The sequence below is a fragment of the Fulvivirga sediminis genome, from assembly GCF_016757215.1.
GTDB classification, from domain to species: Bacteria; Bacteroidota; Bacteroidia; order Cytophagales; family Cyclobacteriaceae; genus Fulvivirga; species Fulvivirga sediminis.
On sequence record NZ_JAESIY010000017.1, the window covers coordinates 1 to 57671 of the forward strand.

A 57671-nucleotide genomic window follows, 5' to 3' on the forward strand; every position below is an offset into this window, starting at 1 on the left:
CTTTTGCTGATGGCTTCGGTTTTGAGAAAACGGTATATGCCAGTAGTTTTTATACCACTTTGTATTTTATAACTAAACCAGAAATAAAGCCAGGACGGGTAATTGAATTAACTACTCTTGAAACTGAAGACTATTGGAATTTTATAGTATGGTATATGGATAAGAACAGGCCTTTACCTCCCGGGAAGGCCTTTGATCCTTACCGGGAGCAAGACTTCGAGCGGCGAAAAGCGGCAGGTTTTCCTAAACCCTTATACCCAAGTAGTATTCCTACCCCTGAATTTACAGAAGCACAACAGAAAGAACGCAAAAGAATAGGGGGTGGTAGAGGATTTGTGAGGAGAACGGTTTTAAAAGTCTCAGGTGAGTAAAATTAGATTTAATCTTAAAGATTAAATAAATGTATATTTCAAGATTTATTTCTTAATTATTATAATAAATATATTTTAAATTTTTACTTTTTACTTTTACAAGTTTGTTGCTTAGACGTTTTAGTAGCAAAACACTATTTATATCTGATGAAGCTAATTATAACACTGTGCTTTTGCTGCATATTTTCTAGTAACTAGTTTTTGGTAAGCATTTTCAAACTCCTTTTGAAACTGCAAATAATAAAAAACTTGTGATTGTTACTGTTTCATGATTGCGTTCTGATGGGCTCTATCTTGTAACATAGTTTGTATTTTTTAATTCTTGTAATATAGTTTGTATTTTTTAATAATGAAGTATTCTAATATGAAGAAACTGATAACGTTCAGAAGAAGTTTAACGATAGTATCCTTTGCGACTTTGATTATCCTTTCCTCCTGTGATAAAATAATTGTTGCTGACAAAGAAACAGTAGAAAAAGAAAAAACAGAATATATAAATCAATTAAACGAAAAAGATTCTACCATCACGGAATTGACTGCAAAATTAAAGCGTCATAGTGAATTATTAGAACTGTTGCACAATGAGCTCTATGAGGAAACCGTCAATAAAAATTCTGTGATTGAACTTTTCAGGGGATTTGACTTCTTCGCTGATAAAGGAAAGTTATGTAAAACAATTGTAGACTTAATGAAGTTGCGTGAAAAAAATGCAATAACCATTTTCATGGGAGATCGTTGGTATTTTTACAAAGGTCCTGATTATGAACGTTTCAGCGCCAACAACGAATTAGGAGTGATGCGTATATTATGGAATAACATTGACCGTAATACAGCATACATCAATGCGTTTTTAACAGAAGATGTCAAACAGAGTATTTATGCCGTATTTGAGGACAATACGATTTATGAAGATTCGGGAATGTCGTTAATGGTAAGCGCTTTACTGACGGCTTATAATGAAATAGAAATGGGTGAAGAAAGTAACTCTCATTTCTTTCATTTGAAACAGATGTTATATGATAATTCGGAAGAATCCGAAAGTTATGAGCACTGGAAGGAATGCAGACGCATAGCCAATGAGTTATTGGTTAGTGAAGAAGTAATGAGTATTTTATCGGATGAAAGCTACGCAACTTCTTCTAGTAATTATATAGATGTTGATCATATGATTTTTTATACTTATTCTTTTTGGTGTAGAAGAGATAGGGAGGGTAATAGTGAAGCTGTTTATCAATTATTAAGTGAGTTCCATCAAAATGTAGCTAAATATTAGAAAAATCCTCTGCGCCTGTCAGACTTCTTATATCCGGGTGACTATCGTAAAATAGAAAGGTATTCCCTTTAAATAAAGGGACAAATGTCTGAGTCTGTACTTATGTTGTCGCGCTGTTTTCAAAGCATGCCTATACGATATGCTTACGGTCTTCTTCCATGAATTTTAAGATTTTCAGGATTTGTCTTGGCTTTTTTGCCTTTCAGTTATCCGGTTATTTTTAAGTTTGGGTATTAACCTAGCATTGCAAATGCCTCGGAAGATGTGACCCAGCCTAAGTGTCAAGTAGGTGGCTCAATTCTAATTGAAGTAAAACAAATTTAAAGCGGAAACAGTGCAATCTCTCAGCTTCAAATTACTTTTCTTTTACTGAAATTGTAATTCAAGATAAAGAAAAACCACCTTCTATATTGACATAGAAGGTGGTTTTGGTTCAGCCAAATTAATATTATCTATGAGCTGACTAGGTGCTATTTAACAAGCAGCTTGAGTGATCTGGTAGCTGTATTAGGGCTCATAATTTTTATGAAGTAAATACCTTTTTTCATATCAGAAACGTCCATTACCTCATTCAGTGTATTTTCCTGAATGGTAAGAGATTTGACGCAGTTACCCGAAATATCAGTGATATTAATAACACTGCCTATAAGGTTCTTATTCGCTCTGATCGCTACCGAAGTAGAAGCGGGGTTCGGGTACATTTCATACTTTAATACGCCTGAGGTCTCCACATCAAAAGCCGATTGATTTCCACAAGTAGTAATGTTTTTAGTCAGGTCATTGAAACTGTTAGTGCTTCTGGCACTAGAAGAACCATCATCACAACTTGGCGTATCTGATGAGTTGCTGAAGTAAATTGTATGTGCCTGATCAGTCGAAACGAGTACAAAGTTAGCCCCATCCATTATGGCGTAATAGGAGCCATCTAGGCCTTCAATCCCAGAATCAGTGATGGTTACTTGAGGTTCTTCTGTATTAAAGCTTTGATTAGTTACAGGGAGTAAGTCTACGTACCAGCTCGGCGATCCGTTATTAGTGTTGAATGAGAACTGATATAATCCATTATTAAGCATTGACCAGTTGATCATGAAAACGGATATATTATCAAGATTGGGTCCTCCTTCTCCCAGCACATATACGTGTTCATAAGACCTGTTTACAGCAGGTAAAGGACTATCTAAAGGTGCTCCAAAAGTACAATTGTTTGCATTACAATCAGGATCTTCCTCAAGATTGATGGTTGCTGAGACTTCGCTGCTTAATTCGCCATCGCTTACTGTTAGGGTAACGTTAGCAAGATCCAGATCACTATAAATATGTGAAACTCTCACACCACTGCCCGTGCTGCCATCACCAAAGTCCCAAGTGTAAGTCAATGCATCACCATTAGGATCATATGTTTCCGAAGCATCAAAGTCTACTTCAGACCCACCGCAGCGGCCGTTGTCACTGTCAAATGAAGGAACTGGAGGCAGGTTAGTACCGGTATCCGTGCCAAAATCTACGTCACTGGTAGAATAAAAAGCTTCTGCGCTTAACGATCGTTGCCAAATGGAATAGATGACATGTTTACCCGTTCTCACTGGTAGCATTACATCTATATTATCTATAGGAGAAGCACTTCTGGGGCCAGTACGTACCAGAAGCTCCAGACTATTCCATGTCAGTGGCTGATCCGGAGTCCAGTCTGCCTTGGTGATATAAACCTCGTAATAGAGCGTTTCATGTGGTGCAGAGTTGGTCCAAGTGACAGTAAATGGTCCTGGAGAAACAGGTGTCGCAATCCAGTCATCCCGAACTTGATCGAGCCCTCCATATTTATCGGGTCTACCAGCACTGGCTAGCTGACCATCAGGGATGATTTGTCGGTGCATGCCATTGGCATCCATTCTGGCTACTTCATTCCAATCGTAAAAGGCCTGAGTGCCATATTCTTCAATAGAAGCAATACAAGCGGGTGAATCTGGACTTTGCGGATCTTCTTGATAGCAAATCCACACCCGACTAGGAGGAGAGGTGACCGTACCATGTGCTAATACATATTGCAATGGTAAGGATAAGAGAATCAATAGAATAACAGTAAATAAACGAGAAGTAAATACGCCTGTAGAGATTTTCATGCTTTCAGGGGTTAGGTTGTGTATAATTTTATTAATATAAGATAGAAATATATAACGCCTTTAAAAAGTAAAAAAGCTAATTTCTCTTGAACTTATCTTACCCTGATTCGATTTGCTGCTGGAGAATGATGACTACTAATGAGGGCTCTGGTAGCTAAAAAAGGTTGATAATGAATATTTTACATCCAGAATTTGATTCAGCTAACCCTATGGCTACAGCTTACATATTTCTGTTTTAATCATTAGTTCTATCTCGGCCAGAAGATATGAATATCAATATGAGTCCTAACTTGGTGTATTAACCAGGGACTATATTCGCTAGTGTTTAACTTTTAATAGTGGAGTGATTCTCAATTGCGCTATTTTCCGAAATTTATCAATTGACGCCATTCTATGAAATGAAACAAAAATCCTTTAGATTCATCCCCATATTACATATTATAAATGAGAATCTGTTTGCCTGCCTTAAACAGTTGTCACTTTTTACAGTATAGCTAACACCGTTTTGGAAAGAAACATGAAGTTTAAAATTTATACCCTTTTATTTTTACTATTCACTTTAATATCGTGTTCACAAAAGGATACTTTCCAGCTTTTATCTCCTGATAAAGACCTTGGTATTTACGTTTCAAACTTAAATAATAGATGTAGCTTTAGCTTAATCTATAAAGGTGACACGCTTGTTAACCCGTCTGCGCTGGGTTTGCAGGTTATGGATACAAAATTCACAGAAAACGTTTCTCTTTCAGACTTTTCTGAAAAGCAATTTGACGAAACCTGGACCACTATAAATGGGAAGCAGCCAACTGTTCGCAACCATTATAATGAATATAGCATTAAGGTGGAAACAGTGAATAATCCGCAAAAATTCTATACTATTATCTTTAGACTTTATGATGATGGCTTTGCTTACAGGTACAGTTTAACTACAAAAGCCGCTAGTGATAGCTTGCTGATTAACAAAGAATTAACTAATATAAATTTCAACCAAGATTTCACTTATTGGGCCACCAATGGTGAGCATCATAACCTTGGCCCAATAACAAGATCGGAAAAGGAATTCGAAAACGTAATCCCTCCAGTGGTATTACAGTTTAGTAAGAAAAATTTTATAGCTATTCATGAGGCTGAAATCTTAGAATTCGCGCCTTTTACCGTAAATGCCACTACAATCGATCATTCATTCTCATTTAACATCGATTATTCCAAACGAAACACGTCCTTCAAAACCTCCTGGAGGGCCTTTATGCTAGGGGATGAAGCAGGTGATTTGGTAGAATCTGACTTGCTGGTCAACTTAAATGAACCCTGTAAAATAGAAGACCCCTCATGGGTCAAGCCCGGAAAATCACTCTGGGACTGGCGTGTGTGGGGATATAAGGCACCCGATGGCTATGAATATGCTCTGAATACGGAGTCGCATAAAAGACTCATCGATTTTGCCTCTGAAAATAATATTCAGTATTTACTCATCGATGCGGACTGGTATGGAGAAGAATTTAACGAAAACTCCGACCCAACCTCTGCCCGGGAAGGGATTAATATTGAAGAGTGCATGGAATACGCCTTGTCAAAACAGGTCGGTATCATCCTATATTTAAATGATGTAGGCGCCAAAAAGTTTGGACTGGAAAGGGTGCTTAAACAATTTTCAGATTGGGGAGCCATTGGCGTGAAATACGGTTTTATGACCGGTAGTCAGGAAGATAAGGTAAAACAGACCAGGAGAGTGGTTGAATTATGCGCTAAATATAAGCTAATGGTCAACTTTCATGATTATCCTATTCCACCAAGTGGTGACCGCAGAACCTATCCCAACCTAGTTACTAAAGAATTTTGTCATGCACAAGCTGATGCTATGAGATCGTACTTTCCAGAGACCGCTGTTAATCAGGTTTTAATTAATATGATAGCCGGACCTATAGATGCTACCAATGGATGGTTCGATCTCAACAATGCCCATTCCCGAGTGAGAGTATTTGAAGAAATTCCCGGTACAGTAGTGGCAGAAGTAGCCAAACTGATAACCAATTACTCTGGCTGGATGGTACTGCCAGATAGCCCGGAAGCGTATAGGAAAAAAGATGACTTATTCGAATGCGTTCGCCATATGCCGGCTCAGTTTGATAGCTTTAAAGTACTGGGTGCTGAATTGGATGAGTTTGTAAGTGTTGCTCGTAAATCCGGTAACAATTGGTTTGTGGGTTCGCTCACTAATAGAAAGGCCCGTTCGATTACATTAGATCTGAGCTTTTTGCCAAACGGGAAAAACTACGAGGCCACCATTTATGAAGACGCTGAAGGTTCCCATTTTTTAAAGAACAAAGAGTCTTATCGTGTGCGTAAAGAGCTTGTTGATTCAGAAAGTGAGCTTAATATACATTTGGCACCAGGTGGTGGTAATGCCATCTATTTTAAAGACGTTACTATCGCAAAATAGTAGTAAGGGATTGCAAAAGGAATAACTTAAGGGTTTTAAACTTTTTATGGACACAAGCACTTGTTCCAGTTTTTATTACTGATAGATAAAACTAGATTTAATTGATATTAAATAAGATCAATGTAGAATATCAACAACATACTCTGTTGCTTATTCTCACTGTAAATATGGTCGATGGCATATGGTTAAAATAGTATGAGATATTAATCACTGTTAATTGGGTAATTATTGAAGTAAGTAACTCATAGTCATCATTGGCATACAATTTACACTGTTTATGGATAATCATATTATAAACCTAAAATTTTTGCTATGACTAACGAATTAAAAGACCCTAAAACCTTGTATAAAACTCCACCTCATGATGAGCACATGCAGTCGGAGCCAGGTGAAACTACAGAAATGGATATTAAGCCTGATCATGGTGAAGACTCATATCAAGGATCTGGCAAGCTTACTGATAAGAAAATAATCATTACCGGAGGAGATTCAGGCATAGGCAGAGCCGTAGCCATTGCTTATGCCCGCGAAGGTGCAGATATAGTCCTCTCTTATTTGGAAGAAGAGGAGGATGCCAAAGAAACTGCCAATTATATCAAAGAGGCTGGTAGAAAAGCTATTTTAATTAAGGGAGACATTAGTGAGGAAGAGCACTGTAAACATATTATTGATACTGCAGTAGATCAACTAGGTGGACGTATAGATGTATTGGTCAATAACGCTGCTTTTCAAATGGCAAGAGAATCGTTACAGGATATTCCATCAGAAGAATGGGACTATACTTTTAAAACTAACATTCATAGTATGTTCTATCTTTGCAAAATGGCAGAACCCTACATGCAAGCGGGCAGCAGTATAATAAACACTACTTCAGTAAATGCTTATAATCCCACCCCTGTTTTATTAGCATATGCCACTACCAAGGGAGCTATACAAAACTTTACGGCCAACTTAGCTCAAATACTAGGAAGTAAAGGAATAAGGGTTAATTGTGTAGCACCAGGACCTATATGGACTCCGTTAATCCCCGCCACTATGCCTGAAGAAAAAGTAAAGAATTTCGGGAAAAATACTCCGCTGGAAAGGCCCGGGCAGCCTGCTGAGTTGGCTGCTGTATACGTACTGTTAGCCTCAAATGATGGTAGCTATATCAGTGGTGCTACCGTACCAGTTACAGGAGGAAGAGTTACTATCTAATATTCTTTCACTCTAGCAATTAACTATCAAAAGATCATCAGGAGATTCTAAATCTCCTGATTTTTTTCTCTTCACAAACCACTGTAAAGATCATATTTCTTGAGGATTATAAATTTCAAATCTACCAAATCTCAATTTTAATACTTAAAAACCTATACCTATGCTACAAGACCTTGACTGGCTATATGCCGACATGGATAAGATCCTCATCACTTTATTTTCTACTATACTCATTTACATAGTTGTAATATTAATTACTAGACTAAACGGTTTACGAACTTTTGCAAAAATGAGCAGCTTTGATTTTGCCATTACTATAGCTATAGGAAGTGTAATAGCATCTACTATGTTATTGCATAAAGAGAGTGTGGTACAAGGTGTTGTAGGTTTGGCCACATTGGTAACACTACAATTTATAGTGGCCCGCACACGCATCAAAAGTGATGTTTTTGATACACTAATTACCAATAAGCCTATTTTACTGATGGATAGACAAGGTATTATCTATGAAAACCTGAAAGCTACAAGAGTTACTGAGGATGATCTTTATGCTAAATTAAGAGAAGCAAATGTGTTGAATAGGTCTCAGGTATATGCTGTAGTACTAGAAACTACTGGAGATATGTCTGTATTGCACAGTGAAGACACTAGTAAAAAACTAGAATCAGAAATATTAAAGGGCGTACAATTAGTACCCCCTAAAAGTAATTGATTAATCGTTAACTATAAAAGCATGGATTACACCTGGTAGCCATGCTATCAGTGTTAGTATAACATTAATGAAAAAGGCTTTGCCAAGGCCATGCTTCATAAATACAGCTAACGGTGGTAAAAATATATTTAAAATAATAGTAATTATTGACATATTAAGTTTTTCTAATTCAACTTTATAAACTCTGTACCTAACTAACCTACCAGTGTCTCTATTGTTATCGTAATGAGATCGAAGTCTATTATTCTACGCCGCATATAGATGGCATTTGGTAGTATTTAACAGCACACCTGATGATAGGGCAGCAGTTAGCTATTTATAAAGCACATTATTTATCATTAGCCTCATAATCATGCATCCTTCCGTTTTAAATATAGCTTTCAAGCCAAAAAACAACGCATAAAAGCATCTACATGCAACATTGTTATATTTGTACGCAAAAAATTGCTATCATTGCCGACTAAAAAATATAAAGGGTGGATTCTAGGATTTATTAGTCCTAAATCATATATAACATTTACATATCTTCTTCTAGAAATATATTTTATAGATGTTCATTTTCTAAATAAATAAGGGCTTCTATAAATGAATTATCAGCAGAAATATGAGAATTTCTCTGCTTGAAATGTCATAGTATGATCACCATTCTATCCTTAAAAGATTTCGATAAATGAAAATAAAATACTTACTTTTTTTCGCTTTAATCGGGTTCATTTCCCATTCTTATGCACAAATCAAAGTTGAGGGAAGCGTTCAGGACACAGAAGGAGAGGCCTTACCAGGAGTAACTGTTTCTCTTAAAAAAGAAGGAAAGCTGAAAGGAACTACCACTGATAAAGATGGAGATTTCACCATCTCATTGAAAAAAGAAGGCATATACCAATTAGAGTTTAGCTATATAGGGTATGAATCGTATCAACAAACCTTGGAAGTGAGCAGTGATGAAACTTATAATTTAGGTAGTATTCAACTCAAGGAAAAAAGCTATGAGTTACAAAATGTAGAGATTATAGGTAGAGTCCAGCAGAATTATACCAGTGACTATTCATTCTCCGCCACGAAGACAGGGATCAAAAATAAAGAGTTACCACAATCCTTAGCGCCTATTACCAAGGAGCTTATCAAAGACACTCAGGCTTTTCAAGTGGCTGATGCAGTAAAAACTGTTAGTGGGGTTTCTAATTCTAGTTTTTATAATGATTTCAACATAAGAGGAATAAGCCAAAATGAGTCAGGGCAAATTTTGAATGGCATGCGTACAAGACAATTTTTTTTCCTTCAGCCCATCACTTCTAATATAGAAAGGATTGAGGTGCTAAAAGGGCCGGCAGCCGTTACATTTTCTAGTGTAGACCCTGGAGGAACCATCAATATGGTTACTAAAAAGCCGCTTACTAAAGATAGAAAAGAGATTAGCCTGAGTGTTGGTAGTTTTAGCACAATGAGAGGAACCTTAGACTTTACAGGACCTATTGATGATGATAAAAAGTTACTTTACAGACTGAACGCTGCCGTGCAGAAGGCGCAATCTTTTAGAGATCTGGTTCGAAATAATGCCTTGCTCATCTCTCCTTCCATTAGCTACATTCCTAACGAGAGTACGGCCATTAACGTAGAAATGATCTACAGCAACAATACAGGCAACCTTGATCGTGGCCAGCCTATCTTTGGGGCCGAACCTGGCCTAACTGATCTAAACAGTACACCTATCAGTCTGAATTTGGGAGCGACTAACGACTACTTCAAATCTGAGCAATGGATCATGACCACGAGTCTTTCCAAGAAATTTTCAGACAAGGTAAGCTTCAATGCTGCTTATATGAAACAAACGTGGCAAGAGGACTTAGAAGAGCACCGTACAGAAAATAAGTTTGCCGTAGATAGTGAAGGAAACCCTCTTGATGACTTGGTAGCTATGAGATTTGTTCAGCGTCAGCAGTTTTGGGATGTTGATAACGCAAACGCATACATAAAAGTCAACCTTAAAACAGGAGGCCTAGATCACAAGCTGCTGGCTGGTTATGACCTACATCGCTGGCATAGAACTAACGGAGGAGGCCAAAATGCAGCGAGAGGTTATTTATTAAAAGATGGCACAGCAGCCATTAATTATGATCCTGCAAGGGCAAATGATTTTGAAACGATAGAAGTAAATGGTGTGCAAATGCCTAAACCAAATGTTTCCCCTTTTAATTTGAGAAACCCGGAGAACACTATAAAATACACTAATGCTTATATCGTTAACTCCGTGTATGCTATACCTGCTAACTTATCTATTACTGACGCCATATACATTCAAGAGCAATTAAAATTTGGTAAGCTTACCGCGCTATTAAACGCCCGGTATGAGTGGTTTAGAGACATGACCAGCTACAACCTGCAAGACGAGAAGACTTTTAAAAACATGGCCTTTATACCAAGAGTAGGGCTGAGCTATGCGGCATCTGATAACATCAACGTATATGCTACTTACCTGGAAGGCTACCAACCTCAGTCTAACACTGTTGACATTATGCCTAATACCGAAGCATTCTTCTGGTCCCCTAATTCGGCTGCCCAGTTCGATCCGCTTATTAGTGACTTGAAAGAAGTAGGAGCCAAGACCAATTTCTTTAATAACGATCTTACCATGAGTATGGCAATATATGAAATTAATCAGAAAAATGTTCTTGTTCCGTCAGTAGAGGATCCTGATCGTTTTACACAGCGAGGCGCCGATAGGAGTAGAGGTGTAGAATGGGATATGGCTGGTTATATATTACCAAATTTACGTGTAAATGCCTCATATAGCTATGTTAGAGCGCAAATTATGAAAAGTGATAAGCCCGAACTTATCGGTAAACGTAAAGAAAACGCTCCTGAACATAGCGCCGCCTTCTGGGGCCGTTATGATTTCATCAATAATACCTCTTTAAAAGGATTAGGAATAGGTTTTGGTGGTAAGTATAGCGGAGATAAACTCCCTGTTAATACCCGTGATTTTACCATCCCAGCATACACGGTCTTTGATGCCGCCATTTACTATGAACCTGCTGATTCTAACCTTCAGCTGATGGTTAAATTGAACAACGTATTCAATAAAACATATTGGTTAGGGGCATTTAACTACACTAGGTTATTCCCCGGAGCTCCTAGAAATGCTTTATTAACCGCAACGTATAGATTTTAATGTATTAACTCATACTAGCTGGTATATATAGCTTATAGGATCTACATGGTGTGCTTTGCTTGCTAATTGTGCATCTTCGTTACAGGCTAAGACACTGGTTTCCTCTTGAGTTTCAGACTATAAAATATATTCTAGCTTCTACAGAAGTTCAGTTACTAGAGCCTCTTTGTTATTGTACTGATAGGGTTAATTCCCTAGTTTAGTGCCTTTAGCCTCTGGGCAAATAAATAGTAGCCGACTGGGGTGTGTGCAATTCAAAAACAAAAAGGACATGGAGAATAAGATTACCAGATCAAAAAATGCACTTGTTGTGATGGCTTCTGATCAGGAAGACGATTTGGAGCTGAAAACCCTCAAAGAGAATTTTTGTGGGACTCTAGAAAGTAATTTATTCAATATTAAAGCTTCAGACTACCTAGAGGTATATGTCTGTGGTGATTTAGCAAAAATAAAAAGCCTTGACTTTGAAATCCATGTGATAAAAGAGCTTTCTTGTAATTATGACCAGTTAGATAATATTCAGCTAATAGACCTTGGTAAGGTGCCTTTGATTGTACACAATGCAGGGGTCTACTTCAAAAATCTATTTGGCGATAGCGATTATTTCAATATTATTCAATCAGAACATGTTTTTCAGGAGCTTACTGAGTCCACCAAGCAATCCAAAGCTTTGAGAAAGGGGATATACCTCACTACTATTACCAAAGAACAAACGGAGGATAATGATGAAATTCTACATTTCAATCTTTTACGCTGCTCTAGCAACCTAACTGGCCCTACAGACAACTTCCGCGAGACAGATCTCAAAATAATGGCGGCTTTAAATAAGGCCGCTAAAACCATTTTTGAAAAAGAAACCGAACTCAATCATGTATTAGCTCAGGTGTATGAAAACAAAAAAACAGAGGGAGGCAAAGAAACAAAAGCCAAAATCAAGGCTCATTCAGACAAGACAAAAGATATGCCTAAAGAAGGATTAATAGCCTTCTGTACGTTTTATGATAATTCACAATTTGAACACCTTGAACCTTCAAAAACAGATAAATACGATTGGGTTTACAAAGAAAAAAGCGGGCTTACAAGGTTGCTGTTCAAATTAAAAGATACAGTAGAGGGTGAGCTTTTAGCAAAAGAATTTAGTGTAACACTCTATCCAAATTCAGCATTTATCATCCCACTTTCTACCAATAGGCTATATACACATGAAATAAGACCGTCTATATTAAACATGGATAAAATACCTACCAGAATGGGGTATGTAGCACGTTGTTCTAATCTTAAAGCTCAGTATATCAATGATCAGGTGTATATTAAAGAAGGCGGGGAACTGCTAAAATTAGAACCGATGACAGATGAAACCATGAATGATTTAAGAAACTCTTATCTTAAAGAGAATGTGACCGAAGAAATGGTGGACTACAAAAAGATTAGGTTTAGCATGAACTCAGGCGATTATAAAAAACCTATCTTCTGAATGAGGGATTAAAGATTGACCATGACGAAAATTGGATTTCATAAAATAACCATTGACTTAGAAAGAAATTTGTTTGAAGAATTTTCGAACAGTGTTTCATTTGAGCCAACAGGTAAAGGCAGATTGTGTAATCATTTGGTATATGAAGAAAAGGAGGGGATTCCACTAGTAAGAACCACAACAAGCTTTAACAAGCCTGCCCACCATTTTTCAGCCAAACACGGCATGCTGGCAGATAAAATCAAAAGCCACTTTGAGGAGATCGATCATTTAGCCTCATTGAATTTTAATAACGCCTTGATTGAAGTCTACAATCAACATTACAAAAAGATGAAATACCATTCTGATCAATGTCTTGATATAGATAAGAACTCATACATAGCTTTATTTTCTTGTTATGAAAAACCCGAGGAATTGACTGAGCAATCCATTAGAAAACTTAAAGTGAAAGATAAGGATACCGATGAAGAATTCGAATTTGAGCTAACTCATAACTCTGTTGTTTTATTCTCGGTTACTACCAACACTAAGTATCTTCACAAAATAGTATTGGAGCCGGTAAAAGGATTGAAACCTTTAACTTCTGATAACAGGTGGCTAGGTATTACATTTAGAAAATCTAATACTTTTATCCAGTTCAAAGATGAAACACCCTACCTTATCAATGGCTCTCGGTTGAAACTGGCTGATGAATCACAGAAGAAAGCGTTTTTCGAATTAAGAGGTGAAGAAAATAAAAATCCGAATTTTGTTTATCCGGTGCTCAACTATACCATCAGCCCGGCAGACCTTTTACCTCCCATAAGCAGCAAAGTTTAATATTTTATAACCAATTAACTCTCTTATTAAAGCAAAAATCGGTTGGTGGCAGTTTTGAAAACAATAACGAAGGTTATTGCGGTTGATGTCACCGATCATAACTAAAAGAAAATACTATATGAATGGTCCTAATGCCGATATAAAATTCCCTCTTGAAAATTACGATAGACTTTGCTTCTTAAAGAACATTGTCAAAAACCCAAATATCATTGTTGGGGATTATACCTATTATGATGATTTTGAGAATGTGGAAAATTTTGAGAAAAACGTAAAATACCATTTTGACTTTATAGGAGACAAACTCATTATTGGTAAATTTTGCATGATTGCATCTGACGTGAAATTTATAATGAATGGTGCCAATCATTTAACCAACTCTTTCACCACTTATCCTTTTGCCATTTTTGGTAATGGCTGGGAAAATGCCATGGATGGAAAATCATACCCTAAAAAAGGAGACATCAATATCGGTAACGATGTTTGGATTGGCTACAATGCCACAATTATGGCTGGAGTAAATATTGGAGATGGAGCAATTATCGCTACTAACGCTACAGTAACCAAAGATGTGGAGCCCTACACCATTGTTGGAGGAAACCCTGCCAAAGAAATCAAAAAAAGGTTTTCTGAAGACATGATTACCAATCTTTTAGAAATAAAATGGTGGAATTGGGATATCGAAAAAATCACAAAGAACATTCAGAACTTAACCGACAACAAAATTGAAAATTTGATTGAATAAAACAGGAAAGCCTTCATAAGACTCGTTAGGTCTCTCATTAAGACAGCCTAGAATAAATAGTGCTAATTATATGAAACGGTCTTTATCTTGGATAATTAGGTCCTGTTTATAGTTACAGGCATAAAGGATAAAGGATTCACATCCGAATAAAACAGGAAAAGAATACAGAAATATAACTTTGTATTAATAATGAAAGAAAATGTATTTATAAGATTTATAAAATTCCTAAATTATTTTGGAAAGGATGAATTGCCATAGTTTCACCTTTACTTGTGTATTGAAGAGGCATGCTTTAATCATTGGGTAGCATTTAAATGACTGAAATGAAAATAGAAGGGAAGATAGTTTTGATTAATAATAGCGAAGATGAGGGCATATTATTGAATAAGGTAATACTTAAATCTTGTTATGATATAGAAGTTCAATTCTTTCAAGATGAGCAGCAGGCTTTGAATTACCTGATAAAAACAGAGGACAAGATTTTTCTAATCCTTTGCTCATATCAACTAGCTACATGCAATGGATCTGAATTCAAAGAAAAATTAGAATCTCACCCAGGCTTAAGAGAAAAAGCAATTCCTTTTGTATTCTACTCTCTATCTGCGGGGAAAAATCACGTAAAAGAGGCGTATAAGTATAACCTACAAGGTTTTTTTATTCAACCTATAGAAACTCAAGCCCAGGTAAAATTGATGGAAACGATCATCGGTTATTGGATCTTAAATTTGCACCCTCATGCCTAATCAATGAAATAAGAATACTGGAGGGTTTTTAAGAATTTGGAGCTTTTTTAAAGCAGCATGCATCTGTCAGGATCGACATAAATTTATTATAGGCATATTGTAAACCTTTCAAACTCTGGTTAGCACGGTACAGCCAGATACCCGGAAACGCAAACTCTAAACAATAGAAAAGTGAAGCTAAGTATAATACTACTACTTGCAGTTACTACTACGGCTGTATTTGGTCAAAGAAATCGGTCCGTTGATTTAAGATGGAAAATCGATAAAAAAGAAAAACTCCACTATGCCACTGTGATGAGTGACATCGATACAGCGTCAATAGAAGTAGACTTTTCAGAATTATTCAAATCTTTATCTGACAGCACATCAAATGGTTTAAAAAAAGGCATGAGCTTCTTTGATAAATTAAATAACGCCTTCAAAGACCTAGACTATGTCACCACCTTGTCCAGCGAAAAAGATGGCATCGTTGACATAGTCATGAGCACTCGGCAAAAAAATAATCAAAAAGAAACTGATTCTACAAGCAATAAGGAAGCAGACCTGTGGGAAATGATGGCCTCAAATGAATGGGTTGTACTTAGAGGTTCAGTTTACGAAACAGGAAACATCCATAGTTTTTGGGTTAAGAATAATCAAAAAAACCTTATTGCTACTTTCTTCCAACTTCCAACAAGAACCGTAAAAGTGGGGGACAAATGGTCACTTGATATTAACCTGATTGCCAATGACCAAAATTTTAAATATGATAGTGCTTATAAAATTAATGAAGTTACACTCTCTGACCTTAAAAAAGTAGATGGAGAAACATTGGCAGTTACAAAATACAACATAATAGAGTACGTAAGGGGAGATTTTTATTCACCATCATTATTTGGAAAAAAAGGCAGCAAAAAAGAAACTATGATGAAGTTCTCGCATCAGGGAATAGCTGAGTTCTCTGTTGAGAAAGGCAGATGGATTACTTACAACGCAATAATGAGTTTAGAAGCAACAGCAGTAATGACCGCTAATAAAAAGACAAAACTGACATTGATACAAGAATAAAACCTATCAGGCTACTAACCTTGGCGCTATAGTTTGACGTATGTTAGCTTCAATATTGAAGACTAAGACATAGCGAGAGAAGTAAGTGTGGTGAAAGAGGCGGCAAAAGAGAGCGAAAATATATAAAAATGTAGTCCCTCATATGTTGCAGCATAGCGTTGCTACTCACTTGTTAGAAGATGGTGCCAAATACAGTTGCTCCTGGGGCATAACTCAAACAAGACCACAGAGGTATACATATAGCTAACACCTCTATGAGATTAATCAGAAATCCTTTAGATTGATCCCCATTAATAAATAAGGGAATGTTATTTTTCCCTGATACGGATGTTGTGCTTAATTGTAATGAAACAAAAAATAATAGACATAATTGAACAGGAAATAAGTGAGTGGAATAGGCTCGAAGAGAAAATTCCTAACAAAGACTATGAAAATTTCGAATTAAAGGACTTTGATTATCTCGCAGATTACTATGAAAAATATGGTCAAGAATTTGAACTAACCAAGTTCATGGATTTCTGTGCTTCTCGTGTTTTGGAAGAGTTAGCATCTTCAGTTCAAAGGAGATCTATTTGGTATTGGGAAGAATTCAATGAAGATTTTATAATACCTCAATTCAAATATCTGTCAAGCTTAATCAAATCTTACCTTTATTTAAAAGATGGGAAGGAGTATAAAGTTGCATTTATAGTCATTAGAACATTTATTGAAGTTTCATCACAGTTCTATTCTTGTTTTTTAGATTTTGAATTTTTTAAAAAGTACCTATCAGAGGGAATTCAAGACGAATATAGAAATCACTGGTTCAAACATCTTAAACCAGAAAAAGTATTATCTGTTTTGCGGAGAATGAATCAGGATTTGAGGAAAGAGTACAAAAAGGATGGTGAATACACCTTAGGTGATTTAAGAGCTTTCATATATCCCTTCGAGTCTGAACAAAGAGAGATGCTCTACGAAATTCTCACATCATATGCGCATGGTAAACATGATGTAATCATTTCCAATTTAACAAGAGATAAAATGAACGAACTGAATTTGCGAATAACTGAATATATTGTTAGCTCAATTAACATGTTAAATATAGCTTCAAATCACTTTTTGGATAACACTAACTGTGATACTAGAAAACATGTGATACTTCAACAAGTTTGGCATTCAATCAAGTATAAAAACTAAGCTCAACAACACCTATACGCAATACCCTTCGGGATACTGCACATAGCTAAAACGTTACCATAAATCACAAAAGACTTGAACACAGATAAGGCACGAGAATATTTTAGACGATATGCACCTAGTGTAGCTTTTATAGAAGTCAGAAACAAACTAGGAGACATAGAAATAGGATCTGCATATCACATAGGTGAAGGTGTATTTGTCACAGCAAGACATGTATTAGACGTACCTAAAATATTAAAAATCGCTACTACGGTTAATCAGTATTCGGAAGTAAGTGACGGGAAGCAAACTCTGATAGATTTAGCTTGTGAATTAAAAATAGAAAAAGGGCCATTTTACCATGAAGATGAGGCTGTCGATTTGGCTTGCTTTATTGCTGATAAAAAGGACTTGCCTATTGTTCCACTCGGCTCACACCTTGATGACTGGATTGGGGATGAAATGGTATTGCATACAACTTTGGTCTTAGGTTATCCACCAATTCCATTTTCTCGTGAACCTGTCCTATTTGCAACAAAAGCAGAAGTAAATGCCGTGATTGACAAATACACAGGAGGGCATCCACAATTCATATTGTCTTGCATGGCTCGTGGTGGGTTAAGCGGAGGACTGTCTATCAACGAATATGGATTCTCAATGGGAATAATTGTAGAATCATTGACAAAAGACAATGAACCAACCGAGTTGGGATATTTATCTGTAATATCTGTGGAGCCGATTTATGTTATGCTTAGTCATCATGAAATAATGCCACAATGTATTAAAATAGATTGGGACTATGGTGACGGAACAAATTTGAGGGACAGGAGCGAACAAGATTTTGATAATCGGGAAGCTAATGATGAACCATTTTGAAATAAAACTTATGGTAATTGAGTAGACGGCTCTGACTCAAATTGAGCCAGAGTGTGCCTCAAATGTCGTTTAGTTAAGCAGAATTTGTTTAAGAATTAATGTTAGGATGCTTATGGGATAAGTTTTTAGTGTTAGTAATTGTGAATCTTTCATGTATGATAAATGACGGAACAAAAAAATCCTGTGCCTAATAACTAAGTCTTCGTGTGGCTCATCGAGCCCAACATGAATACTGTGTTGAGCGAACCGTGGCACTGTATGGGGATTAGTTTGTTTTGTGGTATCCCTTTGGGCTTAAGTTTATTTGAAAGAGAAGAAATTTCCTAAAAGTTATTGAGTGGGAAATAGCTTTTTAAGGTTATTGACTTTAGCCTCAGGTATTGTTCCAAGGGTAGTTTTGAGCCATTGTCTGGGTTCTATGTCATGGGCTTGGCATGTGGCAAAGAAGGAATAGAGTATGGCTGCCCACTGGGTAGTATCATATGAGCCGGCAAAGTGGTAGTTTTTTTCTGCCCAACGCCAAGGTCTGATTCTTTTTTCCACTAAATTGTTATCGATATTTCATGACCCATTGGCGGTGTATCGAACTACTCTTGGCCATAGTTTATGGGCGTAAGCCAATGCTTTTCCTATGCTGCTTTTAGTGCTGCATGAGAGTATTCTTTCTCTATAAAAATGATTTTAGTTCAGTAAGTATCGGCTCAGCTTGTTGTTGCCTTGCGACTTGCACCATTTCTGTACTTAGACCTTCTTCTTTACACTGACGTTATATAGCATAGAGTTTTTGTATTTCTGCTAATGCATATTCAGCTCTTTCAGGGTCATTTTCTCTGCCCTGATCAATTTTACGACGTGCGTGTTCCATGCAGCCCAAAAGGAAGATGTCCTCATTCTTATCAAAACGATCATAGGCCGCATAGCTATCTGTTTGCAGGCCGCTTTAAACCATCCGCTGATGGAGACATGCAAGTGTCTATAAAGGACTTCTCTATTATCAAGGTTTGCTTTTTCCTTCGTTAATATCCATGATCTTAGGTGTTATTTTTTGTCGTTCATGAAATTCCTACAAGGCCCATTAGGGTGGTTGTGTAGAAAGCTTACTTATAAAAACTTTAACGAAACGAATTAATAAACGAGAAGTAATTGAGCCGCCTGATCTGAGCCAAAAGGTTCAGGTCAGGCAATAAATCAATTGAAAAATAAAAATAATTCAGCCTTTATTTGTTTGGTATCAAAAGTTTCTATTAAGTTTGCACACATAATTCACTCCTAATACAGAAAGGAGGTCACAATGATGGTGCAGAAAATACATATCGCTTTATTGACCGGGATGTTAGCCGCTTAACAGCGCTAAGCTGATATAATTTTTGTACCCGGTCCCAACGATCGGGTTTTTTTGTGCCTTTTGCTGAGTAAGCAATATCTTCAAATTTTCCCGACACTTCAATCAATTAGTTTATGGGCCTATTCCTTTATGGAATTTGATTGCTGTCCAGGCAACGATCATTTGTAGTCATGTGCTGCAAGGGCTGTTATTTTTTTAATGCTTTATGGGCAAGATTAAGTTAAAGGGTAAAGACCTTCGAAAAATCAATTATTCGTCTAACCGATCAATAGCCTTGGCTATTGACGTAATGGCAAAACATTACAAACACAGCTCTAAAGAAGAGCAACTAGCGATATTAATAGATATCAAAAACAACTTTCAAAACTATCTGGATCATGAGATTCTGGCATTGATTGCTTCAGAATTTGATGATACAGACACCTTTAAGGAACGTGCAGAGATTGAACTGTTGAGAGCGCATGGTGATTTTGCGGTTTTCGGACGCAAGCATATTTCCAGTAACGCCTTTCAACAGATGGAAATGGCCATGCGTTTGCCTGTTTCCAAACGTGGAGCACTTATGCCAGACGCACATCAGGGGTATGGATTACCTATTGGTGGTGTTTTGGCTACTGAAAATACGGTTATTCCCTATGGCGTAGGCCTGGATATTGGGTGTAGAATGAGTCTGACACTGTATGATGTGGATGAGTCGTATTTGAAAAGACATGCTTATCAATTCAAAATGGCGCTTAAAGAGCGTACCAATTTTGGAACAGGAGGAGAGATCTCTTTTCAGCAAGAGCATGCCATATTAGATAGGCCGGAGTTTGCACTGACAGACCTGCTGCGTCAGCTTCATGGCAAGGCTGTAAAACAGCTAGGTACTTCAGGTTCAGGTAATCACTTTGTTGAGTTCGGCATGGTCGAACTGCACGATGGAGATGGTTTAGGACTACCACCAGGAAAATACCTGGGGCTATTGGCCCACTCGGGTTCACGTGGTATGGGAGCTTCCATTGCCAGATATTATACACAGATAGCCAGGGAGCAGTGCTTGCTGCCAAGGCAGGCTCAGCATTTTGCCTGGTTGGATCTGGATACGGAAGCAGGGCAGGAGTATTGGCTGTCGATGAATCTGGCAGGGGATTACGCTCAGGCGTGTCATGATCAAATTCATTACAACCTGGCAAAACAACTTGGACTGAAACCCATTGGAAGGGTTGAGAATCATCACAACTTCGCCTGGAAGGAAATACATCAAGGGCAAGAGTTAATCGTGCATCGAAAGGGGGCCACTCCGGCAGCTGAAGGTGTTTTGGGCATCATACCCGGCTCTATGACAGCTGCCGGCTACATTGTTCGGGGTAAAGGTGATCCTCATTCATTGGATAGTGCCTCTCATGGTGCAGGGCGTAAAATGTCAAGGAAGAAGGCTCGGGAATCTATTACTGGTAGTGAACTCCGGAAGATCCTCAGCAGAGAGCAAGTTACGTTGATTGGTGGTGGTCTGGATGAGGCTCCCATTGCTTACAAAGACTTGTCAAAGGTGATGGAGTCCCAGCAGCATCTGGTAGACGTGATTGGCCAATTTGAGCCAAGAATTGTGAGAATGGATAAAAACTGAAAGGATGAAAAACAATCAGACTATTTATATCCAGATCTCAGCAGGTAGAGGCCCGGCAGAATGCTGCTGGGTGGTTGCCCAGGCACTTAAGCGACTGATGACAGAGGCGAAGGCTTTGGGACTGCACTCAGAAGTGATCGACCGACAGGAAAGTATTCAGAATGGAACCTTGTACTCAGCACTTATTGCCGTTGCAGGGCAGCAGGTTTCTGCTCAATTAGCGCATTGGCAAGGGACCATACAGTGGATAGGGCAGAGTCCTTATCGGAAATATCATAAGAGGAAAAACTGGTTTATAGGTGTTTCCTTTTTTAAGCCAAAGAATCAGGATCAGCACTTGAAAGTCTCTGAGGTGGTGTGCCAGGCGTTTAGAGGATCAGGTCCGGGTGGTCAGCATCGCAATAAGGTGGAGACTGCTGTAAGGGCCACACATGTGCCAACAGGATTGAGCACTACCTCTTCAGAGGCCAGATCGCAGCATCAAAACAAGCAGCTGGCCTTCAAAAAGCTGGAGCAGTTGCTCAAATCTTTTGAAATAGATCAGCAGCGAGAATTGATCAACGAGCAGTGGATGCAGCACTTGAGCCTGGAGCGAGGCAATGCGGTATTAGTTTTTGAAGGAAGAAAATTCATACAGCGATGAGGCCTTTCAATAAAGTAACACAACGTGAGAGGTATGTGAGAAAGTTGCAGCTTGAGCGCAGGCGCCTGGTAGAAGCCAGGCGTCGGCTTGGGTATGTGGAGTTGGAAACACCTATTCGGCATGGATGGTATAAGCACCTGGTACTTAGAGATGACGTGAGTAGGCGCGTGGATGCTGCGGTGTTTTTGGAGATCTTGGACCAGTGTGGTACAGAATGTTGGGGTAGGGATAAGCGGCATGCAGATAAAGTATGGGATCGGGAAAACAGGGAGAATCGAGAGATTCAGTTTCCGGGTGTTCGTAGAATTGATTCTCGGACCTATAAAAAACTTTCTCCAAAGGCGAGATCCTGGTTTGACTTTTATGGTAATCACTGGCATTACCGATATGGCTTTATGAAGCACTATATGTGTACTGTGCCTCGGCATTTCTTCAAATTGGCCTATACCAGAGCCTATATCACTAAAAGAAAAATAATGGATGCTGATATAGAAAAACGGCTCGCTGAAATCGATTCGGAGCTAAGGTCGAATGAGCTTTATGATATGGTACATAATTTTAGTTATAATAATCCATGGACCAGCTGGCATTATCATAAAAGAATAAGAAGACGCTGTAAAATGGCCCTTGATCAGTATGATGAGGACGTTTTTGACTCTCAGGTCCATCGTAGTTACAATTGGTGAACAATTAAATCTGAACTTTTTAAGAAAAAATTTTTCACTGCGCAAAAAGGTTGCGCACTTGAGGCTCAGCTTTGTAACATCATTGAAAAACAAAGAGACAGGCCCAGAAGAAACGGAAGTCAAATTGGAGTTCAGGAAATTGAAACCTTTTAAAGCGTAAGTCATGAAATTTAACTTTATAAAAGCCGACAACAATCAAGTGAAAAACCACGAAGGAGAAGTGGCTTATAAGACTTCAGCAGAATTGGAGCTATACACCAGTGTAGTGACGGCCAGTTTGTCGAATAACTTTTATGAAAGTGCAGATGACAGGCTAAAAAGGATCATTCGATTGATTGGAGAAGTGTCTCCGCACTTCGTCGCTAAGCTGGCCATTTATACCAGAGAAAACATGCATTTGCGATCAGTGCCATTGGTGCTGCTAGCGGAGCTGTCCAAAGTTCATTTTGGAGACTCATTGGTAAGCAAAACCACTTCACGGGTGATCCAGCGTGCTGATGAAATTACGGAGTTACTGGCGTACTATCAGCTGGCTAATAGCAGGGAGGGAGAGAAGAAGTTGAACAAATTGTCTAAGCAAATTCAGAAAGGTGTGGCTGTTGCCTTCAACAAGTTTGATGAGTATCAATTTGCCAAGTACAACAGAAAGACGGAAGTAACTTTTAAAGATGCTTTGTTCCTGACTCATCCAAAGGCGATCTCTTCGGAGCAACAGGCTCTTTTTGATAAGATTGTTACGGATGATCTTGAGGTGCCATACACCTGGGAGGTAGAGTTATCCAAAATAGTACAAACTCAGTTTGCCAGTGAAGAGGGGCGGAAGGCCGCGGTTACTCAAAAGTGGGAGGAGCTCATTGCCAGCAATAGGTTGGGGTATATGGCTCTACTGAGAAACTTGCGTAACATTCTACAAGCAGAAGTAGGAGCAGAAGCTATCGAAAAAGTAGCTTCCCGTTTGGCCGATCCGCATGAAGTGAGAAGATCCAAACAATTGCCTTTTCGTTTTTTGGCGGCATATAATGAACTCAGAGGGTTGAAGCTCAACTATCTGTCGGTGATCATCGATGCCTTGGAAGAGGCTATCATGTCCAGTGCAGCCAATATTGTGGGGTTTGATCTTCAAACACGAGTACTGATCGCTGCGGATGTGTCCGGGTCTATGTACACTCCGGTAGGAGGGCGAAGCAAGATCCGTTGCTACGACGTAGGTCTGACGCTGAGCATGCTGTTGGCAGCCAAATCCAAAAATGTGGTGACAGGCATTTTTGGAGATCGTTGGCAGGAAGTGAGCCTTTCTACCAGGGGAGGCATATTGTCTAATGTGCAGGAATTGAACAGGATGGAAGGACAGGTAGGGTATTCTACCAATGCCTACCGTGTGATCGATGCGATGATCGCGGAAGGCAGGGTGATGGATAAGGTGTTGTTTTTTACTGATTTACAACTGTGGGATAGCCGGGCAGGAGGCTCCAGTTTGAAAGCGTCGTGGACCAAATATAAGAGGGAAGTAGCCCCACAGGCTAAACTGTATCTGTTTGACCTGGTGGGTTATGGCAACACACCGCTCAGTGTGGAGCGCGATGATGTATTCCTATTGGCAGGATGGTCAGATAAGGTGTTTGATATCTTGTCTGCCATAGAGGCCGGAGGTAATGCACTGACCGAGATAGAGCAAATAACTTTGACTTCAGCAGCAGGCTGAGGTTTGTTAATAGAATAATGGAGTGCCGTAGAGTAGTATTTCTTCGTTCCAAATAGGTAATGCCTGTGCAAATCAGGTCATGCGAAAGCATGTCGTCTAAGGAGTAGGACACCTGTGTTAAGAACTGCTCGCTTGTTGCCTCCATTTTAAAATACAGATCACATAGCTGATCAAAAAAAGAAGAGTGTCGTAGAGAAGTCATACTTCGTTTGGGTCGATGGGGTCGCAGGTTCGACTCCTGCCTCACCAATTGCTGGTGAGTAGCTCAGTGGTAGAGCACATGTAGACTTTTCGGGTTGTTACCTCTTCTTTTACTAAATGATAGGATAAGGATGTCGTAGGCGTGAATTACTTCGTCAACACAATATGGGAAGGGTATTGGAAGATTTCCAATAAGGGTGCAAATCCCTGCTGACAGGCTCCCGCTATTCAAGCCGCTAATTACTCTCTGTCCTTTTTAAATTTGAAAAATGGGTTAACATATGTCTTTACAGCTCTGATAGGCAGAGCACGTTAATGCATTTTATGGCCCAGTTTCCTCCCAAGACCAAAAGCTGGAAGGGCACCTTTTAGAGCTGCAGAGGTACGGCTGGGAAATGATATTTAAGGAAAAGCAAAGTGCCATCAAAGAACGTTCTGAACTTGATAAGATGATCAGCCATTTGAGAAAAGGAGACGCCGTGGTAGTCTAGAAGCTTGACCGCCTTGGTAGATCTCTTCGGCACCTGGTTAACCTGGTAGGTTCCTTCAAAGATATGGGAGTAGACTTCGTAAGTATCAACGATAATATAGACACCTCCTCCTCCCAGGGCAGGCTGATGTTTAACCTATTTGCCTCTTTTGCTGAGTTTGCACGAGAAATGATTAGCGAGCGCACAAAGGCAGGACTAGCACATGCTAGAAAGTACGGACGTAAAGGAGCGAGGAAGCCAGGTATTTCAAAAGAGGGTAAGATAAAGGCATGGGCAGCACTGAAGCACACTAGGGATTCAGATACGCCTATTGCACAGATTCAAAAGGAGCTTGGGCTTTCTAAAGCTACTTATTATCGGTATCTTCAGTGGGCTGAGGGTGGGAAGAAAAGGAAAATGTAATTTGTCACAAGATTTGATGTGGATTGCAAAATAATGGTTAAATATAATTTATGCATCATTTAATTTTATTTAATAAGAATTGAATAAAATGAATGACGAAAGTACGTATGAGTTTAACATAAAAGTTATTGATTAATTAGCTCTAGAGAAGTGAAAGAATATGACATTCAAAAACACTTATGGGAAAATAAGGAAACTTGGAGAGATTTTATAGAAGATATTAAGTTTCCCGACAAATATGACTTTCTCAAAACTGAAGGGAGTATTTATGAACGTACTCCAGATAAAGTTTTCTTCAATGAGGTCATTGATAGGTATATTCAAATATATGAAGGGGTAAAAGATTTGCAACTTGTTGGTTGTGAAGTACCATTAAAAAAGTCAGGTGATAGCACAATTCGAGCAGATCTTTTAGGGACTGCTGACTCTTGTATAGCAATTATTGAAATTAAAAAAAGTGCTCAAACAGAAAGGCAAGCATATACAGAACTCTTTGCTTATGCGTCCCATTTACAAGCTATTTTTCCAACAATGTCGACTGAAGACATACATTATGTTCTCATCTCTCCAATGGAAGAACGAATAGTTCGAGAAGCATCAATTTACAGTTTTCTATTCGATGAAAAGCCAGTTTTTGCTTTTATACCTATTTATGAAAACAATGATGCAAAAACACTTAAATTAAAACCTTGGATACCTAAAATTGAGGATATAATTAAAGTTACTGAAGCTGCGTTCTCTCTAAAAAATTTTGATGTTTTTAAAGTGGCTTGGGAAGAAATTGAAGGATGGAACGCAATAAAAAGAGAAAATAATCCAAGTGAAAAGGTGGTTGCTAGAATGAATAGAATATCTACTTATGCAGCACAATTAATGGAGACCAAAAGAGTACATGGGTTCGTATATACATGCCAAGGATACCCTGAAGCACCTTTATTAAATAATGCGATTGTTGTCGCAGGCTTGAATCCTTATAAAATTGCAAAAGATTATTACTTAATTCAGGAACTACAACTTAAGCCTCAAAAATTAGATTCCGTTTCGGATGAAAGTATAAACCTATTACAAATAATTCCAGAGTTAAAAAATAAAGCTGAAGAGATCATTGAAGAAAATGAGCATTTTTATAATTTGATTGTAGAATGGAGTAATACAATTGCTGGTATTGCATTTGACACCGTTAGGCTCATGACGACCAATGATAAAGAATTAAATGTTGAACGAGGATGGGGAGGAATGTCATGGAAACAATATCAAGCGAATATCCTAGAAGATGTAAACGTCTTTAATTATGATATCAAAGCAACTGGTTTACTTAGGAGGTTATGGGCTATCTATTCTCAGCAAGATTATGAGTATGTAACAAAGCACGGTTCAGATATGCATCCATATCTTCATCACGGTGATTTTCCTAACTTTCTAGTTGACAGCTTCAACGAGCAAAGATATTTCCGGGAGTTTTTATATAGCATTTTTGAAAGTTATAAAGATGTGTTAGACGAATTTGATGATAGTAAAGAGCGCCCATTATAACAAATGTTGCAGTCATAGTCATTTTGTCCAGTTAGCGCTCGTTTGTAACGAATGCTTTAGTAAGTCTCACATAACGCTGCTATTCATTTTTAATATTAAATTAGTTAGATTAACCCTATAAAAGAAATAAGGGAAGGTGTTTCCCTTCTACGAATGTATGGTGCAATTCCGAAAAACTAACGACTGAGAATAATAAATGGAGATATTGACGACTATAATTTCATTACTTCTTCTACTTGGGCTAATTGCAGTTCCGATTATTCTATTCCTTGGAATAAAAAAATGGAATCTACTTAAGTTTGACTTTGTTTTCTATCTCATATCAGGACTGATTTTGACCGCAGGAATTATGTGGACGTTTGCTTGGTGGACGGACTATTCTGATCAACTTTTAATGAGAAATTACGGATACAATTTTGACGCGATGAATGACATGCAAAGATTTCGAAACGTAGAAAGTGTCAATCTTGAGAAAGTTAAACAACTTGAAAAGGTATATTTTGGAATTGGATGGACATTAAAGGCAATAATGTTCTTTGTTTTATATTCACCGTATGTAATTTACGTACTTGGACAATTGGTAAGAAGAACTAGAAGAAAAAAGAATATGCAGCATACAAAACCAGCCCCCAGCCTCTAGCTCGGTCTTTATGTTCTGCAAATAGACACAAGCATTGATATGAAGTATTTTCCATAGCTCTTTAAAAGTCTCACCAAACGCTGAGGATAATTCACTATGAGTTTTTCGTTATAATAATTAGATTGACCCCATAAAGAAATAGCGTAATGTGCTTCCCTTGATGTTGGTATTCATAAAGGTACGATATATGGGCAGCGGCATTTATTTTAACCCACCTTCCGTTTCAATCCTCCAATGGACTAAAACACTAAAGTTTTACAATCCGTGGCAAATGGAAATTGGTAATATTCGACGAATGACCATTTTTCAGCAGGATTCTACATTGCATCCGAATCCTCATCAATCGAATTTTGCTAACTCTTTTTTCACTATCTAATTAATCATCTTATGAGGACCTTCGAGATTATTCTTTTATTGATCCTAACCATTTTGCCATTCATCAAGCGACCGATTCTGCGCTTGATTCGAGCTAACTACATACTCTTGGCATTAGGATGTCTGTTGTTAGTGCATCTGATGCTGGAAGGCTATCGCTGGCAGATGATTCCGGCTTATATACTTATCATCATTTTATCCTGGAGAATTAAGGTGATAGACTTGACCAATACGCATGAACGGTCATTTCTGAAAATCTCTGGCTTTTTGGGATTATTCGTCTTGCTTATAGCAGGATGGACATTACCATTGGTCTTACCTGTCTTTTCCTTTCCCACCCCTCGTGGAAAATATAGTGTTGGTACAACCACCACTTATGTTCAAACTGATATGGATGAAATCATCACAGAAGATGCAAATGACAAAAGAGAGTTGTCTTACAAAATCTGGTATCCTAGTAAAACAGATGTTTCCAACCGAAATGGTGAAAAATACTTAAACTATGGAGAACGCTCTGGATTTGCTGTCAAGTATGGATTACCCCCAAATGCACTAAATTATCTTGATCTCGTTGAGACCTATGCATATGCCGACATCCCAATGGCAAAAGGTCCATTTCCTGTTTTGATCTTTTCGCATGGGTACGGTTCGCAACCCTCAGGGTATTACGCATTGCTCACAGAAATAGCCAGTCATGGTTATGTGATCATTAATATGAATCACACTTATGAAGGATTAGGGGCAACCTTCCCAGATGGGGCTATTAAATACTTTGACTATGATTTTCAAGCTAAGCAGGAAGCTGGTACCTGGGAAGCGATGCAACCCTTGGTCAACGCTATGGACAGCAATTTTAATTTTGAAGAAAGACATAAAATCGTACGGGAACCTGTCAGGAATTATTGGTTTGGCAAAATGCAAGATAGATGGGCTACTGATATGATCTATACGATTGACTTGCTCGAGCAATGGAATTCTAGTGGTATGCTCAAGAGCAAACTGGATGTGGAAAATCTGGGTGTATTTGGTCATTCTGCAGGTGGAGGTTCTGCCGGTCAGGTGGCACTGAGAGACAACAGAATAAAAGCGGCAGCTAACCTGGATGGAAATCAATGGGGCCAAATGATTGACACCCTTTTTCATGTGCCCTTTTTGCATGTGACTGCCGATTGGCCTGAGCCACACATCAATTCGCATATCTATGCCAACAAAGGCACTGACTACTTTTACGATTGCAAAATATTAAAGGCAGGTCATCCCAATTTTATGGATATTCCATTTTTGATTCCGGTTAATGAAATTTCACAATGCGGTGAAATAGAACCGTACACGGGAATGGAAATAATTACTAACCTGATCATCGCATTTTTTGATAAGCATTTGAAGAAAAAAAAAGGTGCTGATCCTCAAAAAATATATGAGCAATACGAATTATTGGAAATGACTGTAATTAAGGGTGATTCCCTACATTAGTCGCAGATTTTATTGGAAGTATAAACTATTATGCAACGGATAAGCCCCGTTGCCGTCATCCTCGGTATGGTGGTGCGATTACTCGAGGTTCTTTGTTGAGGCTAAATCAGTAGTTTCTAGCTTGTTAAAAAGTCTCACAAAACGCTTATATTCATTTTTAATATTAAATTAATTAGATTGACCCCATAAAAGAAATAAGGGAATGTTTTGTTTCCCTTATACGGATGTTAGGCACAATTATAAAAGACAGAATATGAAAGATCTTTTTCCAGGATATTGTAAGAAAACAGAAGCGGATATTAAGCGAATCTGGGAACATGGTATAATTTTATTCGACACCAATGTTCTTCTTAATCTTTATCGGTATTCTGATTCAACTCAAAATACAATTTTAGAACTCATTAAAAGGTTCTCAAAACAAATATATCTCCCACATCAAGCAGCATTAGAATATAATAGAAACCGATATGAAGTTATAGCTGAGCAAGAAAAAGCTTACAATGAATTTTTAGAGAAGATTTCGCAAATCCAAAAGGATTTACAATCGACAAGTAAACCGCTCTTTCTTTCCACAAAAGTTGATAAAGAATTAAATGTGATTTTTGAAAAAGTTGGTGATGAAGTAAAAGAAAGTATTCAAAAATATTCCGATTTTTTAAAGTCTGATCCTATATACAACTCTATTTCAGAACTATTCTCAAATCGAATAACCAAACAGTTTTCCGAAGATGAATTGAAAGAGATATTTAAAGAAGGTGAAGAAAGATACAAAAACAAAGTGCCGCCTGGATTTGAAGATGAAAAAACTAAGGAGGGTAACAGAAAATATGGTGATTTAATTTTATGGAAACAAGTCATCCAAAAAGCTAAGGAACTAAAGAAGGATGTGATATTAATAACTGATGAAAGAAAGATTGATTGGTGGTGGAAAATAAAGGATGGAAGAAATATGGGACCTAGACAAGAATTAGTTGAAGAAATAAAGCTACACGCTAATGTCGATTTTCATATGTATTCATCTGAAAGATTTCTTAGTTATGGGCAATCTTTTCTGAAAGAGAAAATAAATCAGCAAGCCTTAGAAGAAATACAAGCCATGAAGAAAGCCGAACTGGACGAAATAAAACGCATCCAGTTTATGGAAAAACGAATTTTTGAGCGTGAACTAAAAGCAAAAGATGAAATAAACTTTTTAACCAAGAGAATAGAAGACGTAAATGAAAAAATGTTCAGTCTTAGAAAACATCAAGAAAGTCTTTTTAAAGATTCTATGGAATCTGATGACGTTAAAGAATATTTACATAGTATGAGCATTCACGAAGCGGAATTGAATGAAGAAAAAATGCATTTAGTGAGTAAATTAAAATCGTTACAAAAGCTTTTAAAAGAATCTGAAATTGACAGTAATGAAGATAAAATGCGATATATAAAATACTTCAATGAATTCAAACATAGAAAAGAATAAAAAAATAACTGTGCCTAACAGCACCTACCCAAAAGTGGCGGTTCAGTGGTTAAACAAGCTTTGTGTTTCTATCAAAGTTTGTGCTTGGCTGACAGTGAATCGCTTCCAAATCGCCACCTTCGGGTAGGTGCAAAACGTTGGTAGTAATTATAAATAGAAATGAAACTCAGTAACTCATTTAGTGGTGCTCTGCGAACATTTGCATATTTCATGGCAAGTGGAACTCATTACCAATTAGAAGGAATAAATTATTTAGATTTATACGGAGAAGAACCTAGTGCAATTGAGCAAGCATTTGCTATTTATGCCAACGTGATAGAATTAGATGAGGATGGAAATGTATTGAATGCCAAATATGCCGAAAAAAGAGCGACAGACTACATCAGATCTTATTGCGATCCAACTTTTGAAGTAAATCCACCTTATCAAAATTGGGAAATAGAATTACATGGACCTCTACCAATCAAAGATTTAATTTAACTAACAAGAAGGATTAAACTACTACCAACAAAATGCATCCATAAGCCTTGGTTGAAAGCAATTTGGAAGCTTTATGCTCCAGGATCTATAAGTGAAATTTGAACAAGAAACGCAAACATGGATGACCTGTGGATGCATCGGTAGTTAAAAGTCTCACAAAACGCCTCAATCATTAAATTTCAAAAGGTGAATTTGATTCAATAAACGCTACTAATATGATAAATTTCAATACATCAATCAAACTGTTATATTCAAAAGAGAGGAATTGATTGTTTCGAAGAAACCTTAATTGTAGATGATACCCGAGAAAATCAAAGTTTTACATAGTCCTAATTTTTTAGGCATACATTTTAATGAAAGGACTTTCTGAAATCCACCGGTGAAATATTCGTTTTTTTCTTAAATAGCTTACTAAATGATTGAGAGTGTTCAAAACCTAACTCATAAGCAATTTCACTGATGGATTGATTAGAAGTCGATAATTTTTGTTTGGCTTCGCTAATCAGTTTATCGTGAATATGTTGTTGTGTGCTTTGGCCCGTTAACGATTTCAATAAATTACTTAAATAATTGGGCGAAATGTTCAGTGCACCGGAGATGAATTGAACTGTTGGAAGCCCTTTTCTGATTAGATCATTATTTTTGAAATAGTCATTGAGCGTATGCTCTAATGCATCTAAAACCTTATGGTTGGTGATTTTTCGAGTGATAAACTGTCTTTCGTAAAACCTTTCAGAGTAATTTAACAGGGTTTCAATTTGAGAAACAATAATGCTCTGACTGAATTTGTCAATATTGTTATGGTATTCTTGTTTGATGTTTTCAATAATGCCATTAATCACTCGTTCCTCTTTATCTGATAGAAACAGGGCTTCATTTACGGCATAGTCAAAAAAATCATACTGCTTTATTGTTTTGGACAAAGCAGTTTTCCATAAAAAATCGGGATGAATGAGTAACAACCATCCTTGCTGTCTTAACAGTTCGTCTTTGGAATGCTCTATTCTAAAAACCTGATTAGGCGAGATGAAATACATTAAGCCTTCATTGAAATCATACTCACTCTGGCCATAACTGAACTTGCCATTAAAATCTCTTTTTAAAGAAATTGAATAGTAGTCCAGCACCATATTGATAGGCTCGGTGAAGTGCTTAATGTCCTGAACGTTAACCACACTAATTAATGGATGTTCAGGTGGCGGCAATTCTCTTGAGCGATGAAATTCGCTGATCGTCTTAAAATGACTTAATTTTTGTTTTTCCATCTCGCTTATGATTGATTTATTTAACGAGCCAATTACGGAATCTGTTTTGCAGCATACCCAATAAAAGTACCATCAACGGCACCAATATAATCGTGGATATCAGCGTCCTTATTAACTGATGATAGCCTGACAGATAGGGCATTATCAGAAAAGAAATAATATTCAATAAGGGATAAATACATATCCAGCTCAACAACATCATTTTCCATTTTGTGGGAGTCTTTTGTTGCATCCTTTTTTTATTTTACATTTTCAATTCTTCAGCAAATTCAATTTTATTGCCAAAAGGATCTTTAATGAAAGCTACACGTTTCCCGATGATAGGCACTTCAAAAGTTCTGACAATTTCAATATCCCTACTTTTTAGGCTTTCCATGGTTTTCTCCAGATTGGCAACACTAAAGCATAGATGATCATAACCACCTTTTACTTCTGAAGATGAATCATTTTCATTAACACCCAATACTTCTAGGATGAAATTGTTATCTCCAGGAGGCGCAATGAATGCTAGTTTCATTTCTCCTGCATTAAATTCTTTAACTAATCTAAAATCAAGGTTTTGCTGATACCAATCGATCAATTCTTTATATTCTGAAGTCCGAATGGCGACATGCCACCCCTTTAAATCCTTAAACAGGCTGGTTTGATTTGTTTCGGGATAGGCTAGCGTTATAATTGAATTTTCCATAACTATAATTTTATTTTTGATAATAAGTTGTAGCGAACTCAGTCGCGTATTCTTCTAATTTTACATTCCCTAATTCGGGTTTATTTTTTTCATAATCTTCTCCCATTCTTCCTGAACTTATGGCTGCATTGATCGCTACTAAATCTTGCGCAAATTTTTTGGGAAGCCCCCTTTCCGTTAAACTTTTTTCAACATCGGCATCTGAAAAAGGAACCCACTCTAGGTTAGGCTGATCAATCGCTTTTCCTAAAATGCTTGCCGTTTCCGCTGCCGTTTTTTCATCGCTGGCTACATATCTGATTTTTATAAGTTCATCTGCTGTTAATACTAATTCTTCGCTTACCGCCTTTGCTATATCTTCTGGATGCACCCAAGCGATTTTATCTTCACGTTTAAAATTTGAACCGATAATTCCGGTATTTTTGATCATTTCAATATAATTGAGCAGATTATAGTAGAAAGATACCGGACGGATGTAGGTTTTGTGTACAGATTGCAACTGGTTTAAAATCAGTTCAGCATGATGTGACCCTAGTATAGTTCCGGTGCCCTTGTCGAGATGAGCACCCCAACTGCTTAAAAATACAATCTTTTTCACTCCGGAACTCTGAATGGCTTCTCTATAATTTTCTGCAATTCTCTTATAGTATTCCAGACTATTGAACTCTTTGAAATTGGGAGGAATCATTAAATACACAGCATCGGCACCTTGAAATGTAGCACTTAAAAAGGAAACATCTTCAATGCTACCAATCGCTGCAGTAGCGCCTATTTCTTCAATAGCTTCATTTCTTTTTTTATTGCTACTTATTACAACAACTTGATTAGAATTGGAAGTCAGAATTTTTGTGAGCGGTTTACTTATATGGCCTAAAGAGCCGGTTACTATAATTTTCATTTCTTTTGCGTTTAAATTATAGAAACAAAGTTAGGGTTGTAACGAGACAAGGAAGTAGCCAAATCTACGTTTGCTGTGTCCTATTCTATTTTTAAGACCCTGTTTCAAAGATTTTCTTATTTTCTCTTATAAACTCTACAAACGTTTTGGGCTCAGACTTTGTAAGACGGTATACTTCTTTAGAGATGTCCAAAGCATGGCTTCTGGCTACTACTTCAGCAAATTGAACCACGGTGCCACTGGCAAACCAACTGGATACTCCGGAAAGCCTTAATAATGCGCGAAATGCCAGCTTAGGCAAGTTTACATATTTCACTTTCTTATCCAGGACTGTTGTAAATTGATCAGCGATTTCTTGCATATCAAGAGCTTCTGGTGCGGAGAGGTAATAGGTGGCCAGGCTGTGCTTATCTTCTGTTATAACGCAGAAAGCCACATTAGCAATATCATCAGTATGGATGTAGCCTACTTTACCCTTACCTGCTACCTGAGGCAGAAATCCTTTGGAAACAGGCTTGGCGGACGACAGGAAGTTTTGCATGAAGGCAGTTGGTTTTAGTATGGTCCAATCTATACCCGAATCGCGAAGATGATGGTCAATGATAGCATGAGACTTAGCCCATGGCACAGCAGATCTTACGTTAGCATCTGAAGCCGAAATTTTCACGATATATTTTATTCCTGATGCTTTGGCTGCATCAATGGCGCTCTTTTCCCATTTTATCATCTCAGGGTGGGGAGGAGTGAGTAAAAACAAACGCTCACAACCCTGCATCGCAATTTTCAGACTTTCGTAATCTTTAAAATTTCCTAAAACAGCTTTTATGCCTTCTTTTTCAAATTCTTTTATCTGTTCTTCCTTTCTGCACATGGCTCGAAAGGTATGTTTGTTCCCTGCAAGCAGTTGGCATAGTCTATGACCGATGCCACTGGTTGCTCCTGTTATTAATATCATAATTGATTTGAATTTTGGTTAAGTTTTGTGAATCTGGAGTACACCTATTTATCACTTGATTGTTTCATTCTCTGCATCCTCTTTGATGAGCTGGCCTGTGAGGCTTTCTAACCTCATTCCACTATTTACCATTTTGAGTTTTATATCATTAACCTGAACTCTGGCATTAAATAATGCAGTTTGCGTATCTCTGAGATCTAATGAGGTAGCCTGACCGTTACTGTAGCGTTCTTGTGTTCTGTTGAAGGTCTCTTCAAATGTATCCAAGTTGTCCATTTCACGCTCTAGCTGATTTCTCAGTATGGCCAGGGTATTGAGTTCTTGCAGTGCTTCCGTGGTTATCTGATCTTCAATGTCTTGCGAATAGATTTTCTGTGATTCAATGTTGATAGTAGCATTTTGAATCTCTCTTTTGGTTTTGCTACCATTGAAAATATTGTATTGTAACGATGCCCCAACGGTGTAGCCTCTATTTTGTAGTTCAGCCAATTGTTGCAGATCATTTTCCTGATAGGCATAACCATAGTTGGCAAAAACTTTGAGTTTTGGAAAAAGGTTGGATTGAGCTAAGCCCAATTGATCCTCTGCGATATTCACTCCCGATTGCGCCAGTTTGATATTAGGATTATTTTCTTTCACATTAGCAATTACCTGTTTTGGATCAGCTTCTTCTGGTAACAGATAGTTGATATTAACCCGATAGAGCGTGTCAAGAGGCAAACCAATCCATCGATTCAATTGCTTGATCCTATTGGTTTTGTTCAGCGCCACTTCGTCTAAAGAAGATTGGTCTTGGTTGAGATAGGTTTTGGCTTTGAGTATATCCAGACCAGTGGCTTGGCCAAATGCCTTACGATCTTCGATTTTTGCTAGTCTGTCAGTGGTAACCAGAATGGTCTCCTGCAATAATTCTTCCCGACTTTGCAGGCTGGCTATCTGCGTAAACATACCGGTTACAGCCACTATGGTCTCATTAATGGCTATTTCTTGTTTTAAATTTTCAAGTGTGCTTTTTTTCTTCAGAATGCTGTAGCTATACTTTCTGGCAAGTCCACTGATCACCACATAGTCGGCTTGGATAAGAACCGCAGCCTTTTTGGATTTCACGCCATCTTCATCAAAAGTCAAAACAGGCGGCTCGGGCTGGAAAGTCCTGATGGATAATTCCTGTGAGCTGCTGCTGTATTCTCCAGAGCCCATCAGGTTTACGGTTGGTAAGAAACCGGCATTACCTAAGTATACATTGTTTTGCGCCACTTCACTGTTATTGGCTTGCATCTGTAACTGTTTGTTGTTTTTCAAGGCCAGATCTACTGCTTGCTCCAGAGTGAGTACTTGGAGTGTCGGCTCCTCTGTAGAAACTTGCGCCTGACCTGTAACAGCAGTGGTAAGGGCCATCATAGCCACAGCTATAAATAATGAATAGGTATGTGTTACTTTTTTATGAAAGTTCATTTTTTTGATCTTTTACTTCAACATCAATAGAGGTAATGGTAGCATCTTGCTGTTTTCTGATTTTGGTGTAATACCAAAGCTTCATTCGATTGAAGGCCATAAAAACGGATGGCAAGAAGATTAATGTGAGCACCATGCCGAAAATGAGACCGTACGAAATAGCGATAGCTGTAGGCTTTAAAAATTGTGCACTTAGCGAGTTATTCAGCAGCAAAGGCACTAGTCCGAATACGGTAGTGATGGTGGTTAATACAATAGGTCTGAACCTCGATATAGCAGCATCTTTTAGGCTCTCTACCGAATTATGACCCACTTTAATGTTGTCATTATAAGTAGAAATAAGTACTAAGCCATTGTTAATGAGAATTCCCCAGAGGGCCACCATTCCTAATATTGAGAAAATACTCACGGGAATATTATGAATGAATGAGCCCCATGCCACACCAATAAAAGCGAAGGGGAGCATGAGTAAAATAGCCGCGGTTTTTGTTAAGGATCGGTAGTTAAGCAGTACAATGGTAATAATCAAAATAAAAACCACTATGGAGGGGCCTTGGCTACTGCCTTGGGTTTCTGCCGATAGCCGCGCTTCGCCCTCTAAGGTATACCGAATGTTAGGGTAGCGCTGCTTAATGTCTTTCAAAATGGTTTCTTCTGCATCGGCAATTACTGCGGGTACTGAAGTGAGCAGCGTGGCCACATCTGCTTCTACCCTGATTTCACGAATCCCGCTTTGATGATTGATTTCCCTTACGCCAGTTGCTTCTTCAAAAGTGGCTAGTTCTCCAATAGGATAGGAGCCACCCTCGGCAGTTCTGAGTCTTGCATCTTTCAGCTGAGCTAAGCTTTGCCTGTCGTCCGCATCATACCTAAGCCATACTTTTATTTCTTCATCTCCACGTTGTAAACTTTGGGCTTCCAGACCAAAAAATCCTTTTCTTATCTGATTGAAAACTACTCCTTCGTTCATGCCCAGGTAACGGGCTTTATCAGAAAGTGCCATTTCAAGTTCCGGGATTCCCTGCTTGTCCGTGTCTGTAATGTCTTTAAGGTCATCTCGGTCAGACAAGTACGCTCTAAGCATCTTCTTTGCTCCTCGAAGATCTTCAATATTAGAACCAAGGAGGGCAATGGATACGGGTTTACCAAAAATAGGGATGGTGCCGTACGCCAAGTTGGTCGCTTCTGGGATCGGTCCCACTTCTTCACGTATTTTATTGGCAATGTCAAAGCTGGTAACACCTCTTTCGTTGCCCTCCATCATATAAATATTGATCCTTCCCTGATCATTATTAGGTCCTACGATGCGTTCTGTATAGCGGATTACCTGTTGCTCATCATCGCGTTGGCTGGTATAGTATTCATTGACTTTCCAAACCGCTTTTTCTATTTTTTCCAGCTTTTTAGTGGTAATGGATCTGTCAGTCCCTAGTGGCAGCTCAATCTGAGCGGTGATTACATCCTGATCAAAGTTGGGAAAGAACGTGCCTTTGATGATACCGCTGCTTATCGAAACGATGGTCAGTGCCATGATAATGATTACTCCTATAATGCCTACTATCGGCTTGCTCAATACAAAATCTATAGTTTTGGCAAAATACTTATCGCGGAAGCTGATAAGAGAGTTGTTTGTTTTTTGGGTAAATTTCCACTGTCGGTCGTCTTTAGAAAGCGCCTTGGAGCGGGCCATGTGTATAGGTAATACAAAAACGGTTTCTAATAGGGCTACAAACAGGGTAGCACAAACTACAAATGAAATGTCGCTGAAATAATCTCCCAAGCGGCCATCCAGAAAGAAAAACAAGGAGAAAGCAATAACCGTAGTAGAAAGTGAAGCTACGATGGCAGGCACTACTTCCAATGTTCCGTTTAGGGCGGCCTTTAACGGAGAGGATCCATCAACATATTTTTGATAGATGTTTTCGGCTACCACTACGCCATCATCCACGATTACACCAAGCACTACAATCATTCCAAAAAGAGAAACCTGGTTGATGGTTAAATCATAAAAATAGGATAGGATGAACATGCCCAATATAGCCACCGGAATTTTAAAGGCTACCCAAAAAGCCACGCGAGGGTTAAGAAATAAACTTAAGACCAGCACCACTAGCAGCACCCCTTGCCAGCCGTTGTTCACCAAGGTGCCTATGGCCTGATCCAGCGCTACACTTTTGTCTTCAATAATTTTGGCCTGAATAGTTGAATGGGCCGCATTGAAGGTTTTAATATAGTTTCTGGCATATGCTGCATTATCCAAAATGTCTTCCTGATTTCTGCTGAAGAGGGTTAGAATCACTGCCTGCTCACCGTTCACGAATATCTGCCCGGGTTTATCGGCAAATTGATCTGCTACTGTAGCCACATCTGATAGCCGGATGATCTTACCATCAGGCGTGGTTTTAATGACAATGTCACTCAGTCCTTTAGCATTGTATGATCGGTTATTGAGACGCAAGAGTATATTCTGCTGACCTGTTTTGATCTCGCCACCAGAGGCTTTTATATTTTCCTGTTGGATGGCAGCACTCACCTCCTCAAAGGTTAGGTTAAAGGTCCTTAAATCATTTTCTCTAAAGCGAATTTCTATTTCCTCCTCAGGGTAGCCCGTGATAAAAACCTGCGAAATGAGCGGAGATATTAGCAGTTCATCTTGAATGTTTTTGGCATAATCCTTTAAATCTGACAGGCTGTTACTCCCTGTTACACCAATAGTCATGGTATAATTGTTGACTTCTTCTTTTACTATGACCGGCGTTTCTACTGGCTGGGGGAAAGTAGTAATCCTGTTAACCGCATTGGTAACATCTTGTAAGGCTTCGTTGGGGTCGGCATCATCTTCAATTTCTACACTCACAGTGGCAAAACTTTCGGTGGAGGTGGAAGTGACCCTTCTAATACCTTTGAGTCCGCGCAGGTTGTCTTCTATTTTATTCACCACATCCACTTCAAGCTCTTCTGGTGATGCTCCCCGGTAGACTGTAGTGATATTAATAAAGCTAACTGGTTCTGAAGGTAAAAAAGTAGAGCGCATCTGGATTACGGTGAGCATTCCTAAAACTATAATCAAACCAACAAATATGTTCGTGATCATCGGTTTTTGTATCAATTCTTTGATTATGTTTCTCATTTTACTTGCTGATTTTTAAACCTGATACCGGATTTTCAAATTTGTTCAGAATAAGCTGGTCACCTTGAGAAAAGCCGCGTACGATCAATGAATCAGGGAAATTGGCCAGTACCTCAAGTTTCCTTTTGGCGATAACACTATCTTGTAGGATGAGCACCGTGTTATCTCTTGCCAAAATATCTGTAGGGATGGTAAAAGCCTTTTCATAGGTATCTGCCTCTAGTTTGCCTTGCAGATAAGATCCTGATTTGATATTGCTTCCTTTTACTTTTAGGAATATGGGGATATTTTGAGTGCTATTATCCACTACAGCATTAATGCGCACTACTGTTGCTTTATAGACCTCATCATTTTCTGTATTTGAAAAAGGTATTTCTTGTCCTATTTGTAAAGCACTGGCGGTTTTAAAGCCCACTGCAGCTTCTATTTCAAAGTCATCAGCGCTTATGAAGGTGCCTAATGTTTGGCCGGGAGAAACTAGTCCTCCTATATCTGCCAAAGTAGAGGTGAGTACTCCATTGAAAGGCGCTCTGATTACATATTTTTTAAGACGTTCTTCCTGCGACTTGATGCTGTAATAGGAATTATAAACCTGACGTGAGGTTATGAAAAACTTTTCACTATCCGACTGTGTCTCCGGCAGTGGCGGTAAAACCTGACCACTATGATAAGAAGATACGTAGGCGAGCCATGCTTCATAATTATCTGGATAATCTGCCTTCAGATCTGGCATCATAGCGGTGAGCGTATTAAGAAATGCGCTTTTTTGGGCTTCCAGGTTGTAAGAATATTCGCGGCTCTCGATTCTCAGTAGTACTTCTCCTTTTTTAAAACTCGTGCCTGCCTTGAAGGACCTTGCTCCGGCCTGTAGCCTGCCTTGCACCTCAGCCGCCAATTGAACGGAATTAGCAGGAATAACGCGACCAGTAATGGGACCATAATTGGTAACATGGTTCAAATTGACTTCCTGCAGGTCGAGATCAGTATATCTAATGACTTTCACTGAGCTTTCAGATTGTGATTGACGCTGCTTTTGTTGCTCGGAATTTTTTTCACTACCACAGGAAATGAAAATCCCGGTTGATGATAGCATCGCGAGGAATAGTAATTTAATTTTCATATGTATTTAATTAATGACTGTTAGTCATTTTTATTTAAAAAAAACTTTAGTTAAACTACAATATATGCATGTGTGCTTTTGTCGCTATAAAGAGCTTTGACGCGTCTAAATTTTTCGAATTTTGAGACATACTTTATTTTTTGGTTTGATTATTACTAAACAACATACATAACTGACTAACAGTCATTTTTGTTTAATTTTTTTTTAGACCATTCCCTTTGTCATCATGTCCACGTATAATTGCATCATCTTATTTTGATCCAGTTCGTTGGAATTCTCTAGAAAAACCTTTTTAGCTTCTATAAACTGCATAACTCCCATGCAACTACCCCATATTACGTAGGTGCCATAGACTGAATCAATATCTTTTCTAATCACTCCGTTCTTCTTTTGGCTATCTAAATGATCAATAACAAACTGATTGATTTTATCACTTATCTTTTTATAGCCGTCCACCTCACTTCTGAATTCCGGCCGTTCCAAGTAGATGATTAAGTCGAAATATTCAGGATGATCTTGAGAAAAAGCATAACTGGCTAGTATAAATGCTTTGGTGTTTTCGATGCTGATCTCGCCAGGTCTCTGACTTAGCTTAAAATAATTAAGCAACAAACTCAACGCTTTGACACTGACTTCGGCTAAAATATCATCTTTGCTTACAAAGTATTTGTAGAAAGTTCCTTTAGCTATTCCCAGATAATCTACCACCTTATCGATCGTGAAATTTTTCACGCCGTTTTCTCGCAATATCAGATCTGCCGCACTGACTATTTGCTGGTTTCTTAAAGTGGCCTTGCTTTGATTTTTTTGTTCTTTCATTAAAATGACTGCTAGTCACTGCGAATTTATGAGTTGTCGTTTACTTTTCACAACTAACCTTAACTTTTTAATAAGCTTAGATAAATTTATCTATTCATATGGTTGTCTAGCATACTTAAATGTAATTTAGCATGTAAGATTTTGAACAGACCTCAGCTTGATGAATTGGAATGGATGATTTTAAAGATTTCATAAAAAGTAGGGTTTACATTAGTGAAACCGATCTCTCTACAATACTCTCAAGGTTTAAGCAGAAAGCGATTCGTAAAGGAGCTCTTTTATTGAGGAAGGGACAAATTGCTAATCAGTATTTCTATATAAAATCTGGAGGTCTACGACTCTATTATGGAGAATTTGACGAACAACATACCTCCTGGGTATTTTTTGCCAATGATTTTTTCACTGAAATTTCGAGCCTGCATGCACAAATACCTACTCGCTTTAACATTGAGGCTATAGAAACTACAGAGCTACTGGTGATCAGCAAGGCTGAAATGGATGAGCTTTATAAGCAGCTTCCGGTATGGCAAGAGTTTGGTAGGAAAATCTGGGAAGAGATGTGTATCAGGCAGGTAGACCAAAACCTGAATTATCAAACCTTATCCGCCAAACAGATCTATCTGAAATTACTCCAAAACTCTGATTTTGTTCAAAAAATACCAGTGAAGCAGTTAGCTTCCATTCTCGGTATTACTCCTAATGCCCTGAGTAGGATACGAAAAGAAATCAAGTGATTTCATTACCTACCATTTGGTAGTTTTTACAGGCCTTTTCCGCTCTACATTTGTGAAAATTAAAATTACAAATGATGAAAACTACGAATACATATTCCGATGAGGAGCTTATTAAGAAATGGCCTGGCTTTGTTAACAAATATGCTACAGTGAATGGTGTAGAGCTTCACTATGTAGTAGGAGGTTCAGGAGAACCACTAATCTGCTTACCAGGATGGCCACAAACATGGTACTCCTACCATCCGATTGCTCAGGAGCTGGCCAAATCATTTCAAGTGATAGTGGTCGACATCAGAGGCATGGGAAGCTCAGAGAAACCTGACTCTGGCTATGATAAGAAAACCATGGCCACTGATGTTTTAGCATTGATCAAACAACTCGGTCTGAAAAAAGCGCATATGATGGGCCATGATATTGGCGGCATGGTAGCCATGAGTTTCGCTTTCAACTATCCTGAATTCATTGAAAAGCTGATCGTTTTAGACGGAGCACACCCTAGTGAAGGCATGCTGCAAATGCCGCTCATACCAGCCCCAGGCACGTTTACCGAAAAAATGGATAGCCAGATGCCTTACGCGTGGTGGATGGGGTTTAACCAGGTGAAAAATCTACCTGAAAAGTTATTAGAAGGACGTTATCACTTGCTTCTGGACTACCTTTTTAAGTACGTGATGATCGATGATAGTAAAATGAGTGAATTTGATAGAGAAGTCTATGCTTCCGCCTATAACGAATCTACCAGTATCCGAGCTTCTAATTCCTGGTACCAAGCTTTTGCACAGGACATAGAAGATTCAAAAACCTATCAGCAACTGGATATGCCCGTATTAGGTATCGGCAGTTATGTAAGCTACAACTATATGAAGATGGGCTTGCCCTATGTAGCCAAAAACTTAGATGTGATAGGCATGATGGATAGCGGACATTACATGTACGAGGAACAGCCGGAGCCGGTAATTGATGCTGTGGTAAACTTCTTAATAGAAAAGAAAAATTAACGAATTATAAACGCAAGAATGAAAAAATCAATTTTAGTAGCAGGTGCTGCAGGTAATTTAGGTAATAGAATTTGTCGGGAGCTGGTAAAAAGAGAGGCTGCCGTAAGTGCCATCGTGCGCACATCGACTGATCCACTCAAAATAGAAGCTCTTAAAAAAATGGGAGTGGAAATTATAGAGGTGGATATGAGCAGCTCCGAGGAATTAACGAAAGCATGCCAAGGAAAAGAGGTCGTGGTTTCTGCAGTAGCGGGCCTGGCTGATGTGATTGTAGACTTACAGAAAAGGCTTTTGGACAGTGCCATACAGGCCAAGGTTCCGAGATTTATTCCTTCCGATTTTAGTACGGATTATAATGATTTAGTGCCCGGTGAAAATAGAAATTTTGATCTAAGAAGAGACTTTAAAGCCTATCTGGACAGCACTTCCATCAAAGCATCTTCGGTATTCAATGGTGCTTTTGCAGACATTCTCAAATACAGTACTCCGGCCTTAAACTTAAAGGACAGGAGCATTAGCTACTGGGGAGAGAAAGCCGACTGGAAACTGGACTTCACCACTATGGACGATACGGCTGCCTTCACTGCCGAAGTGGCACTGGACAATGATGCTCCGAGAAATTTACAGATCGCAAGTTTTCAGATCAGTCCTAACATGCTGTGGTCGGATGTAAAGGAAATAACAGGAGAGGAGTTCAGTCTTAGACGTCTATCAAGTATGGAGGATTTCGCAGCGTTTATCAAAAAACAAAGAGCTGATAACCCGGCCGGGGAAAACGAATTGTACGCGAAGTGGCAACAAAGCCAGTATATGTACTCTATGTTTTCAACACATCATCATCAGCTTGCTAATGGCCGTTATGAAAACTTAACATGGACTACTGGATTAGCGTATTTAAAGTCTTTTGTGAATAGGTAAGAGCTAAATAAAATCTAGTAATTGATACTGGTTTGACAATGGGGGTGTGATTTTGTGAGGTGATGTATTATTGCTACTACTGGTAAAGCCGATTAATAAAGCCTAGCTATATACCACTCTCATTGTCATTTCTACGATTCATTTCTCAATAACCAATTCTGTTTTTTCATGGCTGACAGAATGCATTTCTAAACTGCCTGGGGAGACTTGTGTTTTCGCCTAAAAAGTTTACTCAGCGCCCCCGTTGCCGCCATGCTGGGCATGGTGCTTTGATTACCACATCTCTTAATACAAGCAGACTACTTATCGTTTTTAAACTTTAAAAGTCTCACAAAATGCTCTGCCAATGGTATGAGCATATTAGCTTGGTATTACAAATGCCTGAGAAGAGGGGGCCGCAATGCATTCATGACATAGCTGGGATAAAAGCCTTCATTAGTCTCATATCTAATACTTGGATAGGTAATTTAATAACTTGGAATTCAATAATATAGAAGCCTCTTTTTGTTTATTAATTTTTTAGTATAATTTGTAATTAAAAACATAAAAATATATTTATATTAAATATTAATTTTTATTAATATATTTGATGCGTTAAATAAGTTGGCTTCTCGTATTGTGTATTTCTGTCCTAAAATTATAAAGAGCTCAGTATCTATTTTCTTTATCTTAAGAGTATAGAATCTTAAGAGTATAGATCAGTTCCAAAGGAGGTAATCAAAGAGACTTGTATAAATATTTCTAGTTACTCGAAAGGAATGAACAGTACATTAATTAAAAAAAATCATGAGTATTAGAAGAATTTTTTCGCTCGGTATTATTTTCTTGTTGTTTTTAAATTGTGAAAAAGACGATCACACCCCTGCAGAAAAAGAGGTAGTATTAACGATTACTTCCTTCAAATTTTTAGCTAAAGATAACGATGAGCTTACTGAAGATGTAGTAGCGCAGATAGATCAGGAGAAAAAGGAAATAACGGCCACTCTACCTCCCAATACAGATTTATCTGGATTAGTGCCTGATATCACTGTGTCTGAAGGAGCTATTCTTTTCCCAAGTCCCGGACCTAGGAATTTTAAAAGCCCGGTAGTATACAGTGTTCATCAAGATTTTGTTGAGGAGAGTGTAGATTATATCGTCAAAATTTCAACCATACCTAATGACGAAGCTAAAATTTATTCCTATAAGTTTTTCGCTAGTCAGAATGCAACAGCTAATTTAAAGACGGATGTAATAGGTACAATGAATGGTACTACTATCAATTTTGATTTTGGCAGTGAGGTGGACATCACCAGATTAGTTCCATATGTATACTTGTCACCTGGTGCTACCATATCGCCAGATATTGAACAGCCTCAAGATTTTACCACAGATGTCACCTACGAGGTTATTGCTGAAGACAAGGTGACTAAAACAGTGTATACTGTACATGCTACCAGAGAAAAAAGTAGTATTAACCTTATTTCCAGTTTTAAGTTTACCAATATTGATGGGGTAAGCTATACCGCTGCAATTTCAGGTGATAACATCAGCCTCCAACTTCCTGCAGGCACTGATCTCACCAGCCTAATACCGACCATAGAAATTGATAATAGAGCCACTGTTATGCCCGCAAGCGGAGTGGCCACAGATTTCAGTGATATCGTATCTTATGAAGTTACCGCCGAAGATGGTAGTAAGCGTACTTATGTTGCTAATATATCTGTGGAAAGGGTAGTAGAAGGAGATCGAGCTGTATTAGAGCAATTGTATAGAAATAATGAGGACGACAATCCTCCTGTTTACCTTGAATGGGATTTAAATGCCAAAGATATGAGCGATTGGAAGGGGGTAGTCTTGAAAGATGGTAGGGTATCCGAACTCGAAATAAGTGGGGGTATATACATGCATGATTTATCAGGAATTGGCCAGCTTTCCGAGCTTACAAAGCTGACGCTTAACAATAACGATATTAGCAGTCTACCTTCAGAAATCGATGAACTAAAAAAACTAAAAGAACTACATTTATGGTATAATAAACTAATAAGCCTGCCAAAAGAAATTGGAGATTTAGAGTCTCTGAAGAAATTGGATGTTAGTGCAAATAAACTTCGGGCTCTTCCGTCTGAATTGGGTAATCTCACTAATTTAAAATTTTTATATCTGGATCATAACGATCTGAGCACCATTCCTAAAGAGGTATGTGATATGCATTCAAAGTATGGTACCAATATCATGAAAGATGATAAGGCCCAGTGTGAACCTTGATGGTTATATAATCTTCAATAATCTCTTAGCGTGACTATTAAAAAAGCTCTTCTTGTAGATCGTTTTACTTCCTTCTGCGGTCAGAGCTTTTTTCTTACCAAACTCTAGTTGCCACCAGCGCGTGTAGCAACAGCAATACGCGTTCTTCCTAAGATGAGAAAAGCTTATTGGCCTCCTTGAAAACCTTCTGATAAATGATAAATTGGTCTATGACAGAGTGCTGGTGGTAGATAATTGGGAGCAAGCTCTACAAGACTTAAAAGGCTGGTTTGCCAACTATAAATCGGTTGGAGAAAGGGTATTAGATTGTTTTGAGGTTAGACGCTAATTTGCCGTATCAGAGACACTCGTGATCATTACATAGTTCGTAGCCAGAAAATACGAACAACTAGGGTTCAAAATGAGCTTTGAGACAGCCTGCCATTAGCGATAATATAACCTCAAATTCATTAAAGTAGATTTAAACTTGTCTTACTTAGATTTGGAAAAGTAAAATCATTACAATCCAACCAACTTTGTACAATCATTAAAATCAAAAATTATGAGTACAAAGAAAGTATGGTTTATTACTGGAGCCTCAAAAGGCTTAGGATTAATATTAACTAAAAAACTACTTACTGAAGGTTACCTTGTAGCGGCAACATCAAGAAGTAAGCAATCATTAATAAAAGAAATTGGCGAAGCAACCGAAAGTTTTTTACCACTTGAAATGAATTTGAATGACAACGCCAATGTTAAAAAAGCTATAAATGAAGTAGTAAATTATTTTGGCAGCATAGACGTTGTAGTAAATAACGCCGGTTACAGCCAAATAGGAACTTTAGAAGAGCTATCTGAAAAAGAAGTTGAGACCAACTTTAAAGTCAATGTATTTGGGTCTTTAAACGTTATTAGAAATGCTGCACCAATTCTACGCAATCAGAAGTCTGGTCATATTTTTAACATTTCATCCATTGGCGGTTTTGTTGGCAATTTTGCGGGCTTTGGTATTTATTGTTCTACAAAATTTGCCGTTGCAGGTTTTACAGAAGCATTGGCTGAAGAAATGAAACCTTTTGGAGTACACACTACTTTGGTGTATCCTGGCTATTTTAGAACCAACTTTTTATCTTCAGGTTCTATACAAACGCCTGCCAAACCTATTGATGATTATCAATCTGCTCGTGAAATGGAAAATGCCCATTTAAATGACATTAACGGTAATCAGCCTAACGACCCAGAAAAAGGTGCAGACGTATTAATTAAGTTAAGCGAGCAAAAGCAACCGCCAGTTCATTTCTTCATGGGAGAAGATGCTTATCAATATGCCAATTTAAAATTAAACGTCATTCAAGAAGCCCTAAAAGAAAATCAACCTTTAGGTACTTCAACAGGATTTTAGTAATGAAAAAATTATGCCCCATTCCACTACTCTGCTCATTGAGTGCTTAATTTCTGCCTGTTCTGTAAGAAAAACACAGCAATAAGGTATAAAGTACTGATACAGCAAAGCTTTACCAATATGCAAACTCAGAACGTAGTTTTTTTGATTCATTACCAAAAAGGTGTGGAGTGGATCGTAATAGTTTTAGTAACCTCTTATTCATGAATTTACATTGGCAAATCTATTGTAAAGGCACTTCGTTTTTAGATAATTAAGCATTCTCAAAATAAAAAATAGGTAAGCCAAATAATGAAAATTAAGAAGAAAAAAAGCTATAAATATCAGAGTATAGCAAAATAATTAAAGAGAAGTGGATAATAGCAAAACAGTATTAATAACAGTAGCTGGTTCAGGAATGGGATTAGCAACAGCTAAATTTCTTGTTAAAAATGGCTTTAATGTTTGGGCAGGAATTCGTGACCCAGAATCAACAAATATTGCAAAATCTAACACTTTACGTGATTATGCGAATAATCTGGATAAAGAAGTTCAGAAAACACGGCTTATGAAATAAACAAATTCGGCATAGAAACTAGTATCCTAATGCTTGGTGTTTTTATGGAAGGTACATCTCACTTTGCAACTGCAGAATTCCCAAAAGATAAAAGTCGTGATGAATCTTATCTTGAATTAAAAGATGATTTCGATAATTATGAAAAAGGTTAGAGAAACCTTTTCAGACAAGATGATGCACCTATAGAAGGGGTAGCTGAGAAAATATTAGAAATTATTCAACTACCTAAGGGAAAAAGACCATGAAGACCCACAATCGACTACTCTGATTACGGCGCAGAAGCTGTTAATGCTGTACGAGAAGCTATGACAAAAAGGGTTTTTGATATTATGGAGTATTCCCAATTACCAAAGGTTTCTATTAGCTAATAGAAAATAGTTTGAGAAAGAATTGGAAGCCTTAAGGGTAAACATTCTTACAATTATGATAGGACTGTCTGTATTTAATTGCAGAGAGTTCTCTCCTCATAAAACCTCTAAAATTTTAAAAAATGAATCAATGAAACATAAGGCAACTATAGAAGACGCTAAAGAATATATTGGAATGTGGGTAACCGAGGATGGAAAAATTCGCCACGAACTATTATCCAATAACCGTTATGACGAAGCAAGGGGAAACCGGGAAAGTGCCTACCAAGGTGATTATTGGGTGACTGGAAATCACATTGATTATAAAGACGATACAGGTTTTGCTGCAGATGGAGAATTTATAGATGGAATATTGTACCATGCAGGTATGATTTTATATAAAGAAAAATAATTACCTAAATTTAATTATGAAGAATACATTTCGCTTTACATCAATAAGTGAGTTTCACAATTATGGAAATCTGCCTAAACCAGAACATCCATTAATTAGTTTGGTAGATTACAGTAAAGTCAGCTATCCTACAGATACAAACGAAATTAAATGGATTCAGGAATTTTACTCCATTGGTTTAAAGCGAAATGTTAACCAAAAATTTAATTACGGGCAGCAGAAATATGATTTTGATGAAGGCGTTTTATCTTTTGTTGCCCCCAATCAAGTCCTAAAAATTGAAATTAATCAAAATATACAAGCCAAAGCATCAGGCTGGTTATTATTAATACACCCCGATTTTTTGTGGAATACTCAGTTGGCAAAAGTTATTAAAAAGTATGATTTTTTCGGTTATGCTGTCAATGAAGCACTGTTTCTTTCGGAAAAGGAAGAGCAAAATTTAGAGCAATTACTTAAAAATATTCAACAAGAATATCAGAGCAATATAGATGAGTTCAGCGAAAGCATCATTATATCACAAATTGAACTGTTTCTAAACTTTGCACAACGCTATTACGAACGACAATTCATCACTAGAAAAGTTAATAACCACCAAATTTTAATAAAATTAGAAGAACGATTAAACTATTATTTCAGTAACCAAGATAGCCTATATTCAGGAATACCAACGGTTACCCAAATAGCGGCCGATTTAAATCTTTCTCCCAATTACTTAAGTAATCTTTTAAAAGTAGTTAGCGGACAGAATACACAACAGCATATTCAAAATAAACTCATAGAAAAAGCCAAAGAAAAACTCTCTACAACTAATTTAAGCGTAAGTGAAATTGCCTTTGAATTGGGTTTTGAATACCCCGCATCTTTCAGCAAATTATTCAAAAACAAAACTCAACTATCACCAATTGAATTTAGAAAATCTTATAATTGAAAATCCTACAGCCAACAATGGGAGGATTGCTTAAAACTATAAAAATTTGTTGCTTAATACCGTGTCAGAGACACTATTGATCATTCTATAGTTCGTAGGCGCCGACTAAGAACAACTAGGGAAATAAGGCTAATAATAAAAGGATTTGTAAGCCAATACTTTACCAGCAAATTTTCAGCTGGCCCCGTTGGTTTCCATATGTCATTGTCTGAGCGCACTGTTTTCAACGAGTTCCATCACGGCTACAACTTTCTCCATATAAGATATTGGCCTGCGGGAGTCCGCAATCGCCTTAATACGAGGGGCAACAGATAATGCCTTTGTTCCACCCGAATCACGCCTCATAATTACACTTTCAAAACACCTGAGATTTAGTGGCAGGAAACGATTGAGATAATAATCGTGAATTATACGTTAATTTTTTGCGAGAATGATTAAATTAAGGTGTGTTACGTGGTGAGATGTTGAACTTTATTATTGGTTTGTAGATTTTTTTATGGATAGTTGGTTGTTTAAAAGTTATACTAATGAATTTAAAAACGGATGACTTGGTACCCTGAGTGACAAATCATTTTTAAATATCCTAAAATATTATCACGCTCATCAGTCAAAAATTTTACTGTTATGCTCATGAAAATTTTCATCAAAAGGAATAAAAGAAGAATGATATATTATTAATCAATTATTTACCTAAACCTTTAAAAAATGATAAAACGCAACTACTCAAACTACTCTCAAACTGCCTGCAAGGCAACAAACTATACCAGGTGGTATAAACGATGGCTTTATAGCCTTTTAATATTTTCGGCTTCCATAGTCGGATATGAGTCGCATGCACAAACAGATATTACTAATACTTATCTCTCAAATCCAGGGTTTGATATCAATTGTAATTATCTAGCGGGAAATTCCAATTCCATTTCCTCTTCAGCACCGCCATTAACTAATAATGTAAGTGGGTGGAATCTTGCCTCTGCCACTAGTTGGGGAGCCGTAGGTACCTTTGAATTTGGCTGGCAAGGCCTGTTGAATGGAAGTCAGGTGCCAGCCGCCGGTGCTAATGGCGCCAGTGGCTCAGGACAGGGGGCGCTCGGAACCACTATTGGTTGGGGAGGTGATATTGTCTACAGCCAGGCCGTTACCTTGCCAGCCGGATTATATGAAATGAAGGTGGTAAGCACTTTTGTGGGAGCCAATACCATTGCCGCTAACTTAACAGGCTGGGTGGCCAATGATGGCAGCAGTGCGTTATCTGATTTTACGTCTAGTTCCACCTCAGGAAACTGGACCACTACCACCATTTCGTTTCGTTTAACCAGCCAAACTGCTGGTAATATTCAGGTGGGAGTAAGAGGTGGAAATTCTGGAACCGGCTCTAACGCCAAGGTTTTTACCGATGAAGTAAAGCTGTACAGTCTTACTGTTACCAAAGTGGAATTACAGTCTCTGGTAGATCAGGCCAATACTATGATAGTCAAGCCTGAGCCTGTACCAGCAGGGTCAACGGTATATGCTGAACTGCAAGCAGAGTTGAATACTGCGCAGGCAGTTCTTAATAATGCATCAGCTGGAGCAGGTGATATTCTAAAGGCTGAGGACGCTATGAATGTTGCTATTTTGAAAGTGGAACAAGATGTTTACAGTGCTTCGCTTACCGTTTATGATAATTACAGTGCTACTATGCCCACCTTTAGTGATAGTGTAAAACTAACTGGTGTAGGCCAGATTACGCTGACCTCATCATCAGCCCCCATTGTAGGTGGTGTTATTGATTTTGCAACTACCGATACTTGGGTGTATTTCCCCAATATGGTTCCTTCCGCAGTGGTTAATGGGCCACTAGCTCATATGACAATAGAGGGTAAGGCTCCTGTTTTGGGGGATAATATTAGGGTAACTAATTACTTGGAAGGAGCCATGGTAATGGCGCACGCAAGTGACTATGCAGCATTAACGGTATACGCAGAAGGAAGTCAAACAGGTTCATCTATGGATTTGGTCATCAACCAGCATTATAAAACGGCTGAGCTTGGTGCTATGAATGATAATATTGAGTCTTTTATACTGAGAAGAGGCTATATGGCCACATTTGCAGCTAACGCCGATGGTACCGGAGGTAGCAGAGTGTACATAGCTGATGATACAGATGTGATTATAGACGAAATGCCAGAAGGGCTGGTAAATACTACTTCTATGGTGGTAGTAAGGCAATGGAGATGGACTACCAAAAAAGGATGGAGAGGTAGTGTAGCCGATGCTGACCGATTCAATTGTGGTTCATTTTATGATTACAATAATGCCGATTATGGTACTTTGGATAGGGAATATGTGCCTATGAGGCATAATCCTAATTGGAATTCTTATGATAACTTCCATGATAAATATTCATGTACGCACGCCTTGGGCTATAATGAGCCTGATAACTCGGTGGATGATGGCTTTAGCACTGTGGCAGATGCCATTGCTGCCTGGCCGGCTATGATGGAATCAGGTTTGAGATTGGGAGCACCTGCCACTACTGATGGTGGTTTATCCTGGACTTATGAATTTATGAATCAGGCAGATGCGCGAGGCTATCGTGTGGACTTTGTGGCATGGCATTTTTATAGGGCCAATCATACAGCACAGCAGCTTTATAATCAGTTATTAGCTGTTCATAACAATACTGGTCGCCCCATTTGGATTACCGAGTTTAACAATGGCTGCAACTGGACCTATAATGGTAACGAGCCTGGTGTGGATGAAAACGCTGAGGTGATTCAGGAATTCATTGCCATGCTGGAAGATGCTCCCTTTGTGGAGAGATATTATGTGTGGGATGGCTGCAATGAAACCTTAAGAATGACTAATTCAGGCACAGGGGAGTTGTACCCTGCAGGTGAGGCTTACAAAAACCAGGTGTCTACCATGGCCTATTCAGATGATTTTTATAATTCTCCCGTCACCAAAACCATCCAAGAAAATGAAGCAGGATTTTGCGGTGTAGATGGCACTATCGACACAGACTACGCTTACACAGGATCAGGAGCGGCCAACACTACCAACGAAGTAGGCAGCGGTATCGACTATAAAATCAATTTTATGGCCGATGGTACCGAAACACTTACCATTCGCTATGCTTCAGCCACTGATCGTCCTGGAAATATTTTGGTAAATGGTAGCGTGGTGGCCAGCCTGCCCTTTCTTTCTACCGGCGGCTTTGGCAATTATTTAGAGGCCTCTGTTAATATTCCGGTTCAGATAGGAACAACTGATATCAGAATAGAAGCTACTAGCGATGAGGGGCTAGGCAATGTAGACTATATAGAGATCACGGGCGGTTACCCTGCCAGCTGTGAGTCTAACCCGTCATATCCACTGATTATATCTGCCTCTGAAGAAGAGGAGGGGAACCCAGCTACTAATATACTTGATGGCAATGATGCCGATAATTCAAGATGGTCTGCATTCGGCTTTCCGCAAACCGTTATCATTGACTATGGCGAAATTAAAAGGATCACCGGAACGAGGGTTTCCACCTACCAGGATAGAGCCTATCAGTTCACTGTAGAGCTGTCTGATAATCTGTATTTCACTAATTCCTATGTGGTAGATCGTAGTAACAATACTAGCAACGCACAGCCAATTTCTGATAATTTTTCTGAAAAATCAGCTCGCTATGTTAGAATTACCATCACAGGAGCGTCCGGATATACAGGGACATGGTCGAGTCTTACAGAATTTGACATTGTGGAGAATTCCTCGAATACTACAGCTAAGTCTGGTAATGCCATGCTTGAAAATGCTGACAATGGCATGAAGATCTATCCTAATCCTGCTAGTGACGTGTTAAATGTCAATTTATCAGATGATTATAGCGGAGCAGAACTAAGCATCTATAATAATTTTGGGCGTATGGTTATGAAAAAAGATGCCCTTCAGGCAAAGGATCAAATTAATATTTCTGCACTACAAGCGGGTATATATTATATTAAAATCTCTCATCAAGGACGAGAAGAGAATTACAGCTTTATCAAGCAATAATTAGATCAAAGCTTTAAGCTAAAAAGGCAGGCCATTATGTGCCTGTCTTTTTTTGTTTTTCCTTATATGAACTCGGATATAGGTTTCAAAGCGTAACTTGTGGCACATCGGTTCATCAGCATTTTTTGTATGTTCCTTAGCAAGTTATATCTGTCTCTCTGCCTGAGAGGCGCAAAGGTCATGGAACATAACCAAATCTCTAACATATAGGAATTAAATTGGCCCTAAACTTCTAATTTCATTATCCAACTACTTATATTACGCTTGTGCTCACTCAATAAAACAATGCAGAAGAGAGTTAAATTTGATTTTGAACTACACTTTACCAATGGCGGAAGTATCAACGGCCAGGATTTCCAGCTTGATATTTATGGAAATGACATTTCCGACAAAGAACTTGCTGATCACCTAGTGAAGGATCTTAGGCTAGTGATGGTGGGACCAACAAAAATATTCAATAAAGTCATTTTGGAGGAACAGCATGAACAGAAATCAATCAGACAAAGCAATCCATCTGATATGTTGATCGATTTAAGCCATACGATCGAAGATGGCTTGGTTACTTACAAAGGGCTTCCTGCTCCAATCATTTGTGATTATTTGAGTAGAGAAGATTCAAAACAAGTTTATGAAGAAGGGACGCAATTTCAGATTGGTAAAATTGAAATGGTGGCTAATACCGGAACTTACATTGACTGTCCTTTTCACCGATATGAAAACGGTAAAGATCTTTCGCAGGTCAGTTTAGAATGTTTTGCTGACTTGGAGGCAATAATAATCAGGGTGCCACATACTCATACGAAAGAGATTACAGCTGAGTATTTGAAGAACTATGAATTAAGAAATAGAGCTGTTCTGATTCAGACAGGTTGGGACGAGTACTGGAATACTGAGGACTACTATGAAAACAATCCTTATTTGACTGAGCAGGCTGCTGAATATTTAAGAGATTGTGCCGTGAAGTTAGTAGGAATTGACTCATATAACATTGACGATACCAAAGGGAAAAGCAGACCAGTTCACACCGTGCTATTAGGCGCAGAAATTCTCATTGTAGAGCATCTTTGTAATCTATACCTTCTGCCAGAAGAAGGGTTTACATTTAGTGCTGTTCCACCCAAATTTAAAGGTGTAGGTACATTTCCGGTAAGAGCATTTGCCAAACTGAAAAACAAGTAATTGGATAGAGTAAACAGGTGCAACATAAAGCGTTTAAAATGCCCAATAACACCTAAAGAACGCTCCTGACAACAGGGAGGAATGGCTAACTTCCTTTTAACAAGTGCAGACCGTATTTTCGAAGGCTTCAGGTTAATAAATGCGAATGGTCTGTAGTGTCTGAGGCTCTATTATACACAAGTTTTCAACTTACTCTTTGAATCATTAAATTTACAAACCGAATGAGCAGGGTAGTGGCTATGGGGCAACGCTGCCTATGGCTGAAATTTTAATAAATAATGTTTACAGTAGAAGTAAAAAGTGAAAGAAAAGAAGATATCTGTCTATTAATAAAAGTTGATAATCATTCTTTCAACTATTTATGTGATTGTGGAGAAGCTAAGGCGCTTACGGTGAAAGAATGCCAGGATACTAAGGCTGTTTTTTTGAGTCATACCCACATCGATCATTTTTTTAACTTTGATGCTTTATTAAGACATCAAATAGGTACTGGCAGAAAGGTCATTATTTGTGGGCCAAGTGGAATAGCTAATCAGGTTCAAAATAGAATAAAGAGTTATTGCTGGAACTTGATAGAAGAAGGGGCCATTAGCTACGAAATTCGCGAAATCCAAGGAGACAAGAGCTACAGGGCAGTAAACCTAAACCCTCCATTATGGAATCAAGATTTTATAGGAGACTTTAATGCCAATCAAGTTTTTATTGAGAAAGATTTTGACGTTGAGTTTGAAATTCTAGACCATAAAACCGATTCAATAGCTTATTTATTTAAGGCTGTCGATAAAACTAAAATTGAACTGCATGAAGATTTTAAAGGTGGGAAATGGGTCTCAGATTTGAAAAAAGCTTTCGATGAAAATGATGAGACAGCTTCTATCTTAATTGACGGCAAGGAGTATGTTGCCAAAGATCTTTTTCCTATGATAAAAGTAGAGACAGGTAAAAAGGTCGGCGTCATCATGGATCATGCAGCTAGTTCAGAAAACCATTCAAAAATAAGGGATAAGTTTAGGGGTTGTGATGAAGTGTATATTGAGTGTTTTTACAAAGATGAAGACAAGGAATTAGCTGAAAAGAATCATCATAGTTATGCCTCCATGTCAGGGAAAATAATGAAAGAATGTGACGTTAAACATGCTATTCCGGTACACTTTTCTCGTAAATATAATGAGAATGAAGTTGAAGAGTTAGTAGCTCAGTTTGAGTTAGCAAAAGGCATTTCCTAAGCTAACGTTGATTTTTTTAAATAGAAAGATATTAATTACTGGCAAAATAAGGTGTGTATGACTACTATGAGCCCGGAAATAGATACAATAAAAAAGGCTGAGTACCCCGAAGTAGTGAATGTATGGGAGGCTTCGGTTAGAGCTACGCATCATTTTTTAAGAGAGGAAGATATTGAATATTTTAAACCTCTAATTTTAAATACCTATTTAGATGCCGTTGAATTAAGGTGCGTAAGAAACCATGAAAAAAGAATAATAGGATTTCTTGGTGTGGCTGAAGATAATTTAGAAATGCTATTTATTCATCCTGAATATAGAGGTCAAGGAATTGGTAAATTGTTGTTGGACTATTCTATTGACCATTTAAATGTTACTAAAGTGGACGTAAATGAGCAGAATGAACAAGCAGTTGGATTTTACAAACATTACGGCTTTTATATGATAGACCGTTCGGAATTAGACTCCTCAGGAAAACCTTATCCCACTTTACATATGCAATTGAAGAAGTAGAGCTATTTGTTATTTCATGCTGATCTGAGGAGCCACTCGTCAAGAGGGGGACAAATAGGACTACAGAAGAAACAGATAAGACTTTGATTCTGAAGATGGGGCATGATTTTGATTTAGAAGGAGCTCTTAATAGGGCAGACGAAAGTATTTGGGGAAACTCTACTTTAGATAATCCATACCCTAATTTAAAATAGAAAGTTAACACTAACCTTTGTGATACCATTTTTATTTCAAATTATCATGATCACCTCAATTTTTGTGAGCTTTTGGAATGGAATAAGAATAACCATAACCATTACCAAGCATTTCATGGAGCGTCACACAGATAGGAACGAATACTGGAGGTGGTCTCCTGTTGTATTACAGGCTAAGATAGAAAGTGGGGGAGTAGCAGATGTACTAAACGTGCATGGGTTCTTTATTCTTTCTTGAATTCTTAAATTAGCGGGCTGAATGAAAAGTTATTCATCTTAGAGGGGTATAATTCTGCAAATTATAGGCTTAGGTTAAATATAGTAATTATATAGATATAGGTTATGTTATATATTCTGATTTTATAAACAATAATGATAAAAATGAAATTTTTAAGATTAATTTATATGTTGGCTTTTGTGGGACTTTTCACACAGGCTTGTAAAACCTCCAAAACAGGAAGTACAAATGAAACAGGCTCGGCAACTCAACTGTCCA

General features: G+C 38.1%; 48 protein-coding genes, 1 tRNA gene and 1 pseudogene (1 of these 50 running past the window's edge). 37 read left to right on the top strand and 13 right to left on the bottom strand.

The features are described from left to right. The coding region (locus JL102_RS21565) for a hypothetical protein (RefSeq protein WP_202246549.1) at positions 1 to 371 on the top strand (371 nt) is incomplete at its 5' end. A gap of 364 nt (positions 372 to 735) precedes the next feature. Beyond that, positions 736 to 1644 (top strand): hypothetical protein, encoded by a 909-nt coding sequence (locus JL102_RS21570; protein WP_202246550.1) that lies wholly within the window; start codon positions 736 to 738, stop codon positions 1642 to 1644. A gap of 470 nt (positions 1645 to 2114) precedes the next feature. Here the strand turns inward: JL102_RS21570 and JL102_RS21575 are convergent, their stop codons facing one another. Next, positions 2115 to 3764: a lytic polysaccharide monooxygenase gene (locus JL102_RS21575; RefSeq protein ID WP_202246551.1), complete on the bottom strand. Its 1650-nt coding sequence runs from the start codon at positions 3762 to 3764 to the stop codon at positions 2115 to 2117. A gap of 517 nt (positions 3765 to 4281) precedes the next feature. Here JL102_RS21575 and JL102_RS21580 point away from each other — a divergent pair. The 3 genes from JL102_RS21580 to JL102_RS21590 all read left to right on the top strand — a co-directional run bounded on the left by JL102_RS21580 (position 4282) and on the right by JL102_RS21590 (position 8113). Beyond that, entirely contained in the window at positions 4282 to 6204 is a 1923-nt protein-coding gene (locus JL102_RS21580) for a glycoside hydrolase family 97 protein (RefSeq protein ID WP_202246552.1), read from the top strand. Positions 6205 to 6516: 312 nt separating this feature from the next. Further along, positions 6517 to 7401: an SDR family oxidoreductase gene (locus JL102_RS21585; protein WP_202246553.1), complete on the top strand. Its 885-nt coding sequence runs from the start codon at positions 6517 to 6519 to the stop codon at positions 7399 to 7401. Between the two features lie 160 nt (positions 7402 to 7561). Next, positions 7562 to 8113, top strand: coding sequence for a DUF421 domain-containing protein (locus JL102_RS21590; protein ID WP_237390697.1), 552 nt, complete (start codon positions 7562 to 7564; stop codon positions 8111 to 8113). Here JL102_RS21590 and JL102_RS21595 read toward each other — a convergent pair whose 3' ends face one another. Next, positions 8114 to 8266 (bottom strand): YqaE/Pmp3 family membrane protein, encoded by a 153-nt coding sequence (locus JL102_RS21595; RefSeq protein ID WP_202246554.1) that lies wholly within the window; start codon positions 8264 to 8266, stop codon positions 8114 to 8116. A 517-nt stretch (positions 8267 to 8783) separates the two neighbouring features. On the opposite strand from JL102_RS21595, the gene JL102_RS21600 reads away from it, so the two are divergent. The 8 genes from JL102_RS21600 (at position 8784) to JL102_RS21635 (ending at position 18144) form a co-directional block, all read left to right on the top strand. Continuing rightward, positions 8784 to 11282, top strand: a complete 2499-nt coding sequence (locus tag JL102_RS21600) for a TonB-dependent receptor (protein WP_202246555.1) — start codon at positions 8784 to 8786, stop codon at positions 11280 to 11282. 271 nt (positions 11283 to 11553) lie between these two features. Then, positions 11554 to 12756: a hypothetical protein gene (locus JL102_RS21605; RefSeq protein WP_202246556.1), complete on the top strand. Its 1203-nt coding sequence runs from the start codon at positions 11554 to 11556 to the stop codon at positions 12754 to 12756. Between the two features lie 21 nt (positions 12757 to 12777). Then, positions 12778 to 13575 carry an alpha-ketoglutarate-dependent dioxygenase AlkB gene (locus tag JL102_RS21610; protein WP_202246557.1) on the top strand — a complete coding sequence of 266 codons (798 nt, stop codon included), beginning with the start codon at positions 12778 to 12780 and terminating at the stop codon, positions 13573 to 13575. Between the two features lie 118 nt (positions 13576 to 13693). After that, entirely contained in the window at positions 13694 to 14317 is a 624-nt protein-coding gene (locus JL102_RS21615; protein ID WP_202246558.1) for a CatB-related O-acetyltransferase, read from the top strand. Positions 14318 to 14640: 323 nt separating this feature from the next. Then, a complete protein-coding gene (locus JL102_RS21620) occupies positions 14641 to 15060 on the top strand; it encodes a response regulator (protein WP_202246559.1) in 420 nt (139 codons plus the stop codon). 171 nt (positions 15061 to 15231) lie between these two features. Next, entirely contained in the window at positions 15232 to 16107 is an 876-nt protein-coding gene (locus JL102_RS21625) for a hypothetical protein (protein ID WP_202246560.1), read from the top strand. A 345-nt stretch (positions 16108 to 16452) separates the two neighbouring features. Continuing rightward, the gene (locus JL102_RS21630; RefSeq protein WP_202246561.1) at positions 16453 to 17286 is read left to right on the top strand and encodes a hypothetical protein; all 834 of its coding nucleotides are present in this window, start codon (positions 16453 to 16455) and stop codon (positions 17284 to 17286) included. A 75-nt stretch (positions 17287 to 17361) separates the two neighbouring features. After that, on the top strand, positions 17362 to 18144 hold the full coding sequence (locus JL102_RS21635) for a trypsin-like peptidase domain-containing protein (protein WP_202246562.1): 783 nt from the start codon (positions 17362 to 17364) through the stop codon (positions 18142 to 18144). 330 nt (positions 18145 to 18474) lie between these two features. Here the strand turns inward: JL102_RS21635 and JL102_RS24055 are convergent, their stop codons facing one another. Then, on the bottom strand, positions 18475 to 18687 hold the full coding sequence (locus JL102_RS24055; protein WP_202246563.1) for a transposase domain-containing protein: 213 nt from the start codon (positions 18685 to 18687) through the stop codon (positions 18475 to 18477). Between the two features lie 223 nt (positions 18688 to 18910). Then, positions 18911 to 19078 (bottom strand): IS66 family transposase, encoded by a 168-nt coding sequence (locus JL102_RS23900; protein ID WP_202246611.1) that lies wholly within the window; start codon positions 19076 to 19078, stop codon positions 18911 to 18913. 616 nt (positions 19079 to 19694) lie between these two features. On the opposite strand from JL102_RS23900, the gene JL102_RS21650 reads away from it, so the two are divergent. The 10 genes and pseudogenes from JL102_RS21650 to JL102_RS21695 all read left to right on the top strand — a co-directional run bounded on the left by JL102_RS21650 (position 19695) and on the right by JL102_RS21695 (position 31189). Next, positions 19695 to 21098: an RtcB family protein gene (locus tag JL102_RS21650; RefSeq protein WP_202246564.1), complete on the top strand. Its 1404-nt coding sequence runs from the start codon at positions 19695 to 19697 to the stop codon at positions 21096 to 21098. Between the two features lie 4 nt (positions 21099 to 21102). Then, a complete protein-coding gene (gene prfH / locus JL102_RS21655) occupies positions 21103 to 21741 on the top strand; it encodes a peptide chain release factor H (protein ID WP_202246565.1) in 639 nt (212 codons plus the stop codon). After that, on the top strand, positions 21738 to 22427 hold the full coding sequence (locus JL102_RS21660; RefSeq protein ID WP_202246566.1) for a hypothetical protein: 690 nt from the start codon (positions 21738 to 21740) through the stop codon (positions 22425 to 22427). The genes prfH and JL102_RS21660 overlap by 4 nt, the downstream gene beginning before the upstream one ends. A gap of 163 nt (positions 22428 to 22590) precedes the next feature. Continuing rightward, positions 22591 to 24129 (top strand): TROVE domain-containing protein, encoded by a 1539-nt coding sequence (locus JL102_RS21665; protein ID WP_202246567.1) that lies wholly within the window; start codon positions 22591 to 22593, stop codon positions 24127 to 24129. Positions 24130 to 24308: 179 nt separating this feature from the next. Beyond that, a tRNA-Pro gene (locus JL102_RS21670) sits at positions 24309 to 24378 on the top strand. A gap of 287 nt (positions 24379 to 24665) precedes the next feature. Next, a pseudogene (locus JL102_RS21675) lies at positions 24666 to 25223 on the top strand (recombinase family protein); the annotation flags it as partial. 150 nt (positions 25224 to 25373) lie between these two features. Beyond that, positions 25374 to 26756, top strand: coding sequence for a hypothetical protein (locus tag JL102_RS21680; RefSeq protein WP_202246568.1), 1383 nt, complete (start codon positions 25374 to 25376; stop codon positions 26754 to 26756). 1123 nt (positions 26757 to 27879) lie between these two features. Continuing rightward, positions 27880 to 29244: an alpha/beta hydrolase family protein gene (locus tag JL102_RS21685; RefSeq protein WP_202246569.1), complete on the top strand. Its 1365-nt coding sequence runs from the start codon at positions 27880 to 27882 to the stop codon at positions 29242 to 29244. Positions 29245 to 29497: 253 nt separating this feature from the next. Next, a complete protein-coding gene (locus JL102_RS21690) occupies positions 29498 to 30709 on the top strand; it encodes a PIN-like domain-containing protein (RefSeq protein ID WP_202246570.1) in 1212 nt (403 codons plus the stop codon). Between the two features lie 159 nt (positions 30710 to 30868). Further along, positions 30869 to 31189: a DUF7677 family protein gene (locus tag JL102_RS21695; RefSeq protein ID WP_202246571.1), complete on the top strand. Its 321-nt coding sequence runs from the start codon at positions 30869 to 30871 to the stop codon at positions 31187 to 31189. 350 nt (positions 31190 to 31539) lie between these two features. Here the strand turns inward: JL102_RS21695 and JL102_RS21700 are convergent, their stop codons facing one another. The 9 genes from JL102_RS21700 to JL102_RS21740 all read right to left on the bottom strand — a co-directional run bounded on the left by JL102_RS21700 (position 31540) and on the right by JL102_RS21740 (position 41519). Next, positions 31540 to 32454, bottom strand: coding sequence for a helix-turn-helix domain-containing protein (locus JL102_RS21700; RefSeq protein WP_202246572.1), 915 nt, complete (start codon positions 32452 to 32454; stop codon positions 31540 to 31542). Between the two features lie 32 nt (positions 32455 to 32486). Beyond that, positions 32487 to 32663 (bottom strand): hypothetical protein, encoded by a 177-nt coding sequence (locus JL102_RS21705; protein WP_202246573.1) that lies wholly within the window; start codon positions 32661 to 32663, stop codon positions 32487 to 32489. Positions 32664 to 32698: 35 nt separating this feature from the next. Continuing rightward, the gene (locus tag JL102_RS21710; protein WP_202246574.1) at positions 32699 to 33142 is read right to left on the bottom strand and encodes a VOC family protein; all 444 of its coding nucleotides are present in this window, start codon (positions 33140 to 33142) and stop codon (positions 32699 to 32701) included. 10 nt (positions 33143 to 33152) lie between these two features. Continuing rightward, positions 33153 to 34040: an NmrA family NAD(P)-binding protein gene (locus JL102_RS21715; protein ID WP_202246575.1), complete on the bottom strand. Its 888-nt coding sequence runs from the start codon at positions 34038 to 34040 to the stop codon at positions 33153 to 33155. A gap of 91 nt (positions 34041 to 34131) precedes the next feature. Beyond that, positions 34132 to 34995, bottom strand: a complete 864-nt coding sequence (locus JL102_RS21720) for an SDR family oxidoreductase (protein WP_202246576.1) — start codon at positions 34993 to 34995, stop codon at positions 34132 to 34134. A gap of 51 nt (positions 34996 to 35046) precedes the next feature. Beyond that, positions 35047 to 36450: a TolC family protein gene (locus JL102_RS21725; protein ID WP_202246577.1), complete on the bottom strand. Its 1404-nt coding sequence runs from the start codon at positions 36448 to 36450 to the stop codon at positions 35047 to 35049. Then, positions 36437 to 39580 (bottom strand): efflux RND transporter permease subunit, encoded by a 3144-nt coding sequence (locus JL102_RS21730; RefSeq protein ID WP_202246578.1) that lies wholly within the window; start codon positions 39578 to 39580, stop codon positions 36437 to 36439. The genes JL102_RS21725 and JL102_RS21730 overlap by 14 nt, the downstream gene beginning before the upstream one ends. A gap of 1 nt (position 39581) precedes the next feature. Further along, positions 39582 to 40700: an efflux RND transporter periplasmic adaptor subunit gene (locus JL102_RS21735; protein WP_202246579.1), complete on the bottom strand. Its 1119-nt coding sequence runs from the start codon at positions 40698 to 40700 to the stop codon at positions 39582 to 39584. A gap of 204 nt (positions 40701 to 40904) precedes the next feature. After that, positions 40905 to 41519 carry a TetR/AcrR family transcriptional regulator gene (locus tag JL102_RS21740; protein WP_202246580.1) on the bottom strand — a complete coding sequence of 205 codons (615 nt, stop codon included), beginning with the start codon at positions 41517 to 41519 and terminating at the stop codon, positions 40905 to 40907. A 170-nt stretch (positions 41520 to 41689) separates the two neighbouring features. Here JL102_RS21740 and JL102_RS21745 point away from each other — a divergent pair, with 170 nt between their 5' ends. The 14 genes from JL102_RS21745 to JL102_RS21810 all read left to right on the top strand — a co-directional run. Next, on the top strand, positions 41690 to 42253 hold the full coding sequence (locus JL102_RS21745) for a Crp/Fnr family transcriptional regulator (protein WP_202246581.1): 564 nt from the start codon (positions 41690 to 41692) through the stop codon (positions 42251 to 42253). 71 nt (positions 42254 to 42324) lie between these two features. Continuing rightward, positions 42325 to 43251 carry an alpha/beta fold hydrolase gene (locus JL102_RS21750; protein ID WP_202246582.1) on the top strand — a complete coding sequence of 309 codons (927 nt, stop codon included), beginning with the start codon at positions 42325 to 42327 and terminating at the stop codon, positions 43249 to 43251. A gap of 18 nt (positions 43252 to 43269) precedes the next feature. Further along, complete coding sequence (locus JL102_RS21755; RefSeq protein ID WP_202246583.1) at positions 43270 to 44169, top strand: NmrA family NAD(P)-binding protein; 900 nt, start codon at positions 43270 to 43272, stop codon at positions 44167 to 44169. A 786-nt stretch (positions 44170 to 44955) separates the two neighbouring features. Beyond that, positions 44956 to 46416 (top strand): DUF5018 domain-containing protein, encoded by a 1461-nt coding sequence (locus tag JL102_RS21760; RefSeq protein WP_202246584.1) that lies wholly within the window; start codon positions 44956 to 44958, stop codon positions 46414 to 46416. Between the two features lie 541 nt (positions 46417 to 46957). After that, on the top strand, positions 46958 to 47797 hold the full coding sequence (locus JL102_RS21765) for an SDR family oxidoreductase (RefSeq protein ID WP_202246585.1): 840 nt from the start codon (positions 46958 to 46960) through the stop codon (positions 47795 to 47797). Between the two features lie 352 nt (positions 47798 to 48149). After that, positions 48150 to 48353: a hypothetical protein gene (locus tag JL102_RS21770; protein WP_202246586.1), complete on the top strand. Its 204-nt coding sequence runs from the start codon at positions 48150 to 48152 to the stop codon at positions 48351 to 48353. Between the two features lie 423 nt (positions 48354 to 48776). Next, positions 48777 to 49112 carry an Atu4866 domain-containing protein gene (locus tag JL102_RS21775; RefSeq protein WP_202246587.1) on the top strand — a complete coding sequence of 112 codons (336 nt, stop codon included), beginning with the start codon at positions 48777 to 48779 and terminating at the stop codon, positions 49110 to 49112. Positions 49113 to 49128: 16 nt separating this feature from the next. Then, positions 49129 to 50043 carry a helix-turn-helix domain-containing protein gene (locus JL102_RS21780; RefSeq protein ID WP_202246588.1) on the top strand — a complete coding sequence of 305 codons (915 nt, stop codon included), beginning with the start codon at positions 49129 to 49131 and terminating at the stop codon, positions 50041 to 50043. Positions 50044 to 50748: 705 nt separating this feature from the next. Continuing rightward, positions 50749 to 54066 carry a glycosyl hydrolase gene (locus JL102_RS21785; protein WP_202246589.1) on the top strand — a complete coding sequence of 1106 codons (3318 nt, stop codon included), beginning with the start codon at positions 50749 to 50751 and terminating at the stop codon, positions 54064 to 54066. Positions 54067 to 54351: 285 nt separating this feature from the next. Then, positions 54352 to 55245, top strand: coding sequence for a cyclase family protein (locus tag JL102_RS21790; RefSeq protein WP_202246590.1), 894 nt, complete (start codon positions 54352 to 54354; stop codon positions 55243 to 55245). 278 nt (positions 55246 to 55523) lie between these two features. Beyond that, a complete protein-coding gene (locus JL102_RS21795; RefSeq protein WP_202246591.1) occupies positions 55524 to 56471 on the top strand; it encodes an MBL fold metallo-hydrolase in 948 nt (315 codons plus the stop codon). 57 nt (positions 56472 to 56528) lie between these two features. Then, positions 56529 to 56981, top strand: coding sequence for a GNAT family N-acetyltransferase (locus tag JL102_RS21800; RefSeq protein WP_237390699.1), 453 nt, complete (start codon positions 56529 to 56531; stop codon positions 56979 to 56981). Between the two features lie 240 nt (positions 56982 to 57221). Further along, positions 57222 to 57413 carry a hypothetical protein gene (locus JL102_RS21805; protein WP_202246592.1) on the top strand — a complete coding sequence of 64 codons (192 nt, stop codon included), beginning with the start codon at positions 57222 to 57224 and terminating at the stop codon, positions 57411 to 57413. A gap of 143 nt (positions 57414 to 57556) precedes the next feature. Further along, a protein-coding gene (locus JL102_RS21810) for a hypothetical protein (RefSeq protein ID WP_202246593.1) crosses the window boundary here: on the top strand, positions 57557 to 57671 show its 5' portion. Its footprint extends 509 nt past the window's final position; only the first 115 of its 624 coding nucleotides appear in the window; it begins with the start codon at positions 57557 to 57559; the stop codon falls past the right edge of the window.

Bases quoted from the DNA above. Each gene is read 5' to 3' on its own strand.
- JL102_RS21805 (WP_202246592.1), top strand. From the start codon at position 57,222: ATGATCACCTCAATTTTTGTGAGCTTTTGGAATGGAATAAGAATAACC.
- JL102_RS21715 (WP_202246575.1), bottom strand. From the start codon at position 34,040: ATGAAAATTATAGTAACCGGCTCTTTAGGCCATATAAGTAAACCGCTC.
- JL102_RS21690 (WP_202246570.1), top strand. From the start codon at position 29,498: ATGAAAGATCTTTTTCCAGGATATTGTAAGAAAACAGAAGCGGATATT.
- JL102_RS21735 (WP_202246579.1), bottom strand. From the start codon at position 40,700: ATGAAAATTAAATTACTATTCCTCGCGATGCTATCATCAACCGGGATT.
- JL102_RS21760 (WP_202246584.1), top strand. From the start codon at position 44,956: ATGAGTATTAGAAGAATTTTTTCGCTCGGTATTATTTTCTTGTTGTTT.
- JL102_RS21710 (WP_202246574.1), bottom strand. From the start codon at position 33,142: ATGGAAAATTCAATTATAACGCTAGCCTATCCCGAAACAAATCAAACC.
- JL102_RS21730 (WP_202246578.1), bottom strand. From the start codon at position 39,580: ATGAGAAACATAATCAAAGAATTGATACAAAAACCGATGATCACGAAC.
- JL102_RS21580 (WP_202246552.1), top strand. From the start codon at position 4,282: ATGAAGTTTAAAATTTATACCCTTTTATTTTTACTATTCACTTTAATA.
- JL102_RS21705 (WP_202246573.1), bottom strand. From the start codon at position 32,663: ATGGAAAATGATGTTGTTGAGCTGGATATGTATTTATCCCTTATTGAA.
- JL102_RS21615 (WP_202246558.1), top strand. From the start codon at position 13,694: ATGAATGGTCCTAATGCCGATATAAAATTCCCTCTTGAAAATTACGAT.
- JL102_RS21585 (WP_202246553.1), top strand. From the start codon at position 6,517: ATGACTAACGAATTAAAAGACCCTAAAACCTTGTATAAAACTCCACCT.
- JL102_RS21785 (WP_202246589.1), top strand. From the start codon at position 50,749: ATGATAAAACGCAACTACTCAAACTACTCTCAAACTGCCTGCAAGGCA.
- JL102_RS21620 (WP_202246559.1), top strand. From the start codon at position 14,641: ATGAAAATAGAAGGGAAGATAGTTTTGATTAATAATAGCGAAGATGAG.
- JL102_RS21610 (WP_202246557.1), top strand. From the start codon at position 12,778: ATGACGAAAATTGGATTTCATAAAATAACCATTGACTTAGAAAGAAAT.
- JL102_RS21745 (WP_202246581.1), top strand. From the start codon at position 41,690: ATGGATGATTTTAAAGATTTCATAAAAAGTAGGGTTTACATTAGTGAA.
- JL102_RS21780 (WP_202246588.1), top strand. From the start codon at position 49,129: ATGAAGAATACATTTCGCTTTACATCAATAAGTGAGTTTCACAATTAT.
- JL102_RS21650 (WP_202246564.1), top strand. From the start codon at position 19,695: ATGGGCAAGATTAAGTTAAAGGGTAAAGACCTTCGAAAAATCAATTAT.
- JL102_RS21800 (WP_237390699.1), top strand. From the start codon at position 56,529: ATGACTACTATGAGCCCGGAAATAGATACAATAAAAAAGGCTGAGTAC.
- prfH (WP_202246565.1), top strand. From the start codon at position 21,103: ATGAAAAACAATCAGACTATTTATATCCAGATCTCAGCAGGTAGAGGC.
- JL102_RS21600 (WP_202246555.1), top strand. From the start codon at position 8,784: ATGAAAATAAAATACTTACTTTTTTTCGCTTTAATCGGGTTCATTTCC.
- JL102_RS21595 (WP_202246554.1), bottom strand. From the start codon at position 8,266: ATGTCAATAATTACTATTATTTTAAATATATTTTTACCACCGTTAGCT.
- JL102_RS21790 (WP_202246590.1), top strand. From the start codon at position 54,352: ATGCAGAAGAGAGTTAAATTTGATTTTGAACTACACTTTACCAATGGC.
- JL102_RS21795 (WP_202246591.1), top strand. From the start codon at position 55,524: ATGTTTACAGTAGAAGTAAAAAGTGAAAGAAAAGAAGATATCTGTCTA.
- JL102_RS21720 (WP_202246576.1), bottom strand. From the start codon at position 34,995: ATGATATTAATAACAGGAGCAACCAGTGGCATCGGTCATAGACTATGC.
- JL102_RS21605 (WP_202246556.1), top strand. From the start codon at position 11,554: ATGGAGAATAAGATTACCAGATCAAAAAATGCACTTGTTGTGATGGCT.
- JL102_RS21700 (WP_202246572.1), bottom strand. From the start codon at position 32,454: ATGGAAAAACAAAAATTAAGTCATTTTAAGACGATCAGCGAATTTCAT.
- JL102_RS21590 (WP_237390697.1), top strand. From the start codon at position 7,562: ATGCTACAAGACCTTGACTGGCTATATGCCGACATGGATAAGATCCTC.
- JL102_RS21575 (WP_202246551.1), bottom strand. From the start codon at position 3,764: ATGAAAATCTCTACAGGCGTATTTACTTCTCGTTTATTTACTGTTATT.
- JL102_RS21740 (WP_202246580.1), bottom strand. From the start codon at position 41,519: ATGAAAGAACAAAAAAATCAAAGCAAGGCCACTTTAAGAAACCAGCAA.
- JL102_RS21775 (WP_202246587.1), top strand. From the start codon at position 48,777: ATGATAGGACTGTCTGTATTTAATTGCAGAGAGTTCTCTCCTCATAAA.
- JL102_RS21725 (WP_202246577.1), bottom strand. From the start codon at position 36,450: ATGAACTTTCATAAAAAAGTAACACATACCTATTCATTATTTATAGCT.
- JL102_RS21570 (WP_202246550.1), top strand. From the start codon at position 736: ATGAAGAAACTGATAACGTTCAGAAGAAGTTTAACGATAGTATCCTTT.
- JL102_RS21665 (WP_202246567.1), top strand. From the start codon at position 22,591: ATGAAATTTAACTTTATAAAAGCCGACAACAATCAAGTGAAAAACCAC.
- JL102_RS21765 (WP_202246585.1), top strand. From the start codon at position 46,958: ATGAGTACAAAGAAAGTATGGTTTATTACTGGAGCCTCAAAAGGCTTA.
- JL102_RS21755 (WP_202246583.1), top strand. From the start codon at position 43,270: ATGAAAAAATCAATTTTAGTAGCAGGTGCTGCAGGTAATTTAGGTAAT.
- JL102_RS21660 (WP_202246566.1), top strand. From the start codon at position 21,738: ATGAGGCCTTTCAATAAAGTAACACAACGTGAGAGGTATGTGAGAAAG.
- JL102_RS21630 (WP_202246561.1), top strand. From the start codon at position 16,453: ATGAAACAAAAAATAATAGACATAATTGAACAGGAAATAAGTGAGTGG.
- JL102_RS21695 (WP_202246571.1), top strand. From the start codon at position 30,869: ATGAAACTCAGTAACTCATTTAGTGGTGCTCTGCGAACATTTGCATAT.
- JL102_RS21750 (WP_202246582.1), top strand. From the start codon at position 42,325: ATGATGAAAACTACGAATACATATTCCGATGAGGAGCTTATTAAGAAA.